The sequence below is a fragment of the Shewanella sp. SM55 genome, assembly GCF_025654025.1.
In the GTDB taxonomy this organism is placed as follows: Bacteria; Pseudomonadota; Gammaproteobacteria; order Enterobacterales; family Shewanellaceae; genus Shewanella; species Shewanella oncorhynchi.
The window spans coordinates 57672-115342 of the sequence record NZ_JAKKRS010000010.1 but is presented as its reverse complement, the minus strand read 5'-3'; the positions used below and the strand labels follow the sequence as shown (position 1 = coordinate 115342).

General features: G+C 46.8%; 48 protein-coding genes and 1 other annotated feature (2 of these 49 cut by a window edge). Of the genes, 27 read left to right on the top strand and 21 right to left on the bottom strand.

Translation table 11 applies throughout. From position 1 onward, the window contains the following. Window positions 1–49 carry the 5' portion of an FAD-dependent 5-carboxymethylaminomethyl-2-thiouridine(34) oxidoreductase MnmC gene (mnmC, locus tag L5L91_RS13875; RefSeq protein ID WP_263203345.1) on the bottom strand. The gene continues 1994 nt to the left of window position 1, outside the view, so 49 of the gene's 2043 nt are visible here — the first part of the coding sequence; the start codon lies at window positions 47–49; the stop codon falls past the left edge of the window. Window positions 50–187: 138 nt separating this feature from the next. On the opposite strand from mnmC, the gene fabB reads away from it, so the two are divergent. The 9 genes from fabB to purF all read left to right on the top strand — a co-directional run bounded on the left by fabB (window position 188) and on the right by purF (window position 12469). Further along, on the top strand, window positions 188–1399 hold the full coding sequence (gene fabB / locus L5L91_RS13870) for a beta-ketoacyl-ACP synthase I (RefSeq protein ID WP_041408164.1): 1212 nt from the start codon (window positions 188–190) through the stop codon (window positions 1397–1399). Window positions 1400–1558: 159 nt separating this feature from the next. Then, window positions 1559–2689, top strand: a complete 1131-nt coding sequence (locus L5L91_RS13865) for a 4-phosphoerythronate dehydrogenase (RefSeq protein WP_263163400.1) — start codon at window positions 1559–1561, stop codon at window positions 2687–2689. A 2-nt stretch (window positions 2690–2691) separates the two neighbouring features. Continuing rightward, complete coding sequence (locus L5L91_RS13860; RefSeq protein ID WP_131523510.1) at window positions 2692–3708, top strand: aspartate-semialdehyde dehydrogenase; 1017 nt, start codon at window positions 2692–2694, stop codon at window positions 3706–3708. Window positions 3709–3885: 177 nt separating this feature from the next. Continuing rightward, window positions 3886–7323 carry a FimV/HubP family polar landmark protein gene (locus L5L91_RS13855; protein ID WP_263163398.1) on the top strand — a complete coding sequence of 1146 codons (3438 nt, stop codon included), beginning with the start codon at window positions 3886–3888 and terminating at the stop codon, window positions 7321–7323. 102 nt (window positions 7324–7425) lie between these two features. Beyond that, window positions 7426–8211 carry a tRNA pseudouridine(38-40) synthase TruA gene (gene truA / locus L5L91_RS13850; protein WP_028761033.1) on the top strand — a complete coding sequence of 262 codons (786 nt, stop codon included), beginning with the start codon at window positions 7426–7428 and terminating at the stop codon, window positions 8209–8211. Between the two features lie 44 nt (window positions 8212–8255). Continuing rightward, complete coding sequence (gene folC / locus L5L91_RS13845) at window positions 8256–9527, top strand: bifunctional tetrahydrofolate synthase/dihydrofolate synthase (protein ID WP_263163396.1); 1272 nt, start codon at window positions 8256–8258, stop codon at window positions 9525–9527. Continuing rightward, window positions 9520–10293 (top strand): SPOR domain-containing protein, encoded by a 774-nt coding sequence (locus L5L91_RS13840; protein ID WP_028761031.1) that lies wholly within the window; start codon window positions 9520–9522, stop codon window positions 10291–10293. The genes folC and L5L91_RS13840 overlap by 8 nt, the downstream gene beginning before the upstream one ends. A 115-nt stretch (window positions 10294–10408) precedes the next feature. Continuing rightward, window positions 10409–10897, top strand: a complete 489-nt coding sequence (locus tag L5L91_RS13835) for a CvpA family protein (RefSeq protein ID WP_028761030.1) — start codon at window positions 10409–10411, stop codon at window positions 10895–10897. 57 nt (window positions 10898–10954) lie between these two features. Continuing rightward, on the top strand, window positions 10955–12469 hold the full coding sequence (gene purF, locus L5L91_RS13830; protein WP_028761029.1) for an amidophosphoribosyltransferase: 1515 nt from the start codon (window positions 10955–10957) through the stop codon (window positions 12467–12469). A 126-nt stretch (window positions 12470–12595) separates the two neighbouring features. Here purF and L5L91_RS13825 read toward each other — a convergent pair whose 3' ends face one another. Continuing rightward, entirely contained in the window at window positions 12596–14074 is a 1479-nt protein-coding gene (locus L5L91_RS13825) for an alanine/glycine:cation symporter family protein (RefSeq protein ID WP_263236883.1), read from the bottom strand. 267 nt (window positions 14075–14341) lie between these two features. After that, window positions 14342–14629 carry a hypothetical protein gene (locus L5L91_RS13820; protein ID WP_263163395.1) on the bottom strand — a complete coding sequence of 96 codons (288 nt, stop codon included), beginning with the start codon at window positions 14627–14629 and terminating at the stop codon, window positions 14342–14344. Window positions 14630–14795: 166 nt separating this feature from the next. On the opposite strand from L5L91_RS13820, the gene L5L91_RS13815 reads away from it, so the two are divergent. Then, a complete protein-coding gene (locus tag L5L91_RS13815; protein ID WP_263236881.1) occupies window positions 14796–16895 on the top strand; it encodes a DNA topoisomerase III in 2100 nt (699 codons plus the stop codon). Between the two features lie 209 nt (window positions 16896–17104). Here the strand turns inward: L5L91_RS13815 and L5L91_RS13810 are convergent, their stop codons facing one another. After that, window positions 17105–18394, bottom strand: coding sequence for an alpha/beta fold hydrolase (locus L5L91_RS13810; protein ID WP_219253828.1), 1290 nt, complete (start codon window positions 18392–18394; stop codon window positions 17105–17107). Between the two features lie 255 nt (window positions 18395–18649). On the opposite strand from L5L91_RS13810, the gene L5L91_RS13805 reads away from it, so the two are divergent. The 10 genes from L5L91_RS13805 to L5L91_RS13760 all read left to right on the top strand — a co-directional run bounded on the left by L5L91_RS13805 (window position 18650) and on the right by L5L91_RS13760 (window position 29815). Beyond that, window positions 18650–19294: an MBL fold metallo-hydrolase gene (locus tag L5L91_RS13805; RefSeq protein WP_113940724.1), complete on the top strand. Its 645-nt coding sequence runs from the start codon at window positions 18650–18652 to the stop codon at window positions 19292–19294. A gap of 145 nt (window positions 19295–19439) precedes the next feature. Beyond that, on the top strand, window positions 19440–21179 hold the full coding sequence (locus L5L91_RS13800) for a methyl-accepting chemotaxis protein (protein ID WP_028761018.1): 1740 nt from the start codon (window positions 19440–19442) through the stop codon (window positions 21177–21179). A gap of 322 nt (window positions 21180–21501) precedes the next feature. Continuing rightward, entirely contained in the window at window positions 21502–22518 is a 1017-nt protein-coding gene (locus L5L91_RS13795) for an XdhC family protein (protein ID WP_263139069.1), read from the top strand. Then, window positions 22518–23285 carry a nucleotidyltransferase family protein gene (locus tag L5L91_RS13790; RefSeq protein WP_263220910.1) on the top strand — a complete coding sequence of 256 codons (768 nt, stop codon included), beginning with the start codon at window positions 22518–22520 and terminating at the stop codon, window positions 23283–23285. Before L5L91_RS13795 ends, L5L91_RS13790 begins: the two co-directional genes overlap by 1 nt. Window positions 23286–23288: 3 nt before the next feature. Continuing rightward, window positions 23289–23792, top strand: coding sequence for a (2Fe-2S)-binding protein (locus L5L91_RS13785; protein ID WP_263139066.1), 504 nt, complete (start codon window positions 23289–23291; stop codon window positions 23790–23792). Window position 23793: 1 nt separating this feature from the next. Further along, window positions 23794–26040 carry a xanthine dehydrogenase family protein molybdopterin-binding subunit gene (locus tag L5L91_RS13780; RefSeq protein ID WP_263236878.1) on the top strand — a complete coding sequence of 749 codons (2247 nt, stop codon included), beginning with the start codon at window positions 23794–23796 and terminating at the stop codon, window positions 26038–26040. A gap of 260 nt (window positions 26041–26300) precedes the next feature. After that, window positions 26301–26792, top strand: coding sequence for a DUF1097 domain-containing protein (locus L5L91_RS13775; RefSeq protein ID WP_113940728.1), 492 nt, complete (start codon window positions 26301–26303; stop codon window positions 26790–26792). 104 nt (window positions 26793–26896) lie between these two features. Beyond that, window positions 26897–28348 carry a methyl-accepting chemotaxis protein gene (locus L5L91_RS13770; RefSeq protein WP_263139063.1) on the top strand — a complete coding sequence of 484 codons (1452 nt, stop codon included), beginning with the start codon at window positions 26897–26899 and terminating at the stop codon, window positions 28346–28348. A 485-nt stretch (window positions 28349–28833) separates the two neighbouring features. Further along, on the top strand, window positions 28834–29202 hold the full coding sequence (locus L5L91_RS13765; RefSeq protein ID WP_028761011.1) for an SMI1/KNR4 family protein: 369 nt from the start codon (window positions 28834–28836) through the stop codon (window positions 29200–29202). Window positions 29203–29389: 187 nt separating this feature from the next. Further along, a complete protein-coding gene (locus tag L5L91_RS13760; protein WP_105252108.1) occupies window positions 29390–29815 on the top strand; it encodes an SMI1/KNR4 family protein in 426 nt (141 codons plus the stop codon). A 991-nt stretch (window positions 29816–30806) separates the two neighbouring features. Here the strand turns inward: L5L91_RS13760 and xthA are convergent. From xthA to L5L91_RS13680, 16 genes are all read right to left on the bottom strand, one after another. Next, a complete protein-coding gene (gene xthA, locus L5L91_RS13755; RefSeq protein ID WP_168824214.1) occupies window positions 30807–31619 on the bottom strand; it encodes an exodeoxyribonuclease III in 813 nt (270 codons plus the stop codon). Further along, window positions 31619–31918, bottom strand: coding sequence for a YciI family protein (locus L5L91_RS13750; RefSeq protein ID WP_028761008.1), 300 nt, complete (start codon window positions 31916–31918; stop codon window positions 31619–31621). The genes xthA and L5L91_RS13750 overlap by 1 nt, the downstream gene beginning before the upstream one ends. Next, the gene (locus L5L91_RS13745; protein ID WP_028761007.1) at window positions 31918–32463 is read right to left on the bottom strand and encodes a septation protein A; all 546 of its coding nucleotides are present in this window, start codon (window positions 32461–32463) and stop codon (window positions 31918–31920) included. The genes L5L91_RS13750 and L5L91_RS13745 overlap by 1 nt, the downstream gene beginning before the upstream one ends. A gap of 113 nt (window positions 32464–32576) precedes the next feature. Further along, window positions 32577–33647, bottom strand: a complete 1071-nt coding sequence (gene fhuF / locus L5L91_RS13740; RefSeq protein ID WP_263163374.1) for a siderophore-iron reductase FhuF — start codon at window positions 33645–33647, stop codon at window positions 32577–32579. Window positions 33648–33770: 123 nt separating this feature from the next. Further along, window positions 33771–35996 carry a TonB-dependent siderophore receptor gene (locus L5L91_RS13735; protein WP_263163373.1) on the bottom strand — a complete coding sequence of 742 codons (2226 nt, stop codon included), beginning with the start codon at window positions 35994–35996 and terminating at the stop codon, window positions 33771–33773. 95 nt (window positions 35997–36091) lie between these two features. After that, on the bottom strand, window positions 36092–38020 hold the full coding sequence (locus L5L91_RS13730; protein ID WP_263236876.1) for an IucA/IucC family protein: 1929 nt from the start codon (window positions 38018–38020) through the stop codon (window positions 36092–36094). A 9-nt stretch (window positions 38021–38029) separates the two neighbouring features. After that, window positions 38030–38695, bottom strand: a complete 666-nt coding sequence (locus L5L91_RS13725; protein WP_263163369.1) for a GNAT family N-acetyltransferase — start codon at window positions 38693–38695, stop codon at window positions 38030–38032. A gap of 2 nt (window positions 38696–38697) precedes the next feature. Continuing rightward, window positions 38698–40212, bottom strand: a complete 1515-nt coding sequence (locus tag L5L91_RS13720; protein WP_173496381.1) for a lysine N(6)-hydroxylase/L-ornithine N(5)-oxygenase family protein — start codon at window positions 40210–40212, stop codon at window positions 38698–38700. A 733-nt stretch (window positions 40213–40945) separates the two neighbouring features. Next, entirely contained in the window at window positions 40946–41230 is a 285-nt protein-coding gene (locus tag L5L91_RS13715) for a DUF2798 domain-containing protein (RefSeq protein ID WP_028761002.1), read from the bottom strand. Window positions 41231–41301: 71 nt separating this feature from the next. Beyond that, a complete protein-coding gene (locus tag L5L91_RS13710; protein ID WP_105252115.1) occupies window positions 41302–41733 on the bottom strand; it encodes a glycerate kinase in 432 nt (143 codons plus the stop codon). Window positions 41734–41979: 246 nt separating this feature from the next. After that, window positions 41980–42816 carry a tryptophan synthase subunit alpha gene (gene trpA / locus L5L91_RS13705; RefSeq protein WP_263222631.1) on the bottom strand — a complete coding sequence of 279 codons (837 nt, stop codon included), beginning with the start codon at window positions 42814–42816 and terminating at the stop codon, window positions 41980–41982. 5 nt (window positions 42817–42821) lie between these two features. After that, window positions 42822–44012 carry a tryptophan synthase subunit beta gene (trpB, locus tag L5L91_RS13700; RefSeq protein ID WP_012089560.1) on the bottom strand — a complete coding sequence of 397 codons (1191 nt, stop codon included), beginning with the start codon at window positions 44010–44012 and terminating at the stop codon, window positions 42822–42824. A 195-nt stretch (window positions 44013–44207) separates the two neighbouring features. Next, on the bottom strand, window positions 44208–45686 hold the full coding sequence (gene trpCF / locus L5L91_RS13695; RefSeq protein WP_263222627.1) for a bifunctional indole-3-glycerol-phosphate synthase TrpC/phosphoribosylanthranilate isomerase TrpF: 1479 nt from the start codon (window positions 45684–45686) through the stop codon (window positions 44208–44210). A 6-nt stretch (window positions 45687–45692) separates the two neighbouring features. Continuing rightward, entirely contained in the window at window positions 45693–46739 is a 1047-nt protein-coding gene (gene trpD / locus L5L91_RS13690) for an anthranilate phosphoribosyltransferase (RefSeq protein WP_263163363.1), read from the bottom strand. Next, window positions 46736–47338 (bottom strand): aminodeoxychorismate/anthranilate synthase component II, encoded by a 603-nt coding sequence (locus L5L91_RS13685; RefSeq protein WP_168824192.1) that lies wholly within the window; start codon window positions 47336–47338, stop codon window positions 46736–46738. The genes trpD and L5L91_RS13685 overlap by 4 nt, the downstream gene beginning before the upstream one ends. After that, window positions 47335–49020: an anthranilate synthase component 1 gene (locus L5L91_RS13680; RefSeq protein WP_263163361.1), complete on the bottom strand. Its 1686-nt coding sequence runs from the start codon at window positions 49018–49020 to the stop codon at window positions 47335–47337. Before L5L91_RS13680 ends, L5L91_RS13685 begins: the two co-directional genes overlap by 4 nt. 97 nt (window positions 49021–49117) lie before the next feature. Then, window positions 49118–49225: a sequence feature (Trp leader region), on the bottom strand. 210 nt (window positions 49226–49435) lie between these two features. Here L5L91_RS13680 and rnm point away from each other — a divergent pair. From rnm to L5L91_RS13650, 6 genes are all read left to right on the top strand, one after another. Continuing rightward, complete coding sequence (rnm, locus tag L5L91_RS13675) at window positions 49436–50296, top strand: RNase RNM (RefSeq protein WP_105253095.1); 861 nt, start codon at window positions 49436–49438, stop codon at window positions 50294–50296. Next, on the top strand, window positions 50293–50913 hold the full coding sequence (locus tag L5L91_RS13670) for an L-threonylcarbamoyladenylate synthase (RefSeq protein WP_028760994.1): 621 nt from the start codon (window positions 50293–50295) through the stop codon (window positions 50911–50913). The genes rnm and L5L91_RS13670 overlap by 4 nt, the downstream gene beginning before the upstream one ends. A 159-nt stretch (window positions 50914–51072) precedes the next feature. Then, window positions 51073–51861: a segregation and condensation protein A gene (locus tag L5L91_RS13665; protein WP_105252121.1), complete on the top strand. Its 789-nt coding sequence runs from the start codon at window positions 51073–51075 to the stop codon at window positions 51859–51861. Between the two features lie 3 nt (window positions 51862–51864). Beyond that, complete coding sequence (gene scpB, locus L5L91_RS13660) at window positions 51865–52461, top strand: SMC-Scp complex subunit ScpB (protein WP_011788946.1); 597 nt, start codon at window positions 51865–51867, stop codon at window positions 52459–52461. Continuing rightward, window positions 52454–53329: a 23S rRNA pseudouridine(2605) synthase RluB gene (rluB, locus tag L5L91_RS13655; RefSeq protein WP_028760991.1), complete on the top strand. Its 876-nt coding sequence runs from the start codon at window positions 52454–52456 to the stop codon at window positions 53327–53329. Before scpB ends, rluB begins: the two co-directional genes overlap by 8 nt. Before the next feature lie 101 nt (window positions 53330–53430). Next, window positions 53431–54396, top strand: coding sequence for an exo-alpha-sialidase (locus L5L91_RS13650; RefSeq protein WP_263236874.1), 966 nt, complete (start codon window positions 53431–53433; stop codon window positions 54394–54396). 146 nt (window positions 54397–54542) lie between these two features. Here L5L91_RS13650 and L5L91_RS13645 read toward each other — a convergent pair whose 3' ends face one another. Further along, window positions 54543–55280 (bottom strand): YciK family oxidoreductase, encoded by a 738-nt coding sequence (locus tag L5L91_RS13645; protein ID WP_028760989.1) that lies wholly within the window; start codon window positions 55278–55280, stop codon window positions 54543–54545. A gap of 262 nt (window positions 55281–55542) precedes the next feature. Between L5L91_RS13645 and L5L91_RS13640 the strand changes: the two genes are divergently transcribed. Beyond that, window positions 55543–57671: the 5' portion of a VolA/Pla-1 family phospholipase gene (locus L5L91_RS13640; RefSeq protein WP_263236872.1), read on the top strand. The gene runs 355 nt beyond the window's last position; 2129 of the gene's 2484 nt are visible here — the first part of the coding sequence; it begins with the start codon at window positions 55543–55545; its stop codon lies beyond the right edge, outside the window.

The following is a 57671-nucleotide window of genomic DNA, read 5'->3' as shown; positions in this document are numbered from 1 at the left end:
GCGGGTAATCGCGCTTAATTTGGCAAGGTTTATTGGGCTCTGCAGTCAAAGAAATTTACTCTCGGTCTCATAATTGGCATTATTTTACTCGCCTTTATGGAAAGCTGACCACTTAATTGAGTCAAAACAGATACTATTGGCTCAGCGAAAAGTAGGTACTGACATGTACACAATGGATAGCAATAAAATGAAAAGAGTCGTGATCACCGGAATGGGTGTTGTTTCAAGTATCGGTAATAACAAGCAAGAAGTGACCGAGTCACTGAAAGCGGGCCGCAGTGGTATTACGCATTCAGCTCAGTTTGAAGAGATGCAGTTACGTAGCCACGTATGGGGTGACATCAAGTTAAACCCTGCTGAGCATATCGATCGTAAGGCATTGCGTTTTATGGGTGATGCGGCAGCTTATGCCTACATTGCTATGCAAGAAGCGGTTGCCGATGCCAATTTAACTGAAGAGCAGTATTCAGATCCGCGCGTAGGTTTGATTGTGGGTACAGGCGGCGCATCATCGTCTAACCAAGTACAATCTGCCGATACATTGCGTGAAAAAGGCGTTAAACGCGTAGGTCCGTATATTGTGCCTCGCATCATGTCGAGCACGGCCAGCGCTTGTTTAGCCACGCCATTTAAAATTAAAGGCATGAATTATTCTATCAGTTCAGCCTGTGCAACCAGCGCCCACTGTATTGGTCACGCCGTTGAACTTATCCAAATGGGTAAGCAAGACATGGTGTTTGCCGGTGGTGCTGAAGAAGTGGATTGGACACTGACCATGGGCTTCGACGCTATGGGCGCACTGTCAACCAAGTACAATGCCACACCCGAAAAAGCCTCTCGTACCTATGATGCAGACCGTGATGGTTTTGTGATTTCTGGCGGCGGCGGTATTTTAGTGGTTGAAGAGTTAGAGCATGCTCTGGCTCGCGGCGCAAAAATTTACGCTGAAGTGATTGGTTATGGCGCGTCTTCAGACGGTTATGACATGGTGGCGCCATCGGGTGAAGGCGCTGTGCGTTGTATGCAAATGGCGATGATGGATGTCGATACCCCAATCGATTACATCAATACTCACGGCACTTCAACGCCAGTGGGCGACGTGCGTGAATTAGAAGCGCTACGTGAAGTTTTCAAAGACAAGTGCCCACCGATTGCATCGACTAAGTCTATGACAGGTCATGCATTAGGCGCCGCAGGCGTACATGAAGCGATTTACAGCTTAATCATGATGGAAAACAGCTTTATTGCCCCAAGCATCAATATCGAAAATCTGGACGAAGCGGCGAAAGATATGCCTATCGTGCGTGAATATCGCGATGCTGAGCTGAATACTGTTATGAGTAACAGCTTTGGTTTTGGCGGTACAAACGCCACGCTAGTGATGCGTAAATTCAAATAAGTTTGTTTATCAAACGCGATAGAAGGGAAGCTTAGGCTTCCCTTTTTTATGGGCGTTTTTTGTAAACCTGTTGCATCGACAAGGATTTATCCCATTAGTCTTGTTAGAATACCGAGCATCTTGATGCCTTCCATTCCCACTTTTTTAGATCAGGTGCCCATGAAGATTTTAGTCGATGAAAATATGCCCTATGTTGAACCGCTATTTGGCGATCTCGGGGAAATTATTCCTGTTAATGGCCGCACGTTAACCGCAGCGCAAGTGCGCGATGCCGATGTGTTATTAGTGCGCTCAGTCACCAAAGTGAATGCCGAGTTACTCTCGGACAATCATCAACTGAAGTTTGTCGGCAGTGCCACTATAGGCACAGATCATGTGGATTTAGCCTACCTTGCCGAGCGTAATATCCCCTTCTCTAATGCGCCAGGTTGCAATGCGACTGCGGTTGGGGAATTTGCTTTTATCGCTATGCTGGAGCTAGCACAGCGGTTTGATTCGCCGCTTAAGGGCAAGGTCGTCGGCATAGTGGGCGCGGGTAATACCGGTACTGCAACAGCAAAATGTTTGCAAGCCTACGGTATTAGCGTGTTGCTTAATGATCCCATCAAAGAGAAACAGGGCGATCCGCGCAGTTTTGTGAGCTTAGAAACTATCATGGCGCAGGCCGATATCATCAGTTTGCATGTGCCCATCACGCGCACGGGCGAGCATAAAACCAAACATTTGTTCGATGAGGTGCGCTTAAAGGCGCTCAAACCCAATACATGGTTAGTGAATTGCTGCCGCGGTGATGTGATAGATAACAAAGCACTTGTCAGAGTTAAACGCCAGCGTGATGATCTCAAACTTGTACTTGATGTGTGGGAAGGCGAGCCAACACCGATGCCTGAACTGGTGCCACTGGCTGAATTTGCCACCCCGCATATTGCAGGTTACAGCTTAGAAGGTAAGGCGCGCGGCACTTTTATGCTCTATCAAAAGCTGTGTCAGTTACTTAATATTGCTGCCGATAAAAGTCTGCTGGATCTCTTGCCAAGCTTTAACATTAAGGCGGTCGAACTTGCGACCGCGCCGAATGAAAAAGCGTTATTACAGCTCGCGCGTTTTGTCTATGATTTGCGCGATGATGACAAGATGTTCAGAAATACATTCTTAAATGAGAATGGCTTCGACACTATGAGAAAAAATCACCAACATAGACGCGAATTTAGTGCATTGGCGCTGGCTTATGACGGTCAATCTGAGGTAGATTGGTTGTCCAATTTAGGTTTTTCAGGAGTCGGTCAGTAGCTATGTCACAGGAATTTAATGTTGTCGTTTTAGGTGCATCGGGCGCAGTGGGTCAAACTATGATAGAGATCCTCGAAGAGCGTAATTTCCCGGTTGCCAATTTGTACCCTTTAGCCAGTAGCCGCAGCGCCGGTGAAACGGTCAGCTTTCATGGCAAACAAATTACCATTCTCGACGTAGAAACCTTCGATTGGACCCAAGCTCAAATTGGTTTCTTCTCTGCAGGTGGTGATGTTTCCGCCAAATGGGCGCCGATTGCCGCTGAAGCAGGCTGTGTTGTGATTGATAACACCTCACACTTTAGATACGACATCGATATTCCTTTGGTTGTACCTGAAGTGAATCCGCATGCTATCGCTGATTTCCGCAATCGCAATATCATTGCTAACCCAAATTGCTCAACCATTCAAATGCTGGTGGCACTTAAGCCTATTTATGATGCCTATGGTATCAGCCGCATTAATGTGGCAACGTACCAGTCAGTATCGGGCACAGGTAAAAAAGCCATTGAAGAATTAGCGCATCAGTGCACTAAATTATTGCAAGGTTTACCTGCTGACGCTGAAGTCTATCCAAAACAAATTGCTTTTAACGTATTGCCACAAATCGATAAATTTATGGATAACGGCTATACCAAAGAAGAAATGAAAATGGTCTGGGAAACCCAGAAGATTTTCGGTGACGATGAGATTTTAGTGAATGCGACTGCCGTACGTGTGCCTGTGTTTTATGGTCACTCGGAAGCCATTAATATCGAAACTCGTCAGCCTGTTGATGCCGAAGACGTTAAAGCTTTACTGCGTAATGCCGAAGGAGTGGTATTGTTTGAATCCGATGATGATTATCCAACAGCAGTGACAGATGCCGCAGGAACCGATCCGGTTTATGTGGGTCGCATTCGTAAGGATATTTCTCATTCTCACGGGATTAACTTGTGGGTCGTGTCAGACAATATTCGTAAAGGCGCAGCCTTGAACAGTGTGCAAATTGCCGAGATCTTAGTGAGAGATTATTACTAAGCATTAGATTGCATTTGATGCCCATTGAAAAGCCTGCTGTCAGCAGGCTTTTTTTGTTTTACAATTGTGAACAGTAGCAGGGCGGGGATTTCTGGTTTATAGTAATCTCAATAAATACAATTGCCTAAAGCCTGTTATCAGTGAGATAACTTTATAGCGCTTCAAAGGGAAGGATTGATGAAATTTCGCACTTCGTATCTTGTGGGTCTAATGGCCACTGTTTTAGCTGTTTCTTCTACCGCTTATTTTATTGATCCCGCCGTTGCTGCAGATACACCAAGATTAAAACCCTTAAAAATCATGGGGCCAGACGGACAGATTCGTCAAGTTAACCATCAATATGGTCCAACGACATCGAAAGACACTTTTTGGAGCATAGCGCAAAAAGTCCGTCCTGATGCCAGTGTTAGCGTCTATCAGGTGATGGCCGCCTTATACGATGCTAACCCTCATGCGTTTAACTCTGCCAGTTATAACAGTTTAGAACGCGGTATGATCCTGCTCATTCCGTCTAAAGAAGTCATGCTGTCGATCCCCAATCGTATGGCGATAGCCAGAGCAGAGCAAAGTGATAGACAATCTCGGGCTCCGGCGAAAGCAGCGTCTAAACCGCCAGCTAAGGTGACGACAGCAAAAGCGCCAGTCACGGCTCCTGCGGTGATTGTTGAAACGAAAGTGACACCACCTAAAGCGGTTGTTGAAACACCTGTTCCAGAAAAGCCCAAGATGCTGAGTTCAGATGTGACGGCGCGGTTAGAAGCGGCAGAAAGCAAAAATCTGTCATTAACCGATGAATTAGCCCGCACGCAAGATCAACTCTCAGTGCGCACTTCAGATGTTGAAGCGCTAAAAGTTAAAGTTGAAGAATTAAATCAACGGATTGCTGTGCTGGAAGAAACACTTCAAGCCAGCAAACTACAAAACCAAGCCTTGAAAGCCGAAGTTGAAGCTGCGCAAGTGCCAGAGACGATAGCTGTTGAAGCTGAAGTAGAGGCAGAGGCACCGATTGAGCCCGATGACTTGTGGCGCAATATCCTTAACAGTCCTGCGTTATTGATTGCCGCGGCTGTGATCCCTGCCTTGTTCTTACTGCTTGCTGTGTTCTGGTTCCTGCGCCGTAAACGCAATAAAGAACGTCGTGAAATGCAGACACAAGAAGCGGTTATGGCCGCCGGTGCAGCTGGGATTGCAGGTACCGCCATCATGGATATGGATGATGACGATTTAGACGATATGGCGGTACATTTAGATTCTGACCATGCGGACTCCATCGATAGTCTTCTTGATATGGGCAGTGTCGATTTACAACCTGAGCAAGATTTGACTGACTCCCACGATCAGATGGATATGGCTTCTGAAATGTTTGTCGATCCGGGGATCTCTGCCGAACCTGAGGTTGAAGACGAAGGGCAATCTCTTGATGATCTGTGGGCCGAAGCCATGGGCGATCAGGAAGAGGATATTGTTGAGGAGAAACCTAAATCTGGCAATATTCTTGAGGAAGCCGATCTTGATGCACTATTAGCGGGCCTAGGTTCTGACGACAGCACTTCTGAAGACAGCACCGAAGCCGAAGAGGATTTAAGTGAATTAGAGCGTAACTTTGCGAGCGATTTAGCTCAAGAAGATGACAGTAATGATGTTACTTCTAAGTTGAATGATGTTGAAGTCGCAGACACTAAACCTGCCGATGAAGCCATCGCGGATGACGATGATCTTGATGCATTACTTGCCGAGTTTAGTGTTCCTGCAAAAGATACTGAGACTGCACAAGCGCCTGCCCCAGACGTTGTTGCATCTGATGATGAAGATCTCAGTGCTGCCATCGCGGCAGAACTCGGTGATGAGCTAGATGATGAACTTAGCGGAGAAGACGTTGATGATATCGATGCCTTATTGGCTGATTTCGATAAACCAACGCCAGCCGCTGAACCTGAAGTCGAGCCTGATCTTGGCGCTGAAATTGCTGCTGAACTAGATGCGGAGCTTAATGAACTGGGCGTAGAAGACACCGATGACATCGATGCCCTGTTAGCCGATTTCGATAAACCTGCAGAACCTGAAGTTGAACCTGATCTCGGTGCTGAAATTGCCGCAGAGCTAGACACTGAGCTTAATGAACTGGGCGTAGAAGATACCGACGACATTGACGCCCTGTTAGCCGATTTCGATAAACCTGCAGAACCTGAAGTTGAACCCGACCTCGGCGCTGAAATTGCCGCCGAGCTAGACGCTGAGCTTGATGAGCTGGGTGTGGAAGATACCGACGATATTGATGCTCTGTTAGCGGATTTTGATAAACCGACGCCAGCGGTTGAACCTGAAGTCGAGCCCGATATTCGTGCTGAAATTGCCGCTGAGTTAGACGATGAGCTTAATGAATTAGGCGTAGAAGAATCCGATGATATTGATTCACTACTGGCGAGTTTTGATGCTGAGCCTGAACTCAAAGTCGATGCAGAAGATGATGATATCAGTGCAGAAATCGCCGCAGAATTAGAAGCTTCGTTACCGGAAGACATAAAAGGTGAAGCGTCAGGTGATGATGATTTAGATGCACTCTTAGCTGAGTTTGATGTGCCGGAGCAATTGGATGCCGATGAAGATGAATTCGACTTTGATATGGAAACGGCGCAACTCGATTCAGACGACAATTCAGTTGACGAAGATAATTTACTTAAAGGCATAGGTGCGGCTCACTCTATCGACGGCACCGATGATACTTTTACATTAGTCGAGGAACTGAGTGACGATAACGACGCTGATGTATTAGCGACGGCCGCAGTCACTTTGGCCGCTGCTGCAGCCGCGGCCAGTGTTAAAGAAAAAGAATCTTCTTTCTTTAATGATTTAAAAGCCAATAAGAGCAAAGATCCCCATGTGCTCGATTGGGACTCAGAGCTAGATTTTGCACCTAAGGCTAAGCCTGCTGCAACGCAAGCAGATGTAACGGCTAATGATGTTGAGCCTAATAAAGATGCCACAGCGCTCGATTATGCTTCTCAAGAGAAGCCCATTAAGGCTACGCGTAACGATATTGATTTTAGTGAAGATTTTAAACTTGATATCAAAGAAGACACGGATGATTTGGACCTTGAGCAAGGGCTCGACTTAAGTGACGATAATGTGCTCGCCGCTTTTACAGCCAATACAGATTATGACGATGAAGATGTGTTGACGTCGGAAGACAGTTTCTCTCTGGTCGATGATCATAATCTTACCGTCGATGAAGCCTTGGCTGCACTCGATGCCCAGGAGTCGCGAAAAGCGCAGAAAAAGTTTGTTCCTGACCATGATTTAACCAGTTTTCAAAATGAAAACGGTTTTATCGACATCGACAAGTTGCTGAATGATGCCGATGAAGAGGGGGCTGATACCGATTTGTATTCGGAAGTTGACGTTGAGATGAGTGATGTCGGTGCTTTAATCGGTGATGCCGCGATGATCGATGTTGATGATGAAGAAAACTCAGTCAACGCTAAGCTGGATTTAGCGCGTGCTTATATCGAAATTGACGACAGCGACAGTGCGAAAGCCCTGCTCAAAGAAGTGCAAATTGACGGTAACGAGCGCCAGCAGGATGAAGCTGGACGTTTGCTCAAAGAGATTAGTTAATCCCGGTTGAGAGTGTTTCAATCTAACGGCGCCTTCAGCGCCGTTTTTTTTATGGGCTGCTGTGATAAAATGCGCCGCTAAATCAATTGTGAGGATAAGTGGATGCGGATTGCATTAGGTATTGAATATGACGGTAATGGTTATTTTGGCTGGCAACGTCAGGCCGAAGTCGATTCAGTACAAGGGCAATTAGAACGGGCGTTATCGATAGTGGCCAATGAGCCTATCGGCGTCTTCTGCGCTGGCCGTACCGATGCGGGCGTGCATGCCACAGGCCAAGTGGTCCATTTTGAAACCAATGCTATTCGTAATGAAGGCGCATGGACCTTAGGGGTGAATGCTAATTTGCCCGACAATATTGCCGTTCGTTGGGTCAAAGAAGTCGACGACAGTTTCCATGCGCGCTTTTCGGCCACCGCCAGACGCTACCGCTATGTGATTTATAATCACACTTTTCGGCCTGGGATTTTACGCCATGGTGTAAGCCATTATCACGGCAATATCGATGCTGACAAAATGCACCAAGCGGCACAGGCACTCTTGGGTGAGCAGGATTTTACTAGCTTTCGCGCTGTTCAGTGTCAGTCGAAAACACCGTTTCGTAATGTGCATTGCGTTAATGTCACGCGCCAAGGTATGTATGTGATTGTTGATATCGCCGCGAATGCTTTCTTGCATCACATGGTGCGCAATATTGTCGGTTCATTGTTAGAAATCGGTCTAGGTAATCAGCCACTGACTTGGATGGGCGATTTGCTCGCGTTAAAAGACAGAAACCAAGCCGCAGCAACGGCTAAACCCCATGGACTCTATTTAGTTGATGTGACTTATCCAGAACAATATCAATTACCTAAGCTCGCCCTTGGGCCATTATTCATGTTGGATTGAAAAGATCTTATTTGAGAGATAATCGAATACGAGGATATACGGACATGCTTACAGTACCAGCGCCAAATGCAGGATTGGAACAGTGGTTGGATTATTTGCTATCTATACATCCAACCGAAATCGATATGGGGTTAACCCGTGTCTCTAAGGTCGCGCAAACCCTTGGTCTTTTGGATTTAGGTCCAACCAAGATAGTGACCGTGGCGGGGACAAACGGCAAAGGCACCACCTGCGCCATGCTCGAAAATATTCTGCACTTATCGGGTTTGACGGTTGGCGTATACAGTTCGCCACACATGCTGAAGTACAACGAGCGAGTGCGTATCAATGGTAGCGATGTCAGTGATAGCGGTTTTGTTACGGCATTTGAGCAAATTGAAGCCGCGCGCGGCGATATTTCTCTGACCTTTTTTGAGTATGCTACGCTCGCAGGCTTGATACTCTTTAAAGCCGCTCAGCTTGACGTGGTTATCTTAGAAGTCGGTTTAGGTGGACGGTTAGATGCCACCAATATTATCGATGCCGACATTAGCGTACTGACGTCGGTCGATTTAGACCATGAAAGTTATCTCGGTAATACCCGTGAGCTTGTGGGCCGTGAAAAGGCGGGCATTTTCCGCCGTGGTAAACCTGCCATTGTAGGTGAACCCAACTTGCCACACACTGTCAATGATGTCGCCAATGAGGTTGGCGCCATCTTGTATCGCGTCGGTAACGAATTCAGTTATCAAGCCCATGGCAATCTGTGGGATTTTCAAGGTCAAGTGCTCAAACTGCACGATTTAGCGTTACCAACTTTGCCATTACCTAATGCGGCGACTGTATTGGCAGTGATTGAACAGGGCTGGCCGGATATCACGCCTTCAATTATTGCTGAGGGTATTAGCACGGCTCGGTTAACGGGTCGATTAGAGCGGGTGAGTGAGAAGCCGTTAGTGTTACTCGATGTTGCCCATAATCCCCATGCGGCGCGGTTTTTGGTACAACAATTAGCGCCAATCGTTGTGGGTAAGTGCGTCTTCGCCCTTTGCGGCATGTTGAAGGATAAAGATATCGCAGGTGTGTTGCCTGTGATCAACCCACTGATCGACACTTGGTATTTGGTCAGTCTGCACGGTGAGCGTGGCGCGAGTTCGGCCATGCTACGCAAAACATTAGCCACTGAGGCTGCTGCATTTGAGTTTGAGGACATATCTGAGGCTTGGTCTGCATTAAAAGCGCAAATTAACCCAGATGATGTGGTAATTGTGTTTGGCTCCTTTTACACTGTGGCAGGTTTTAAGTCTCAATTTATGCAGGAAGTCAGTTTTGTCTAGCCAGTTTCATAATCGTTTAGTCGGCACTGTAGTGCTGGTTGCGCTTGGGGTAATTTTTTTGCCGGATATTTTGGATGGCAAAAAAGATCGCCAAGAAGAGCAGTTTTCCGAAATTCCTTTGCGCCCGACCGTGATTGAGCAGCAAAAAGCCGACGATGATATGTTTGAAGTCTTGTCGGCCGAGGATGCTGCTGCGCTGAATGGGACTGAGGTCGCCTTAGCCGAAATGCCAGTTAATGCTGACAATGAAAAGTCTGCCGTTGCGCCAGTAATCGAAGTCGCAAAGCAAGATGTTAAGAAAGACGTTAAGCCTGATGTAAAAAAAGCAGAGCCTAAGCCTGAAACGAAACCTGAAGCTAAAAAAGAGCCGCCTAAAGCCACTGTAAAAACTGAGCCGGCTAAAAAAGCGGACGCTAAAGCGACTACTGTGGCTAAGGCTGAAAAGCCTAAAGCAGAAACGCCCAAAGCCAGTGCAGCCAAAGAGGATGCCGTTAAAGTGGTCAGCCGTGACAGCTTGAAAAGTGGCTTTACCTTGCAGCTTGGCAGTTTTAACAACGCAACGAATGTTAAAGCCTTGGTTGCACAGCTGCGTAAGAGTGGTTTTAAAGCGTACACTATTCCTGAAAACCCTAAAGATGGCGTATTAACTAAAGTGTTTGTCGGACCCGATGTGTCTGAGGCAAAGCTGAAGAAAGTACAGGTTGAGGTGGAAAACCTTACACGTCTCAAGGGCTGGATTGTTCCTTTTAATCCCTTAGAATCTTAATGGTGATACAACACACGAGACTGAAAATGATTTATTTACCTCACTAGGGGTGAGAATCGTTTCAGTCTCTGGTAGAATCGCGCCGTCTTAAAGCCCATGTCGGAAAGCCATCTCAATGGTTTGGATTGATTACGCTATCATATTCGTCATCGGATTATCGACTCTCATCAGTCTGATCCGTGGATTTGCCAAAGAAGCCATGTCCTTAGTGGTATGGTTTGCGGCTTTCTTTGTTGCCAGCCAATTTTACCAAGATCTTGCCGTTCACTTAACACAAATGAACGATGAGATGCTGCGTAATGGCGTTTCTATTGCCATCCTCTTTATTACCACTTTGGTACTCGGTGCCTTAGTTAACTATATTCTCGGACAACTTGTTGTCAAAACCGGATTATCTGGCACTGACAGGCTTTTGGGCTTGTGCTTCGGTGCTATTCGAGGCGCGCTTATTGTGAGCGCCTTGTTGTTTTTCATGGATGCTTTTACAGGCTCTCCCAACTCCCAATGGTGGAAAGATTCTGTGCTAGTACCCGAATTTGGCGTTGTTATTCAATGGTTTTTTGACTATTTGGAAAATACCTCCAGCTTTGTACCCAAACTATAAGAAAGAAAATAAAATAATCCTAAGTGATAGAACATCTTACAATGAGGAAGCTTACCCATGTGTGGTATCGTCGGAATAGTTGGCCAATCATCGGTTAATCAGACCATTTATGATGCACTGACAGTGTTGCAGCACAGAGGTCAGGATGCGGCAGGTATTGTGACCATTGATCGTGGTGCTTTCAGACTACGTAAAGCCAATGGTTTGGTTAAAGACGTTTTTGAAGTCAAACATATGCAACGCCTACAAGGTAATGCTGGTATTGGCCATGTGCGTTATCCAACTGCGGGCAGTTCAAGCGCATCTGAAGCGCAGCCTTTCTATGTTAACTCGCCATTTGGGATCTCATTAGCCCATAACGGTAACTTAACCAACACAGTCGAATTAGCCGAAGGGCTGATCAAAAAACGTCGCCACGTGAACACCACTTCGGATTCTGAAGTCTTGTTAAACCTGTTGGCCGACGAACTGCAAAAAACCACGAGTTTGACCCTGACGTCGGAAGAAGTGTTCGATGCGGTCGCTAACGTACACCAACAAGCTCGTGGCGCCTACGCGGTTGTTGCCATGATTATTGGTCAAGGCTTAGTCGCGTTCCGTGACCCATTTGGTATTCGTCCTTTGGTATTAGGTAAGCACGAAACTGCCACTGGCACTGAATACATGGTGGCTTCTGAAAGTGTGGCACTTGATGCCGTTGGCTTTGAAGTGATGCGTGATGTAGCACCGGGTGAAGCGATTTATGTTTCAATTGACGGTCAGCTGTATACCCGTCAATGTGCAGCCGAGCCTAGCTATGCACCTTGTATCTTCGAATTCGTCTATTTTGCCCGTCCAGATTCGACGATCGACAAAGTGTCTGTATATGCAAGTCGCGTCAACATGGGCGCTAAGCTTGGCGAGAAGATTAAGAAAGAATGGTATGATCACGATATCGACGTGGTTATTCCTATTCCTGAAACCTCTTGCGATATCGCGCTGGAGATTGCCCGTTGCATGGACTTACCGTACCGCCAAGGTTTTGTGAAAAACCGTTATATTGGCCGTACCTTCATCATGCCTGGTCAACAGGAGCGTAAGAAGTCAGTGCGTCGTAAGTTGAATGCCATTAACACTGAGTTCAAAGGCAAAAATGTCCTGTTGGTGGACGACTCTATCGTTCGCGGTACGACCTCAGAGCAAATCATCGAAATGGCCCGTGAAGCAGGTGCTAAGAAAGTGTACTTTGCCTCTGCCGCACCGGAAATTCGTTTCCCGAACGTGTACGGTATTGATATGCCAACGTCGAATGAGCTTATTGCACACGGTCGTGATGCCGATGAAATCGCCAAGTTAATTGGTGCTGATGGCATTATTTTCCAAGACTTACCCGATTTAATTGAAGCGGTAAGAATGGAGAATCCTGCGATTAAACGTTTCGAAACGTCCGTATTTGATGGTCACTACATCACGAACGACGTTGACCAAGCGTATTTAGATCACTTGACGCAACTGCGTAATGACGATGCTAAAGCCGATCGAAATAAAGATATCGGCACTAACTTAGAGCTGCATAACGTCTGTCACCCATAAGGATTGTGGGTCATTCAGTATCGTAAAATTTGTGTCCTTTTTGTTCTAAACGATACAAAAAAGCCAGTGAGAAATCACTGGCTTTTTAATGGCTTATATTTGCTTAACGGAGCATAGTGGTAACGTCTACGTATTTATACGTTGCGCTGTTTCAGTCATTACATTTTCTTCAGCGTGTTTGCGTTCAACCCAGTAATCCGCATTTTTAATCCCCAGTTTTACCGGGTCAAAAAGTGGCTCTATGCCGAGTGCTTGTTGTGATTCATAATCTTTAAGGCAAGTGAATGCGGTTTTCCTTAATAGAATAATGGCAATAATATTGAGCCATGCCATGAGTCCGACACCAATGTCACCCATTCCCCAAGCCATATCAGCCGTTTTAACTGTGCCGTATACGGTTGAGCCAATGATCACGACTTTGAGAACGACCATGAACCAAGGATGATTTACTTTACGGTTAATATAGGCAATGTTGGTCTCGGCAATGTAGTAATAAGCCACTATGGTCGTAAAGGCGAAGAAGAACAGTGCGATAGCCACAAAGATATTGCCAAATCCTGGCATCATACTTTCCATTGCCGTTTGTACGTAGCCTGGTCCTGCAGCGACTCCGGCAATGCCGGTATAGAGCGCCGCACCGTCAGGGCCCTGAACATTATACAGTCCTGTAATAAGCAGCATGAAACCAGTTGCAGAGCAAACGAATAAGGTGTCGATATACACAGAAAAAGCTTGAACTAACCCTTGTTTGGCTGGATGGCTTACCGCCGCTGCAGATGAGGCGTGTGGCGCTGTACCTTGACCCGCTTCGTTGGAGTAAATCCCCCGCTTTACCCCCCACATGATGGCTAAGCCTAAAATGGCACCAAAACCCGCATCAAAGCCAAAGGCACTTTTGATAATTAACCATAAAATACTCGGTAGCTGGCCAATATTTAGCGCTATGATGACACAAGCCACTATGATGTAACCCAGTGCCATAAAGGGGACGACGGCACTGGCAAAGTGAGCGATACGTTTTACACCGCCAAAAATAATAAAACCAAGAAGCATAGCCAGTATGGCTGCAGTCACATTAGGATCTATGTTGAAAGCAGTTTTTAAACTTGAACCAATCGAGTTAGCTTGTACGCCCGGCAGCAGGATCCCGCAGGCAAATATGGTCGCAATTGCAAATACCCATGCATACCATTTCATGCCTAAGCCTTTTTCAATATAAAAAGCAGGTCCACCGCGATACTCACCATTGATTTTTTCTTTATAGACTTGACCTAAGGTAGATTCAACGAAAGCGGAGCTGGCACCGAGAAAGGCAACCATCCACATCCAAAATAAAGCGCCAGGACCACCAAAGGTGATTGCTGTGGCAACCCCTGCAATGTTACCTGTACCGACTCGACCCGCTAATGTCATCGCGAGTGCTTGAAAAGACGAGACTCCCGCATCAGTACTCTTACCATCAAACATCAGGCGTATCATTTCTGGCAGATGGCGCAGCTGTAAAAATCGAGTGCGAAGGGAGAAATAGAGCCCTACACCTAGGCAAAGAAAAATAAGTGCAGGGCTCCAAATTACACTATTGATCGCGTTGACAATCTCATTCATAGACTCCGATTCCTTTATTGTGTTGTTTTAGCAGAGTTTTTAGGTTTACGGTTATTCAACAGATGTTGAGTTAGGACATTCACTTTTGATTAAGACATTTTTTGTAAATATCCAAGATACTCAACATAACTATTTTTTAGGGAGCTTCATAGTTAAAGTGTTAAATATTTGAAACCAATGTGTTTTGAAATTGAGTTTTAGCATGGGTAAATAGAGCGGAGGGGCGAGTTAACTCGAAATACGGTAGTGATTTATTATGAATGTCAGTTATCCCATTACCCAAAGTAGCATCCACACGCCGAATAAGCTGCTTAAGCTATGGCGCGTGATTTGATGGCTGAGTAATAGAGATAAACTCACAGCAATAGGAATGACGAGAATGAATCCCCATGCTAACGGCATATCGATGATTTTCATTTGTCCCAGCCAGGTACTGGTGAGCATGCTTATTGCGAGTAACATTAAGCTATGGAATATCAATAACTGATTGAATCTTAATATTAATGCTGGAGTTATTGTCATAGCCTGTCGCGCATTTATTGCAAACTGTCCCATAGTCACTCCTTAGTTATTTAGTGTATCTTATGCCTTGTTGAGAATCATTCGCAATTGAATTTACACTTAAGCTTTTACATTTAAGCTCGGTTTACTACAGAAATTTGCACTCAACTGGCGTTTGGGCTAAATTATACTGTAATTATATCCAGTGCTTGGTGTTTGTATGATTCTCTATATCGCAGAAAAACCTAGCCTAGGGCGGGCCATTGCCGATGTATTGCCTAAACCCCATAAAAAAGGCGATGGATTTATCGAAGCCGCCAATGGCGATTGTGTGTCTTGGTGCGTTGGTCACTTGCTCGAGCAAGCAGAACCTGATGCCTATAATCCCGAATTTAAGTCTTGGAAATTCGAGCATTTGCCAATAGTGCCAGACAAGTGGCAACTAAAACCTAAGGCCGCAACCCGCAGCCAACTCACAGTGCTTAAACGATTAGTCAAACAAGCCAACACGCTGGTTAACGCGGGCGATCCCGACCGTGAAGGGCAGTTACTCGTGGATGAAGTGATTGCCTATCTTGGCGTGACGGGGGACAAGCTACATCAAACCCAGCGTTTACTGATCAGTGACTTAAACCCACAAGCTGTAAAACGGGCTCTAACGCAGCTACGCAGTAATCGCGAGTTTATTCCTTTATCCACATCGGCCTTAGCCCGCAGTCGTGCCGATTGGCTCTATGGCATGAATATGACGCGTGCGTACACCATCCAAGGTAAAAAGGTCGGTTATCAAGGCGTGTTATCCGTCGGCCGAGTACAAACGCCATTGCTTGGGCTAGTGGTGCGCCGTGATGAAGAGATTGCCCACTTTCAATCTAAACCTTTTTATGAAGTACTGGCGCATTTGGCGACCGAGAAGCAAGAAACCTTCAGCGCCAAGTGGCAACCTAGCGAAGCTTGTCAGCCCTATATGGATGAAGAAGGACGAGTGTTAGTGAGAGGGTTAGCGCAAAATGTGGTGAGTCGCATCAGTGATAAACCCGCCTTAGTCACTCAATTAGTGGCTAAGGACAAGAAACAGAATCCACCATTGCCCTACAGCTTATCCGCGTTGCAAATTGATGCGGCGAAACGGTTTGGCATGAGTGCTAAGGATGTGCTCGATACCTGCCAAAGTTTGTATGAACGTCATAAACTCATTACTTACCCACGCTCCGACAGTCGTTATTTACCCGTTGAGCAACATAACCTTGCGCCTTCGGTACTTAAGGCGATAAGTGACGGTGCTGCTGAGTTATTGCAAGGTGCTGATGCACCCGATCCCCGTCTTAAATCTAAAGCATGGGATGATAAAAAAGTGGACGCCCATCACGCAATCGTCCCCACAGAGAAGACGGCTAACTTATCTAGCTTGAGTCAGCGTGAGAGGCAGTTATATCTTCATGTTGCTCGCCAGTACTTAGCCCAGTTTTATCCGGCTTATTGTTACAGTGAAACCACAGTGCAAGTGACAATCGAGGGTGGCTTATTTAATACCAAGGCGCGTCAGGATAAATCCCTCGGCTGGAAGCAACTCTTTGCCCGCCAAGAGCCAAATGGCAGTAAGGTGAGTGGCAACAAGTCGACGGAAGAAAGCACAGGTAAGGACGATGAGGAGAATGACGAGTTTATCGGTCAATTACCACCTTTGAAATTGGGACAGGCCTTGCATTGTACTCGAGGCGAATTGTTGGAGAAAAATACTCAACCACCAAAGGCCTTTAACGATGCCACTTTACTCGGTGCTATGACGGGTATTAGCCGTTATGTGACCGATCCTGAGATCCGTAAAATTCTTAAAGAAACCGACGGATTAGGTACAGAGGCCACCCGTGCAGGTATTATCGAATTGCTGTTCAAACGCGGTTTTTTACAACGCTTAGGTAAATCTATTGTCTCGACAGACGTGGGGAAAGGATTGATTAACAGCTTGCCCGCGAGTGCGACTACGCCGGATATGACAGCGCTTTGGGAAGCGAGCTTGAACGGCATTTGCCATAAAGAAACCTCTTATCAAGCCTTTATGCAGCCACTGCTCGGCACCTTATCCACGCTTATCCAGAATGCAGGCGCACAACTGCCAACCGCGCTTAATGGTTTACAAGGCCAAGGTTATCGTAAAACGGCAAGTAATAAATCTGGTTATCGTAAGTCGCCTTACCGCAAAGCCTCGAGCTCGGCAAAACGGGCAGGCACTGCAAGTACAGCTAAAAGCAGTGTGAAGAAGTCAGTGGCTAGTGCTGGCGCAAGGAGTCGAACACGCAAAGTGGCTACAGAGGCTTAATAGTCACGAGTGCGTTGTGATTCTGTTGTAGGGGAGATTAGACCTTAAGCTATAACGCTTTCACAGCACTGAATTTGGGCAAAAAAAGAGTAAACCAAAACGGTTTACTCATACGGAAATAGGTCGTTAAAGCTTGCCAAAATCACTCAATTGATGAGGAGCAGGCATATAATCTCAGCATTAACTTAATTAGCCCTTAAAGCTCACATTTATCTTAAGGTGTCGCCTCGGTTTAAGCTGATGAGCTTATCCAGTATGCGTTCTCCATCCATGCGGATGCCGTTATGTTCATATTCTGATGTTAACCAATACTTTAGCCTGCCAACTTGTTTTGTGGTTTCTAAACTGTATTGCATCTCTACAAACATATCTTCACTGTAAATGGCCGCTGCAACAGGGACTCGGTTTTGTGCCAGTTGCTCTAGATTGTAAAGTGCTGGCCAATCTGATTTATGGGCGAGGATTTCTGCCGCGGCTTTAAGCGGCACTAAGTGACTAAATTGGTCAAACATCCATGGGTATATCATCTCACCTGTGAATAAAAACGGTTTACCTTGTTGATAGTTAAAGGCGGGGAATTGCTGTCTAACCCTGTGTGCAGACCATTGTGAAGCTGAGTGTTGACAGTAGATGGCTTCATGCAACAGGGCAAAAATAGGGTTAGTGTTGTAATCGAGCATTTGACCGAAATGATTTAAAAATAACGGGTTAACGACTGTCCCTGAAGCCGTGTTGATCAAGGCTTGTTCAAGCAAATAATAAACCGATTCAGGCCCTTGCTCCATTCCAATATTAATACCCAGCAGTTGCAACATTTCAACCGTGAGGCGTTCACCCGTTGCCAAATACACTTCATTTTCAAGCAAATGTTTTGCTAAGCGAGTGACGAGATGTTGAGCATCGTGGAAGCGTTGGAAAAATTGTTTATTCTTCGCCAGTACGCGTTGATAAGTCGCAAGATAGACGTCGTCGCTGCTACGGGTTAATGATGGTATGCCACCCGTAATATAGGCTTCGCTGACGCCTTGAGGGGCGGCGCTTAAATAATGTAACACGCAAAATCCCCCGAAACTTTGGCCGAGAATCGCCCACTTATCGGCGGGACAAAGCTGGGCACGAATCGTTTCGGCATCACGAATGATATTGTCAGCCCTGAAATGGCTTAGGTAATCCGCTTGAGCTGCGGGATCTAAATGTTGCAGGCTTTGGTAATTAATCGGTGTTGATAAGCCTGTACCACGTTGATCGAGTAATAACACTCGATATTCTTTTAATGCGCGGCGGATCCAGCCGCTGTTGCTGGCGGGACGCATGGCCGCAAATCCAGGGCCGCCTTGAAAAAATACGATATAAGGTAGTTTTTTATCTTTGTTTTCTGGGCTACAGAGTTCTCTGGCAAACACTTGGATTTGCTCTGCAATTGGATTTTGATAGTTGAGGGGCAAGGTAAAAGTGTGTTTCTTCGCCAGCACTCCGGCGAGAATAATATCGGGTTTCATCAAACAACCTTAATGGCAGAGGATCATGTTATTGTGATTGGCAGATTGTATACCCAAATAAGCTGAAGATGCAGTAACCTAGGCTACCTGAAACGCGTATCTTCAGCTAACTTGGGTATAGACAAAATAGTTTATGTCGTAAGCTAGGATTATTTGATTAGCTTTTGGTGAAGATCAATTTTTTGGATACAAATTTGAGCCATGATGAGTTTCTTAGCGTAATCTATCGCTTATGGATAACACGAGATTGAAGCTATGAAGTATCAGATTATTCCAGTGACACCTTTTCAGCAAAATTGCAGCTTGATCTGGTGTGAAAAAACCAAGTGTGCTGCGGTCGTGGATCCCGGCGGGAATATTGACAGGATCCAAAACGAAGTGGCGAAACTTGGACTCGTCCTCGAAAAAATCCTCCTTACCCATGGGCATATCGATCATGTCGGTGGTGCAAAAGCCTTAGCGAAAGCCGCCAATGTGCCGATTATTGGCCCGCATATTGCCGATAAATTCTGGATTGATAACTTACCTAAGCAAAGCCAAAATTTTGGTTTTCCCCATTGTGATGCCTTTGAACCGGATCAATATCTGCAGGATGGTGATATTGTTAAAGTGGGCGAGCAAAGTTTATCTGTGCTGCATTGCCCTGGGCATACGCCGGGACACATTGCACTTTTCTCTGCCCAATCTAAGTTGGCGTGGGTGGGGGATATTTTGTTTCGAAGTTCTATCGGCCGCACTGATTTCCCCCAATCAAATCATCAGGATTTAATTCACTCGATCACCGAAAAACTGTGGCCCTTAGGCGCCGAGGTTGAATTCATTCCTGGGCATGGTCCTATGTCGACTTTTGGTGAAGAGCGCGAGCATAACCCCTTTGTCGCGGACCAACTTTTACTCTAATTGAGACGCCATTCAGCATTGCTTGATTTGTGAGCGATAATCACTCGCAAATCAAATGATTATTTCAACTAATAAACCAACCTTTTTTATGTTTTCTGTTTTTCCTTCTAGACTTAAAGCAGTTCTTCCGTCTACTGGGGTAAGTATGAAAACAAAAACAATGATGAGCGTGGTCTTTTCGACCATAGTCGCGAGTGCCGTGATTTCTGCGGTATTGAGCTTCAATGTTAAGTCTAAAATCGATCTCTTTAATGATGCGGCTAGCGTTCGATATCAGTCCTATCAAGTTGCCGATGAGTTAAGACAAAGTTCCGATGACCTAACGCGTCTCGCTCGAACTTACGCTGTTACGGGTGATGAAAAATACGAAAAAATGTATATGGATATTTTGGCTATCCGTAATGGTGAGAAGTCTAGACCTGAAAAATATCACCAGATTTACTGGGATTTGGTGCTGAGCTATGGCGATAAGCCAAAACCCGACGGTGCTAGCATTGCGATAAACACGCAAATGAAGTCCCTCGGTTTTTCTGATGAAGAATTCCGTTACCTTGAACAAGCTCAGCAAAACTCAGATGCGTTAGTCGCCCTCGAAGTTAAAGCCATGAATGCCGTCAAAGGTATTTTTATGGATCCCAACACCCAAACTTACACGATCAAAGGTGAGCCTAACTTAACTATGGCGAGGGAGTTATTACATAGCGACCAATACCACAGAGAAAAAGCTAAGATCATGCAGCCGATTGATGAGTTTTTTACAGCATTGGATAAACGTACCGATGGTGATGTGAATAACCGACTCGACTCCCTGCATGCGGCATTAAACTGGTCCCAACTGGTGTTATTTATCGTGATTTTAGCCGCCGTTGGCGGATTTATTATCGTTAAGAGCAGGATTGTGACTCCCTTAGTGCAGACCTGTGTTGAATTGCTCGATATTCAGCGTTCTAAAAATCTTGCGCGGCGGATCTCTGTTACGACTCAGGGGGAAATTGGCGAAATCGTTAATCAAATCAACTTGTTTATCTCTTCCCTTGCCAGTTCATTATCGACGACGGATGGCATTGCAAAAGAGGTGGCTGATTTAGCTAAGCAAACTAAAGCATCAATTCAAATTTCGCGTGAAAGCTCAAATCGAGTGGCGAGAGAACTGGATGCCAGCGCCAGTGCGATGGAAGAAATGACCACGACCTTAGTACATGTGAGTGAGAGCACCTCGAATGCTGAAAGCCGCGCCGCCGAAAATGAAACGCATGTCACTGTAGGTAAACAGACAGTATCGGAAGCGTTGAAAGCCATGTCGGTATTAGAAACTGAGTTTAGGAATACTCAGGACTCTATGTCACACCTAGTGAACGAAAGTACCCAAGTCAGCAATGTGTTGAGTGTGATTAAGGCGATTGCTGAGCAAACGAATTTGCTGGCACTGAATGCCGCGATTGAAGCCGCACGGGCCGGTGAGCAAGGACGAGGCTTCGCTGTGGTAGCTGATGAGGTTCGATCATTAGCCCAGCGCACTCAAGATTCCACCAAGGAAATCGATGATATTGTCGCAAGCCTTCAAAGCCGTACTAATCAAGTTGGTACATCTGTGACTCAAGCGGCGACGCTAATGCAAAAGGCGGGGGTAGAACTGCAACGTATCGTGGCAGTATTTGAGGATATCCGCCATAGTACGGAAGCGATTCATGGGATCAATACTCAGGTTGCCGCTTCAACCGAAGAACAATCCTTAGTTTCTAAAGAAATAGCTTCGAGCATGATGGTGATCCGCGATAATTCCCGTGAAGTATCACAGATTATCGAACAGATTGAATCGACATCCATTAGTCTAGACAACCAATCCCAGATACTGCGCACTAAGGCGGGCGAATACCAGTTTTAGATGAAATGTGGTTGATTTGCGAACAAACGCCACTCAGACATGGACGTCAATTCTTCCTCTTTAACTTCCCCTGAACATATTTTATGCTTCAACACTTTCTGAAATCTATTACTCCTTTCAATACGCACACGCCTTTGCTAACTTGGTTGTCCATATGTTTAATGCGAGCGTTTGACGAAGCGGTTTTATTTGCTGATAAAACTTGCGTCAAGCTTTGATGACAAATAGTCGTCGATAGCTGCGTTATTAACGGCTGATAGTTTCAATAGCGATAAGCGCATTAAATTTTTTAAATCTCCCTAACCCAATGGAGTCCTTGCGGATGGATCACCAAATCGAAGATTTACTAGAGCATTGGCTACCACTGGCGGATGACGCTTGGGTGCTTGCGGTGATCACCAAAATTCAAGGTTCGGCCTATCGCAAACCTGGCGCCATGATGTTGTTCCATGAGTTTGGTCAAGGCGTGGGTATGTTAAGTGGCGGCTGTTTAGAAGCCGATTTACGCCGCCATGCTCAAAATGCCATGCAGACTAAGCAAGTCATGTGTGTCACCTATGATGCAAGCGATGAGTCCGATGCCAGCTATCGACTCGGTTGTGGTGGCATAGTAGATATCATGTTGATCCCTCTGCTAAAAGAGAATCATGATCTTGGCTTAGTTGAGCTAGTGCAGGCATTTCGCCACGGTCGGTCGGGTTTTTACCAATTGCCTTTAGTCAAAGCGGGGACGGATGCGCGCCAGTATCACGCTGCGTTTTATTCTGAGGAGTTGACGCCGTTCCCCGCCAGCGATTTTGTTCGCACGGGCGTCTTCACCCAAGACGCGGGAGAATCACTGATTATTCCCTTGAGACCAAGATTCCATCTTGGGATCTTTGGCGGTGGTATCGATGCTAAGCCCGTTGCCGCCATGGCCCACACTTTAGGTTGGCTAGTGACTGTTTTTGATGGTCGTACCGCCTATGCCAGAGCGGCGGATTTCCCCCATGCCCATATAGTGAAACTGACCGCGGGGGAATTAACCGCGAATCATATCGCTCAATTGGATTGTGCCGTGGTGATGAACCATAACTTGGGCTTAGATGCTGCGGCATTAAAGGTCATTCAAGCGCATCCGCTAGCCTATATCGCCTTGCTTGGTCCTGCCCATCGACGGGATAAAGTGCTTGGAATGGCAGGGCTCAGTGCTGAATCTTTTACTGGGGTATTTTCTGCTCCCGCGGGGCTTGCCCTTGGCGGCGAGTTACCGAGTGCCGTTGCGTTAAGTATTTTGGCCCAGTGCCACGGGGTGCTCCATGGCGCAACCTTAAAACATCTCGATGAGATAATGCGTTGATGATGTTGCCGCCAGTGCAAAAGCCTTCTGTACTAATGTCTTCAGCACCAAAGTCGGCAGAGCAAACGTTGACAGAGCAAACGCCACTTTCATCCAAGCGGCTGCTGATTGTGGTACTTGCGGCCGGCGAGAGTAAGCGCTTTGACGGGGTAAAGTTAGCGCAACTTCTACCATCACATAGCGCTACGGAAATTCGCGAACAAACCATCATTAACACTCATGTTGAGCGTTTACAGCAGCTTAGTTACCAAGATTTAGGTTTGGATCGCCAAGACACTCATTCGCTCCAGCATACGCCTTTGTTAATCATACTCGGTGCTCATCAGCACATATTGCAGCCATTATTAGTCGAGCTTCATTCCCGCCAACCCTTTGATATTTTAGTTAATCCACAGTGGCAAACAGGCTTGGCATCCTCAGTGAGTTTGGCGGCAAGCTATGCCAAGGAGCAGGGCTTTGATGCCATGCTGCTGACATTGGCAGACCAAGTGGCCTTGAGTGCAGACGATTATCGACAACTGATTTTGACATGGCATGAAACCGGTAAAGACGTTGCCGCCCATTATTTGGATGATTTAGGCGTACCTGCTATTTTTAATGCCTCTACATTACCGCAGTTCACTCACTTGAGTGGTGATCGCGGGGCAAAATCGATTCTAAAACAACAAGCACAGCGGGGAGCGTTAGTCGCTATAACACTACCCCGCGCCGCAATTGATATTGATACCCAAGCCGATCTTGCGTCGTGGTTGGCACTTAAGGAGTGAGTTATGGCAGAAGTATTATCAACCACTGCAGTTATCAAGGAAGCCAGTACCGCCGCTTCCATCCAAACACTTTTCATCAACGGTAAATCATTTACCTTAGATGCCGATCCTAAGATGCCAATCCTGTGGGCGTTACGGGATATTTTAGGGCTCACGGGCACTAAATATGGTTGTGGTGCAGGGTTATGCGGTGCTTGCACTGTGCATTTAGACGGCCAACCTGTGCGCGCCTGTTTAACCAGTTTGGGGCAGGCACAAGGAAAACGTCTGACAACAATTGAAGGGCTGGATAATCAAAAGCTTAAAAATGCTTGGGCCGAACATAACGTGCCCCAGTGCGGCTATTGCCAAGCGGGACAACTGATGTCGGCTGCGGCGTTAGTGGCGCAGCATCCGAAACCTTCTGCAGAACAAATCAACTCGGCCATGTCGGGTAATCTCTGCCGCTGTGGAACCTATCCTAGGATCAAAGCTGCACTGCAAAACTATGCCAAACAGGAGGGCTAATATGAGTACTTTTACTGCCGTAGAAAATATCAGCCGCCGCGACGTGCTAAAACTGTTTGGCGCAGTGGGTGGCGGATTAGCATTAGGGGCGAGCGGACTAACATGGAGCCCCATGGCGCTGGCGCAGGATAAAGAAGCGCGGTTGAATCTGTTTATTGCCATTGGTGAAGACGACAAAGTGTACCTCACTTGCCATCGCTCCGAGATGGGACAGGGGATCAGAACCGGCATTCTGCAAGTCTTAGCCGAAGAGTTAGAAGCGGATTGGGATAAAATTGTCCCTATTCAAGGTTTAGCTGATAAACGTTATGCCAGCCAAAACACCGACGGTAGCCGCAGTATTCGCGAAAATTACGACCGCATGCGCCAGATGGGGGCGATGGCAAGAACCATGCTAGAACAGGCTGCCGCCGCACGTTGGAAAGTTCCCGTGAGCGAGGTGCATACCGCCAGCCATAAAGTGCTGCATGCTAAAACGGGCCGCTCGGCCAAGTTTGGCGAGTTAGCGTTAGCCGCATCAGAGCAGCCAGTACCTGCAGTTGAGTCATTAACCTTTAAAGACGTTAAAGATTTCAAGCAGATTGGTGCATCACGTCAAATCGTTGATATGGATGCCATGTTAAGTGGCAGCGCGATTTATGGTTACGATATCAAACTCGATGGCATGCTTTACGCCAGCATAATACGCCCGCCGGTGCTCGGGAGCGATGTGGCAAGCTTGGACGATACCGCAGCGCGTCAAGTGGCTGGGGTAGTGGATGTGTATCGTTTGCCAGCCGCTAAGGGCGCTCCCGCGTTTCAGGCTTTGGGCGGCGTAGCTGTTATCGCCACAAACACGTGGAGTGCCCTCGAAGGGCGCAAAGCCTTAAAAGTCACTTGGACTCAGGCCGACAACAGTCAGCATGATTCAAGTCTTTATTTGAAGTCACTGGTCGAGCGGGTACAGCAAAGCGGTAATGTCGTGCGTCAAGCTGGTGATGAAATCAAAAACTGGCCCGAGGCGAATACGTTAAAAGCGGTTTATACCGTGCCTTATTTAATTCATTCCTCTATTGAGCCGCCCGTTGCCACCGCCCATGTGACTGAAAAGGGCTGTGAAATCTGGGCATCGACCCAAACGCCGCAAAGTACCCAGCAAAATGTGGCCGCAGCGCTAGGTATGGAAGAAGATGCGATTAAAGTGAATGTCACCCTATTGGGTGGTGGTTTTGGGCGTAAATCTAAACCTGATTTTAGCGTTGAAGCCGCACTATTATCGAAGCAATTCAAGCGTCCAATTAAGGTGAGTTGGAGCCGCGAAGATGAAATTCAAAACGGTTATTACCATGCTATCAGCGCCCAGTCCTATCAGGCACTGTTTGATGCCAATAACAAACCGACCGCGCTTTTAGCCCGTACGGGATTCCCATCGATCAGTTCAACCTTTGCCGAAGGGGTGGAATATCCCTCTGGCGGTGAGTTGGATTTAGGCTTTGTGGATGTGCCCTTTGCTTTGCCAAATTTAAGATACGAAGCGGTAAAAGCGCAGGCGCATAGCCGTATTGGTTGGATGCGCTCTGTGTGTAACATTCAGCACGGTTTTAGTGTCGGCAGTTTTGTCGATGAAATGGCTCATCGTTCTCAGGTTTCTTGCCCTGCAATGTGGCGTAGCCTGTTAGGTGAAGCAAGGCGTGAGACCTTTACCGACCAACAGTTTAAATATGGCAACTATGGCGAAGATCTTGATCGTCATCCCGTGGACGTCAGTCGCTATTTTGGGGTAATCGACGCGGTCGAAAAAGCCCAAGCTAAGGCGCCCAAGGCGGGTGAAAATCAGGGCTGGGGTTTTGCTGTGCACCGCAGTTTTGTGAGTTACGTCGCTGTGGCTATGTTGGTGGAAGTGAGTGAGGATAAACAGCTTAAAGTGCTTAATGCCATCGCAGCCATAGATGCGGGCACGATAGTTAACCCTGATAGGGTAAAAGCACAGACAGAAGGTGCGATTGTATTTGGCTTGAGTTTAGCCTTGATGGGGGAAATCACTTACAAAGAGGGCAAGGTGCAGCAATCGAATTTCCACGATTATCCTTTGCTGCGACTTCCCCAAACTCCCGATATGGAGATCATCATTATTGAGTCTGATGCTGCGCCAGCGGGCGTGGGTGAGCCGGGTGTGCCGCCCGTTGCCCCGAGTTTAACCAATGCGATTTTTGCGGCGACGGGGCAGAGGATCCGCGATCTTCCCGTGAATAAACTATTGCGAGTGTAAGTGTCGGCAAGAGGGTTAACTGAAAGCCGTTTGAACAAAAAAGCGCCTAATAAGCGCTTTTTTCGTTTTTTTACCACAAAAAATTTGCTTGTTAGCGATTTTACGGGCATTAATGCCGAAAATTAGCAATAGATCAGGTTTTTGTTACCAAAATAGAGGTAATTTAACCAATATGTTTACCCAAGCCACCTCAAAATACACATTTTAGAGCGCCCAAGGGTATTAAACTTCCGTGAATAGAATTACTAAAGGGGTCATCCATGGAAAATCGTTGGCAAGTCGCTATTTCTGCCGGCCTATTGGCGGCTATTTGGTGTGGCGTCGCAGATGCTTTTCATCTGGTCACTTGGATCGGCTTTTTAGGTTGTAGCACTTTTTTTGCTCAACCTAAGGCTGGCTTTCAGGGCGTGATGATGGCGTGGTGCACAAACCTGTCCGGTGTATTTTGGGCTTGGCTCATTATCTCGGGTAGCAGCTTTTTTATTTCGCCCGTATTTGGGTATATTTTTACCGGCATAGCCACTTCGGCCATGTGTTTACAGGCAAGTTATCAAAAGCTTAGCTTTATTCCCGGCGCATTTATTGGCTGTTGCACTACCTTTGCTATGGCGGGTGATGTGGCCAATGTCGTGCCGTCGTTGATCATTGGTGGCTTATTAGGTTTTAGCATGAGCCTGTTAACGGGGCAGTTGGTTACTCTGACACAAAAGTGGTCTGCCGCCACACGTAACCAAGTTGCTAGCACGGATTAGCATAATACCTGCTCAGATCTTATGACTGACATAGTTGTCGTGACAATCTGAGCTATACTGCTGATTTAGTGCCAAATAGCATTTTGTTCTTAGGAATTATCAAGATGAAACAAATCCAGTTTCGTACCATTGATGCCATATTGATCAAGTTCAGTCTCAACGGAAAGTTTTGGGTAGTGTGTTCTATGGTGGCGCTGATCACGGCCGCCGTGGCGCTTGTCAACTATCAACATGCGCACCGTAACCTTGAGCAGGCCTCAATCGCTCGGGTTCAAGCTAGCGTCGATACCTTAGCGCAAGTTGCAACGGCGCAAAAGCTACAAGCTGACGCCTTATCTCAATTTGCCAGCCAATACGGGTTAACTGTAACTTCAAGGCAAAGTGATGCGCAGCGTCAAGGGGATAAAGTGACGGTCAGCGCCAGTGTGTCAGGTCAAGCCTTACAACTGACGCAGAATGTCCATGAGTGGGAAGCCGATGCGCGTAGCGATGCTAACTTTATGTTCTGGTTAGCGTTAGTGGGTTTGTTGCCTTTATTCCAACTGAGTTACTGGATTTCAACTTCACTCGGTGGTGGATTATGGGACATGTACTTAGCCATCAAACGCTTAGCCGATGGTGATTTGAGCTTTAGATTAAACTTCTTTGGTACTGACGATTTCAGTTTGATTGCCCGGGAAATCGATCGCTGCGCCGACAATATGAGTGAAATGGTGTCAGCCATTGGCAAAAATGCACAGACCTTATCATTGGCATCCGATGAATTTAATCAACAGGCGGCCACCAGTGATAAACTGATTGGGTTCCAACATCAATTCCTCGATTCCGTTGCCGTGGCGATGGCACAAATGACCTCAGCGATTGAAGAAGTCTCTGTTAATGCGAGTAATACTTCGTTGCAAACCAAGGAAAATTCAAGCCAAATGTTGGCCAGTCGTGGGCGTATTAGCCATACAGTGGAAAGCATTGGTTTACTCTCAACTAAGATTGGTGCGGCGTTTTCATCGGTGGAACAATTGTCTAAGGATGCGGCGAGTATCGATGCTGTAGTCACAACTATTAACAGTATTTCCCAGCAAACCAATTTGTTAGCCTTAAATGCGGCCATTGAAGCGGCCCGTGCCGGTGAGCAAGGTCGTGGCTTTGCTGTGGTAGCCGATGAAGTGCGTACCTTAGCGGGTCGAACTCAACAGGCCACGGTAGAAATTCAGGCCATGATTGAAGGCTTACAATCTGGCACGACTCGTTTATCTAGCATTACCATGGAGATAGTCGATCAGGCCGATGAAGGTCGCAGTGCGATTATCGCCGTCGGTGATGATGTTCAAGGCATGGCGCAATCGGTCAATGCGGTATTTGATATGAGCAGCCAAATTGCCGCCTCGGCGGAAGAGCAGAGTGTCGCCGCTCGCGACATTGCCGGACAATTGAATGAAATCCGCCATCAGTCGGAAACTATCAAACAAACAGCCCAGCGCAGTGTGACCTTAGCCAATGATCTGCACCATGCCTCGGTCGAGTTAGATGGCATTTTAAAGCAGTACCGCACGAGTTAATGTGTCACCTTTAATGTGAGTCGTCGGTATGGGGTGTTGAGCAATAACGCCCGATACTGAGTCTCATGTTAAGTAGTAACGTATCATCCGACAATGGCGGAAATCTTAGATTTCCGCCATTTTAATTTGGAAGTACCCAAAGAACTATTTAGTTATATTGCCCCATTCCGTTCTATCAGCGTGACATTATCTAAATTGACGGTCATAGATTTCAGGGGAGAAAGTTATGTCTGAAAATGTCCTTTTTGCGGAGGGTATTTCACTGTGGTTGGCGGTGGAAATCTGTGTTTTGTAAAAATAGAATTTGGGGAAATTGATGGTTTCTATATGGCTGATTGTGTTAACCTTTATCGGAAATATTTAAGAAAAATATCAAGCAATTTTAAATTTTTTGTTGATGATAAACGTTCACCAGTGTATCACTTGTTCGCCTCGGTCAATTAAAATTGGCTTGGGACGCCGCTTAACGTTAGGCAACAATAATTATGAATAACGATCCATTTCGAAACCCGACAGATACCGAAATAGCTAGCGCAGAAAGCAAACTGGGCATCAGTTTTCATGACGACTACCGATCATTTTTGAAGTCTGGCAGCGATGTTGCAAACGCTACCTTTGAGCCTGCGGTAATTTTACCCGGCTCTGGCCATCTTGATATCTTTGACATTGCTGAAACAGCCTGGAATGTCATGGGTCTTCCAAGAGACCTTTTGCCATTCATCGAGGATAATGGCGACTATTTCTGCATAGCAAAGACGGGTGAGATAATTTATTGGTCTCACAACGGCAGCACTAAGGAAGAATGGCCGAATCTTTCTGCATGGCACAAGCAGGTTTGTGTAGACCTTGAGTAACTGTGATAGCCTAAATAGTGGTTCAAATCGTTCGCTCCGCTCTCAGTGATGGGTTAAAGCCTGCCCCTTAGCCAAACGTTAACCCATACAAGCATTTAAAGCGGGACTGCTAACAGTTTGCTCGACTTCGCTTCGCTACACAATTTTAGCAAACGATTATCAGCCCCTTAAATGGGCGTTAAGCATTATGAGCAAATATCGAGATAAATTCGAATATCCGGAAAATCCAGCAAGTGCTGAAGACATTCAGGCTCTTGAGAAATGGTTAGGAACAGATCTTCCGAGTGAGTATAAGAAGTTCTTGCTTGAAACTAATGGGGCAGAAACTCCGATTGGCGTGCAAGAACCAGATGACTCAGTTGTGCTCTGGAGCGCTAAAGAGATATCCGAATTAACAGAAGCCTATTGCTACGAGCAATACTTGCCTGGGTTGGTTGCTATTGGTTCAGATGGTGGGGGAGAGTCAATTGTCTTCGATACCACACATAATATAAGTTCAGAAGACTGGCCAGTTTATAGGGTACCTTTCGGCGATTTAACGAAAGAGTCTATGGTATTGTTGGCGGAAAATTTCAATGAGTGGGTTTCCAGTGGTTATTCGCTCAAGTTCTAAAATGTTTAACAAGGCCAGTCAATCTGACCTCCGTAAACTGTCTTCTTTTTTGCAAAAAGACGTAAAAAAGCTTCCAACTCACTCCGGCAGTTGCTGGCGGCGTTATGTTTAAAGCGGTAGTAATTAGAAAGAGGGCATCAATATGTCAGGAGAGCGAATATCGGGTGATGGAGAACGAGAACGATGTCCTGTACATGGGCATACGAGAAGGCTATCTAGCAAAGAAATTAATGAGATTAAGCACGCTGTAGAAGTTGCTAACTCACAAGCTAAACGTAAGGGAGTTACACCTAAAGATCCTCAAATTGGTCTTTTCAGTTGTAAATGTAATTGCTTCTATGTGAAAGTTGAATAATGGTCCATCAATATGTTGATAGTATTATCAGAATGCGAACATAACAAATTGCTGTATCTGAAATTTTTCCGTTCCTTCTTTTTTGTTTGATAACACAAAAGCTTCTACTCCAAAAATGCAGCTGAGCAAGGCGTTACACCATAGAAATTTCTATGCGAAATTCACCTGTTATAGCTGATGACCTAACACGCTTTTGTCCCAAAGCATGCTATGTATTTCTTTAAAACAAACAGGTTTCGCCAATGCTAAACAGGTGAGCCTTGGTGATTGGCGAGACGATCGTCCGCCCCATGGCCGCTCTTTGGCGTCCATGCCATCGCGGCATTTGTGAATCCTTTCACATCAGATGGGGCGGTCGAGCATTCACGGATGGACTGGCTGCGAGTCGACGAGCAAATACCATGGCAAGCATGTGTGAGTGGATATCAGCAAACGCTAAACTCCTCACAACTAAAATTATTGGTCCCAAAACACTCGTCTTCAAGACATATCTGTCCAAAAGTGAATTACGTTCAGTATCACACTTGACTCATTTACCATTCATCGAACGACAAAGATAAAATATGTTTCGCCCATAAAAAAACATCGGTCTAAGCCGATGTTTTATATCTACTAAGATGGTCGAACGTTAGCGGATTAAGCCTCTTTGAACGTGCTCCAAATGGGGGCATGATCTGAGGGTTTATCTATGCCGCGTAGATCGTAATCGACGTCGGATTCGACTAAACGTGCTGCTAGTGAAGGCGTTGCTAAAATCACATCAATTCGCAGGCCACGGTTGTCATCGAACCCTTTGCTACGGTAATCGAACCAAGAATAACGTTCGATGCGCTCTGGATGTAATTGACGGAAAGTGTCGATTAAGCCCCAGTCTTGTAAGGTTTTTAACCACTCACGCTCTTCCGGTTGGAAGCTACATTTGCCGGTTTTTAGCCAACGCTTACGATTGACTTCACCTATGCCTATGTCTAAATCGGTCGGCGAAATATTGATGTCACCTATGATGGCGATATCTTCATCGTTGCTGTGGTTTGTCTGCAAGTAGTGCATTAAGTCCTGATAAAACTTACGTTTAGCAGGGTATTTTGTTGGGTGGTCTATGCTTTCGCCCTGGGGGAAATAGCCGTTGAACACAGTCAATGGACGACCATTCGCTTGGGTAAATGTGCCGATAATCATGCGGCGCTGGGCATCTTCGTCATCGCTAGGAAAACCCTTTTGCAGTTTTTCTGGTGCGATTTTAGACAGCATGGCAACACCATAGTGAGCTTTACCGCCGTGGTAATGCACTTGATATCCCATGGCTTCGACTTCGGCTAATGGAAACGCCTCATCGTGCACTTTGGTTTCTTGCAGGCCGATGATGTCGGGCTGGTGGCTATCGATTAAGGCTTGCAATTGATGCAAGCGTGCCCGCAGACCATTGATGTTAAAGGACACTATTTTCATTAAGGCAGGACTCGTTTAAAGGGTTTAACCACAACACTTTGGTAAACGCCCGCTTCGATATAGGGATCGGCATCGGCCCAGTGTTTTGCTGCGACTAAGGATTCAAAATCTGCGACAACCAGTGAACCACTAAAGCCAGCATCACCTGGGTTTTCGCTGTCGATGGCTGGGTGTGGGCCAGCGATCAGTAAACGACCTTCATCGGCGAGGGCTTGCAGGCGAGCTAAATGAGCTGGGCGTGCGGCTAAACGTTTTTCTAAACTATTCTCAAAATCTTGAGCTGAAATCATATACCACATTATTTGAGTTCCTTGCGTTGATCTTCGGGAAGGTGTTTATAAAGATAAAATACGGTCAGGACAGTATTAATTAAAGTTAAAGCGGTTAAACCAAACACTTTAAAATTGACCCAAGTTTCTAATGGCAAACTAAAGGCGACATAAATATTGACTAGGCCACAAGCGGCGAAAAAGATCACCCAATACCAAGTTACGCGAGCCCAAATTTTGTCGTCTACTTGCATTTCTTTGCCTAACATCGACTTTAATATCGATTTATTGAGCAATTGACTGACACCTAAGGCGATGGCAAACAAACTATAGATAATGGTCACTTTCCACTTGATAAAAGAATCATCGTGAAACACTAAAGTGAGTGTGCCAAACACTGTCACCATAGCAAAGGTGATTAAGTGCATCTTTTCAAGTTTCTTATATAGCGCATAGGTCACGATCAATTGAAGCGCGGTGGCTGCGATCAATGCGCCGCTGGCGATATAAATATCGAAAAATTTATAAACGGCAAAAAAGATGACGAGGGGCAGGAAATCAAGCAGTTGTTTCATAAATAATCATGTTAAAGAGACATGGGCTTGAGTGTAGCATGTGCAACATAAGGGCAAAAGCACCATGGGCCTAGGATTGCGATCTTGCCCATTAAATGGGTTTAATGGGCAAGTTAGACTTGTGCTTGTTTGGCGGCGTTTGTCTTAGCGTTAGGGCGACTTAGTAGTGGGCAATCGTGGCATTGGCCAGTGTTGGCGAGTTGATACCTTAGGCAGCAAGTACGGCGAATGCATTGGATGTTTGTGCTGCCTTCTTTGGGTTCAACAATCAAATTGATGCTGTTATACAGTGGATTTTGGGTGCCATCAAAAAAGGTCGTTCTGCGAAACAGAGCTTGCTTAAGTTGCTGACTTTGTTGCTGAGATAATCCCAACTCTCCTAGATACCAGTGGATCAGATAGCCTAAGTGACTCCAATATAATTTAGCGGGCACGGGGCTCAAAGTGAGTAGTCGCTCAACACTCGGTTGCAGTAAGTTTAAGATAAGGCCTTGTAGGGCGAGTTCTTTATCAACTGGCGGCTTATATGAGGTTAATGGCGAGTGTACCTTAGTGTCTGTCTTGAAACTTGGCTTAGTGTTTGTTTGGGAAAGTGGTTCGATGCCGTGGTATTTTTTAAAGGTCAAAGCGGTATTTGGCTGACGATTTGCGATGTTAAATTCAAATTTTGCCACTCGGCCACTGGCGTGTACCTGCATAAACACGGACTGTGGCTGCCAGTGAATAGGCTCGAAATCGGCTTTTTTTGCGTTAAAAATCCACTCCATCACAGGCGGAACTAAAAGGCCAAAATACCATTGACCCCAAAGTGAATACAGCGCTTTGCGAGTGTCTTTTATACTGGCCGTAGCGCTTTTACTGACCAAAGCGTGCGCTCGGCTGTTTGCAGCTGTTTTACTAACCTCGGTTTCATCTTCAGTTATAGCTTCAGTTTCACTCTGAGTTTCTGCGCTAGGGTGTGCGATGGCAAAACGTGCAATGAGTTTTTGATAAGTATCGACGTTACTCCATTCATCAAAACTGAGCCCTGTAGGTGACTGCGTTGCGCGAAGGTGCTCGCCATAGAAGGGTGCCCGTTGATGTAACAGCTGATTGAGTGACAAAATAGTTTGATTCAACGCGTTGTGGCTTGGCGAGGTATCGCACAATGTTTGCAGTCTGGTGTCTCTCCGTTGGCTTGCCATAGTGACTCCTTAATGGCTGTGATTGATTGCCGCGGTTATCGATAAGTCCATGTAAATTATTACCTTGCGAGCCCAAGATTTGGGCTCACAAGGTTTTTCGAACGATCTCAATATAAATCTGACTTAGAAGCGATAGTCCAAGGTTAAGCTGGCACTTCGCGGCGTACCGTATTGGAATTGACTATATTGACCGACTTGGCTGTAGTAGCTTTTATCTAAGGCGTTGTGCAGGTTTGCGCTGAGCTTAAGCTGCTCTGTGAAGGCGTAACTCGCCATTAGACTCGCTAGTGCGTAAGAGCCTTGCTCTACTTCGACTTTGCCAAGTGGCGAATTAACTGTTTGGTAGACGCGGCTCTGCCAGTTAACCCCCGCACCTATTTGCAATTTATGCCAATCACCGCCAAAGGTATAAGTGGTGAAGAGTTTTAACTGCTGACGTGGTGACGTGGTACTGATACGTTTGCCTTCAGGATCTTCGCTAGTGAACTGGGTGTAACCTAAGTAAAGATTCCAGTCATCAGTGATTTTACCCGTCGATTCAAATTCGAATCCCTGTGTTTTTGTACCGTTTACGCCTTCATACACTTGCGTTGTGGTACCTGGGATCACATCGCCAGTGCTGACTCCGACATTGTCTTGTCTGATCTCAAACACCGACAGCGACATATCTAAAGCCTCATCGAACAGGCTCGCCTTAATCCCGCCTTCGTAGTTTTTCCCTTTAACTGGATCTAGGTAGCTTTTATCGATTCTTTGCTTAGTTTGCGGTGCAAAAATGTCCGTATAACTGGCGTAGAGCGAATATTGCTCGGTCAGGGCGTAGGTGAGGCCGAAGTAAGTAGTGAGTTCGTTGCTGATGTTGAAATCGTAACGGCTGCCAAAATTATCTTGGTCGGTTTCCCACTCATTGAGGCGTAATCCGACGATGACAGCTAAAGCGTCGCTGAGATTAAGCTGAGTCGCTACATAGGCTGCACTCTGTTTGGTTTCGCCAAATGAACCCGTGGTATAGGTTTCCTTCCATTGAGGTTTTGGATATTGGAAGTTCGGATCGCGAAAATCCCCCAAAGGCGGTACTGCCGCAGTGGGATAATAGTAGGGATTGGCGAACTCTTGGCGTTGGCCATTCCAGCCAAACATCAATTGATGTTCTAATCCAAAGAGTTGGTATTGTCCTTCGGCGCGCAAATCCACATTGTGTTGGGTGCGACTGCCGTCGACATAGGCGATAGAGCCTGCAGTGGCGCCGATATTGGTTACAGGATCTGGATATCCCGTGGCCCATAGTACATCGAACTCCAATGAGTTATCGCCGTAGGTGTAAGTCCCTTTTAGGTTCCAACCGTTATCTAATCTATGTTCGAGACTCGCAAAAGTGTTGAGGCCTTGGGTATGCGCCGAGCCCCAATCGGGCGCCGTTGAAGTGGCACGATCATAATTAGTGCGACTGCCATCGCTGTAAAATAGCGGTAAACCGCCCGACATAGTGCCGCTCGGTGTAGCATCTTGGTAATCGACACCAAGGGTGAATAAGGTGCTATCGCCAATATCGGTTTCGACTATGCCGTATAGCGTAGTGCGCTGCTGCTCGTACCTGTCTTGGAATGAATCTTTATCCTGATAGGCGGCCACCACGCGACCGCGCACAGAACCCGAGTCATTTAAGCCGCTGGAAACATCGACCATACCGCGCACATTATTCCATGAGCCCACACTTAACGAGGTGTTGCCCATAAACTCTTGAGTCGGGCGTTTACGGATAAGGTTAATAGCCGCCGAGGGATTACCGGCTCCCGTCATGAGGCCAGTCGCGCCGCGTACCACTTCTACTCGCTCGTAGATGGCGGTGTCGATAAGGTTATCGCCATAGTTGAAGCGGGTGTCGTAGGTGGTGGGTACGCCATCGTACAGTATACTGGTCACGGCAATGCCGCGGGCACTAATGCTGTATCTATCGTTATCCATAGGGCGAGCATTAATCCCGGCAACGCTGGTCATGGCATCAATCACGCTATTAAGCTGTTGATCGTTCATCATTTGGCGGGTGATGGACGTGACCGACTGCGGCGTTTCTAAATAGGATAAATCGAGCCCAGTTGCCGTGTTCATTGCTTGGGTTTTATAACGGTTGTCGTGTAAATCCTTAGCGCCAATGACATTGATGACTTCAATTTCTTTCTGGTGCTTTTTAGTTTTACTATCCGCATCGACAGTGTCAGCTGTGGCATAGGGAACCGTGGCTAACATGGCTGAGCACAGCAATAGCTTCGGGTTAACGAGGGCTTGCCGACAGACGAGTGCGATGCTGGAGAGAGGGAAAGTCTTCATAATGGTGATCTTTAATTCCATTTAGGTTGGGGTTAAATAAAGCGGGCCAATAAGTGGCCCACACAAACGTTTCGTCAAGTTTCAGAAAGTGTCGGGTCTATTTGCTTAGTTGCGCGTTAACATGTTTTCGATTCAGCGCTGCCAAGTTTGGGGCGCTTAAAGGCATGGCTTTGCCTAAAGGCCGCCAAGGGATTATCGATACCGCCGGCGAAGCGCAGGTTTTTCTCCCTGTCGGCGAGGTCTATCATTTGTTGGTTGTTATTCAATTGGATACGATTGAGGCAGGTGCGTACAAAGCTGTCCTTAAACAGATCGTATTGGGCAAACTTGGCGGCCAAATGTGGATGTTGAGCTTGGTAGTCACGTACATTGTCCGCCACTAATTCCCAGAATTGGCTTTCACTGACACTGGTTTGCTCATCTAACAGCGGTGCTAAATAGCGGAAAATACAGTCAAAAATATCCAGTAAGATGTAGTTAAGCTTCATCTCTTCTTCAAGGCTTACCGCAAGGCGTTTTACATCATCAGGCAGCGGCGAGGTGCCATTGAGTACCGCGACTTCTTCGCCTATGTCTTTCATTAAAATCTTGACCGGCACATATTCATCCAGCACTAAGATCAGGTTTTCACCATGGGGCATAAAGACCAGATCGTAGGCAAAAAACGCGTGCAATAAGGGCGACAGATACAAGTTGAGGTAACGGCTCAACCAGTCTTTTGCTGGCAAGCCTGAGGCCGTTATCAAGGCCGAAATTAGCGCTTTATCTTCATGATCCGTGTGCAGCAGGGCGGCCATGGTCATCAGATTTTGCTTAGGCGCAATGTGCGGCAGTGGGCTTTCGCGCCATAGTGCAGAGAGCATTTTTTTGTAGGCGCTGTCTTGGGTGAGTGCCTGCTCGTAATAATGGTGGTGATAACCTATGGCGGCAATTTCTTTAAGGATCACAAACCCTTGCTGAGTAAAGTAAGGGTCGCTTTCAACCAAGTTCGCCACCCATGCATTTATTTGCGGTGTGCAGCTCATGTAAAGGGGCGACAGGCCGCGCATAAAGCCCATGTTTAAGATGGAAAGCGCGGTTTTGACATAGCACTTTTGTGGCGATGAAAGATTGAAGAAAGTGCGTATCGATTGCTGAACTTGGTACTGTTCACTGCCTTCGCCAAGATAAACCAGATCGCCACGGGCTATGTCGCCGGCAAAGACGCGGGCGATTTTTTCGCGCCACTGCCAAGGATGCACAGGCATAAAGTAGAAGTCCTGCGGATCATGCTGCTGGGTTTTAAGACGTTGTTGGAAGTCAGTGAACTGCTGGCCAAGCTCCTCCTTGAGTAACGCGTCGTGACTCAAGTTTTCGAGGGCAGCAAACGTGGTCTTACTCTTGCGCACTCCAAGCCAGATTAACTGCATCGGCATCGCACTTTCTGGGGCAAATTGACGATAATCCTGCATATCAAAGCCAATCCGGCCGTTATTGGCAATAAACACCGGATGGCCTTCAGTCATACCCGCTTCTATGCTCTGATAATCGGCTCGCGCCAGCGTGGCGGCGGGGATCGCCTGATGCGCTAACTTGTACGCCTTGCTGTAGAGGGTGCTAGTGATTTCCTCTAAATAGGTTGGTAGTAAGGTTTCGCTGATCCCTAAGTCATTTTTAAGGGAAATGATCAGCGACATCGCATCAAGGATTTGCTCTTGTCCTGCAAGTGAAACGCGGATGGAATCTGCATCGATAGCAAGATGATCGAGCTGATAGTGCCGCGCGCTAAAATAGTAAGTGCTGTCTTTGAGCCTGAGTTCATAGTGGTTAAGCCCCGCTTTTTGCCCGTATAGGGTCGGCGTGATGATTTTCTCGTGGGTGAATTCGCAGAGGATTTTCTTCACTAAATGCCGATTAGCCGCTTGCCAATAGGCGGGGGTCAAGTGCTCCGGCATAGAAGTCGAGGTTGACGACAGCGCAGGATTGAGTTGAGCCGCCGCTGCGTGAGTTGGATGATCCTGCGTTGTCAATGGATCCATTAGTAAGGCTTTTGTGGGTAAGTTCATCTAGTTCACCTAAAGAGTCGATAATGTCATGGGAGAGGTTACGGGCGCGGCGAGCGTGCTTGGCAGCGCTGAGGTTGTCTGGGCTAAGCGCATCGAAGAGGGTGTGCTCGATGCCAGCTGGCGATCGGCCGCAGTGCAAAATCCGAGGAACGCGGCTTTAGTGCTTAACTGAATCGCTTTTTCATAGCGAATGCCCACTCGGCTATTTAAGCGATGAATTTTGCTATTGAGTTGATCGGGTTCAACCACTAGGCGGTTAAAGGCCAATTTTTCAAGCACGAGCTGCGCTATCGCATCCATCACTTTGAAGGATAAGCCGTTGATTGGGCTACCATCGGGCGGCGCGATAATCAGATGCATACCGCAATCCCCCGGCGCAACACGATAGTGCTTGCCGACTTCATCGTGGGCGGGATCGTAGAGCTCCACCATAAAGAGTGATTTACCCTGCCACTCACCCATCAAGGCAAACTTGTGCTCTGTCGTTGCTAACAGATTTTTTATGGCATCAAGGTTCAAGCCCTGCATACCCCAAAACTTGGCGTAATCTTGGTTAAACCAAGACTGTAGTGTTGGAATGTCTTGTGTAAGGTCTAACGCTCTGAACTGAAAACCATTAATGCTCGAAATAGCGGATAGTTGTGTTAAACAATGGTTGCTAAATTGGCTTGCCATTATTATGCCTCCTGGTTCGGCGCCATTAAGACCGGCATATTGGTTCCCGCGCCTGAACTCACGGTTGAACTTGCGCCAGAACTTGGAATCTTGGTTGGAGGGATAGTTTGTGGCGCATCAACTTGAGTTTTTCTGTGCGGCGCCTTAGGAAAATGTCTTGGATTAAGATCCAGCGTGTTAATTGCATTGGCGCCGCAGGGCTGATGACTGGCAAGTTTGGCCGGATCGAAGGTTTGAAACGCGATATGTTCCTCAATGTGGTAGGGCGCATAACCGAGCACGGCTTTTAAGATGGTGCCGTTGCGATAACAGCCCATCCCCAGATCTGGAGAGCTTATCCCATGGGTATGCAAACCGACATTCTGGACAAAAATATCCCCTCGAATATCTATGCTGTAATCACGCTGCACGCTAAGTTGTCCGGCGTCATCGAATTCGACTTGTTGCTTAATACCACTAATAAACTCGGGTAAACGATAGTGGTAACCTGTGCCTAAAATAACGGCGCCCGTTTCTTGCTCAAAGGTGTGATTTTTTTCATTGTGGTGGAAATGCAACTTGAGCATATTGGCTTGGGGCTCGATATGAGTCAGTGCCGCATTCGTCATCAGTCGGCATTGAAAATCGGCCAATAGGCGCTTTTGATATAACAAATCGTAAATGTCGTTTATCAGCTCAGAATTTATCCCTTTGTAGAGCTGTTTCTGGCTGGCGATCAGTGAGCATCTTTGATTAGGGGTCAACTCGTGGAAGTAATCGACATAATCTGGCGAGGTCATCTCTAAAGTAAGCTTGGTATATTCCAAGGGATAAAAACGCGCTGATCGTGTCATCCAATTGAGTTGATAACCATAGGTATCAATATCTTGCAGTAGATCGTAAAACACTTCCGCCGCACTCTGGCCACTACCAATTACTGTGATGGCACTCTGACTCTGCAGGTAGGTTTTTTGCTGCATATAACTGGCGGTATGCATGACCCGTGCATCTTGGATTGGGCAATCCTTTGGTAGATAAGGTTCAGTGCCAGTGCCTAGCACTAGCTTTCGGCATTGATAGGTATGGGTTTTACCACTGCGCCTATCAAAACCTGTAACTCGATAAATACTTTCACCTGCGTTGTAATCCACTTGAGTGACCTTAAAACCAAATTTAAGGTTGCTGAGTTGTTGGCTCACCCATTGGCAATACAAGTTGTATTCGTGGCGAGGTAAAAAGAAATTCTCACGAATATAAAAGGGATAAAGTCTGCCCGTTTGCTTGGCAAAATTAAGGTAACTGTAGCGGCTGGTGGGATCGGCCATAGTCACCAGATCCGACATAAAGGGTGTTTGTAATCTTGAGGATTTGAGTAGCATGCCTGGATGCCAGTCAAAACTGGTTTTAGCATCTAAAAATAAGCAGTTAAAGCCGTCAATAGGTTCTGATAAGGCGGCGAGGCCAAGATTGAATGGGCCAATGCCTATGCCAAGTAGATCAAAGATTTCGCGATCCATTTCCCTTTGCTGTGTACTCACTTACGCCTCCTTGGCAACATGCTGCTGCGCGTTGCCGATCCAGTAATCAGTTACCTAAGGACGCAAACCAAAGTGAATGCGGTTATCAAAATAGACTGTTTGGCTATTTATCTTGCGTTGATTAACTCGCTATTTTTAGCTCAGTCCTTAGGCCATTTCCTGCTGTCTCTGTCCCGACAACGGTAGGTAAATTAGCATGTGAAAATATTCAAATGCAAATCATTCTCATTTGTGTGGGGCTGTGGGTTAATACTTTTAACTGATGAATAAGGGGGGCAGATACGGTTAATGGTACAAATAAGTAAATGACAAAGGAGTGATAATTAGGCAGCGTTTTGAGGATGTATCATTTAGGGTTTTACGAGCTCTATTTTTATAAAATATATAAATACAGTGGGTTACATTAATGCTTGAGTTGGTTCGAGAGCAGAGGAAAATTGATTTAGGTGGGAGTCATGTCATCCTTATACAATAAACATAGGTGCCGCTAAACGGTCAGTGTAAATCCATTGTAAAGCGTGGACTGGGGGCTCAATGAGCGCTTTGATTTAATACGATTGGTATGGTGTAGGTCGTACTGTTTTAGTTTAAGTGAATATGGGCAGGGTAACAGATCGAGCAATTATCGATGTAATTTTTAGTTGCTGTACGCATAAGAGAAGGAGTTCAAGATAAAGCCGTCCTAAAACGGCTTTGAAATAAAATAGTTAAATCGGAAGATTAAGTCGTAAAACTAGCGTAAATCGACAAAATGAGCTGTGATTTTACGCACCAAAGGTAACACCATCAGCAGTGTAGGAAAGGCGACAACCCATGAGATCAGCCAAGCGCCGAGCCAGAGTTCGAGAAATTGCGGTGAAGCGCCAACGCCATTGAAAGTGCTGATCCCAGAAACGATACAACTCATGAGAATAGAGAGAAAAAATGGCATCACCACAGTGGCATACTTGGCCGGTAATTTGGGTGTACCCAAAAAAGTACGAGGTTTGTTATCGGGTAAAGATTTAGAAATGGTCATCGGATCCTCTAATGGATATGTATCAGGCGAATGATTTGTTACAGGCTAGCACTATACCTTTTTTTATCGACTCAATTCATCCAATTTGTTACCCAAAGCTCGCCTGTTACATTAACCCAATGGCCTAGCGAGATAGGGGATTTCCCAAGTTCATTATCAAAGGGGAGCGGTAGATTTGATTGCAACAGGTAAATTGTATCTTCGGGTGTTTGGCTGATGTCGATGATTTGTCCCGAAGCTTCAAAGTGACAGTTATGCAACGGGAATTTTAGATGCTGGTGTGGCGTTTGTTTAATCATATCAGCTTGAAGACTGGCACTTGCTAATCGGCCAAGCAATTCAACTGTGACCCATTGGTTAACCGGAAAACGAATTTCGGCCTGCTGATCGCTACCTTGGTAGTAAAACCAAATTGGTGCACCATTATCGCATTTACCTGCAACTTCACCTTCAAAACCACAGCCCCAAGGCGTTAATTCGAGAATATAGATCCGATACTGCATAAAAAGTCCGTTTTTCTTCGATAGGGCATTCTATCGAGGAACTGTGACTAAATAAATACGCTGTCAGTGTAGTACTGCGTGAGTGTCAGTATTGCCTTGATAGATAGTGTTTGCGGGAGATAAAGGCTGAGTAAACATAGAGCTTGGTAAATATAAACAAAATAAGCGAGGCGACGAGTCTACCTCACTTATTTTATTTGTAATTGAATTCTTGATTTATATTGGATTATTTAAATCAAGACTCTCTTAGGTTGCAGCCTTCATTGCGCGAGTAAATTCCCCAAGCGTTGCAAGTAGCTTAACTTCATCGTGCTGGTGGGTTTCGATGATTTTTACTACGGCAGAGCCAGAAATCGCCCCCGCAGCGCCCGCTTTGATGGCGGCGCTTACCTGTAAAGGCTCGGCAATACCAAAACCGAGGAGCGGTGGTGGGGCGTTAAAGGTTTTTAATTTAGATAAAATTTCCTCTACCGGCACGCCAGCTTTCGTGTCTGTGCCTGTGACTCCCGAGCGGGATAAGAGATAGGTGTAACCTTCACCACTTTTACTCACTTGCTCAAGGGTTTCACTGTCGGCATTGGGCGGCGCGATAAAAATTGGCGCAATACCATGGGCTTTAGCGGCTTCGCTAAAGGGCGCTGATTCTTCCACTGGCACATCGGCGATAAGTACTGAATCCACACCCGCTTGCTGCGCTTTGGCGTAAAACGCATCTATGCCGTTAGCAAAGACTAAGTTCGCATAAAGCAGTAAACCGATTGGCAGTTCAGGGTATTTTGCACGCACTTGCGCCAGTAATTCAAAACACGCCGTTGGAGTCGTGCCTGCGGCTAAAGAACGCAGGTTAGCGCCTTGGATCACTGGGCCATCGGCCAAGGGATCGGAAAACGGAAAGCCCAGTTCTAAGGCATCGGCGCCGTTTTGCACTAAGGTATCGATAATTTTTAGCGATAACTCAGGGCTAGGGTCGCCAAGGGTGACGAATGGGACAAAAGCGCCACGACCTTCAGTTTTGAGTTTGGCAAAGGTGGCTTGGTAACGGGCCGCTTGGTAAAGGCCTGGGTTAGTCAATGTATCACTCATGTTCGTTATACCTCTTTACCATTCAAAATGTCAGAAACGGTGAAAATATCTTTGTCGCCACGACCGGAAAGATTGACCACTAAAATGGTTTCTTTGGTGCACTCGCGCGCCATTTTGACGGCATAGGCGATAGCATGCGCCGATTCCAATGCGGGGATAATCCCTTCACAGCGCGCCAGTTGTTGGAAGGCTTCTAAGGCTTCATCATCGGTAGCCGATTCATAACGGGCGCGGCCAGTGGCATTAAGATGCGCGTGCTGCGGGCCAACGGAGGGGAAGTCCAATCCTGCTGAAATCGAGTAGGATTCTTCGATTTGACCTTCGCTATCTTGCATCAAAGGCGCTTTCATGCCGAAGAAAATCCCTGTCTTACCGTGTTTAAGCGGCGCGCCGTGCATTGGCGTGTCTATGCCTTTACCCGCAGGTTCGACGCCAATCAGTTCGACACTTGGCTCGTCGATAAAGTCAGCAAACATGCCGATAGCGTTGGAACCGCCGCCCACACAGGCGATAACCGCATCGGGCAGGCGACCTTCACGTTCCAGCATTTGTTTTTTGGTTTCTTCGCCAATAATGCGTTGGAATTCACGCACTATGGTTGGGAACGGATGTGGCCCCGCAGCGGTGCCCAGAAGATAGTGGGCCTTTTCGTAGCTGCCAGACCAGTCGCGCATCGCCTCGTTACAGGCATCTTTTAAGGTGGCAGAACCTGAGGTGACAGGAATGACTTCCGCGCCCATCAACCGCATTCTAAATACGTTAGGTGATTGGCGCGCAACGTCCTTCGCGCCCATATAGACTTTACATTTCAAGCCTAATAGCGCGCAGGCAAGGGCGGTGGCAACGCCGTGTTGTCCTGCGCCAGTTTCTGCAATAATTTCCTTTTTACCCATACGCTTAGCAAGCAGTGCTTGGCCTAACACTTGGTTGGTTTTATGGGCGCCGCCGTGGAGTAAATCTTCCCGTTTGAGGTAGATTTTCACCATAGGATTTGGGCTTAAATTGCGGGTTAAGGTCAGTGCTGTTGGGCGACCCGCGTAGTTTTTCAATAAATCGGTAAACTCGGCTTTAAAGTCGTCATCTTCCTGTGCTTCCACAAAGGCAGTTTCTAATTGCTTAAGGGCTGGCACTAAAATCTGTGGCACATACATGCCGCCGTATTCGCCGAAATAAGGGTTAAGCTTTAACTTTGACATACCTTTTTCCTTATCTTATCAATCAGTTTGTCAGTGGCTTGATGGTGCTAATAGCGTCTTGGTGTTAACCGCATAATAGTGTTAACTGAGCCGTTATCTATTTGGCCACTGGCATTAATAGGTTCATATTGTTTGTTGAGCATCACTCTTGTCGAGCACCAACAGCATCTAGGGCTTCTTGCTCAGCGCGATAGGCTAGAGACGTAAATGGGCAAAAGCCGTTTGGATCAGTTGCGCCGATTTAATTCCTGCGGCGGTTTCTAGGCCAGAATTAAAATCTAAACCGTAAAATCCTTGGGCATTGGCACTGGCCGCATTGTCGGCGTTGAGTCCGCCCGCCAACATGGCATGGGCTTTTTGTGGGCAGAGGGATTTCGCATCAATGCTTTGCCAATTAAAGGCTTGGCCCGAGCCGCCAAATTGGTCTGCCGTTTTACTATCAAAGAGATATCGTGATGCTCCCTGAGGTAAGTTACCAAGCTCACCCGTTTGCGCATCGACGCTGACGGCTTTCCAAATTTGAGTAGTGAGTCCCGCTTGCTCAAGTCGCTCTGCGAGTTGTGCGATTTCAAGTTCAGTTTCAGTGCCATGCAGCTGTACGGCAGATAACTGCAAACTGGCTGCGGTATCCGTAATGGTGCTTGGCGCGGCATTAACAAACACGCCGACGAATTCAATGGCGGGAGCCGCGGATGCGCGATATTCCCTGAGCAATTGTTCAGCGGCATTAAGGGTTAATGCGCGCGGGGATTTTTCAGCAAAAATCAGCCCGGCATAGACGGCGCCTGACGTTGCCGCGGCGCGAATATCTTCCATGCGGGTGAGGCCGCAGACTTTATTGTGACCGAAGATCAATTTACGGCAGGCTAAGTCGATATCAGCCTCGGCCATTATCGAACTACCGACGAGGAAACCATCAACCAGTGGACTCAGGCGGCGTACTTGCTGATTGTTGTAGATGCCTGATTCGCTGATCACCACGCGGTCGCTGCCAATGTGTGGCGCTAGCGTTTCTGTGGTGGCGAGATCGGTACTTAAATCCCTTAAGTTACGGTTATTGATCCCAATAATCGGCGCATCTAATGCGATGGCGCGTTTAAGTTCTTCTTCGTTACTGACTTCGGTCAGCACATCGAGTAGATATTTAGCGGCTTCTTTCGCTAGGCGGTGATATTGCGCATCATCGAGCACGGACAGCATCAACAGAATGGCATCGGCACCTTGGTGGGCGGCGAGTTTAATTTGGTATTCATCGACAAAAAAATCTTTGCACAGAATAGGTTGGTTCACCCGAGCGCGCACCTTAGGGATATAGTCCATATCCCCTTGGAAAAACTGCTCGTCGGTTAATACCGAAATGCCCGCCGCATATTTTCCGTAAATATCGGCAATGGCTTCTACATCAAACACATCGCGGATAAGCCCTTTGGACGGGCTGGCTCTTTTACATTCTAAAATGTAACCCGCCTTGGGCGCCTTGAGTGCGGCAAATAAACTGCGGTCAGAGATTTTTGGCGACAGACTGGCCTCGGGGAAACGCAGCTTCAGGGCGGCAATATGGGCAGCTTTGGTGTCGACTATACGGGTTAACACATTACTTTTTGGCATAGGGTTTGTTTCTGCCTGTGGCTGAGTTCTCATATCTTGGCTATTTGTTATCAGTTCTTGAGTCATTGCCACTTATTCCTTTGTTTCACTGCTGACTTTAGCTAATTGGCTTAACAATTCAAAGGCTTTACCGCTTTGTATGGTACTGAGCGCAAGTAAGGTTCCTGTTTTCACTGAATCAGCAATCCCACACACATATAAAGCACAACCCGCATTGATGGCGACCGCATTGGCATGTGCATCTGTGCCACAACCTTTCAAAATTGCCTCGGTGATCAAGGCATTCTGCGCGGGTTCGCCGCCTTCTAAGTCACTGATTTGTGCTAAAGGCACACCTAAATCGGCGGGCGTGAGTTGATACTCTATGATGTCGCCGTCTTTTAATTCGGCCACTTGGGTGTTGCCGTGCAGCGCGACTTCATCTAAACCACTGCCGTGCACTACCATAGCGCGTTTTGTGCCAAGCGCCTTTAATACTTTCGCTATCGGTAAGACTAACTCAGGGCTATACACGCCAAGTAACATAAATTCGGGGCGGGCAGGATTGATAAGTGGCCCTAACACATTGAATAAAGTGCGCGTTTTCAGTGCTTGCCTGACCGGCCCCGCATGTTTTACTCCGCCGTGGTAGTGGGGCGCAAATAAAAAGCACAGGTTCAATGCGTCGAGGCAACGACTGGCGGTGTCTGGTGACATGGTTAAGTCAATGCCAAACTGCGCCAAAAGATCCGATGAACCCGATTTACTCGACACGCTACGATTGCCGTGTTTGGCGACCTTGGCGCCCGCCGCCGCGGCAACAAAGGCCGCAGTGGTGGAAATATTAATGGTATTAAAGCCATCGCCACCCGTGCCAACTATGTCAACGATGCCATTGCTAAGGTTATCGCCATTCGAGTAGGGAAACGTCTTGGCGGCGGCGCGCATGGCATCGGCGGCGCCACTGATCTCATCTATGGTTTCACCGCGCATCTTGAGCGCGACTAACATGCCTGCCATAGTGGCTTCACTCATTTCACCGCGAATTAACGCGCTAAAAATCTCAAAGGTGTGCTCGCGACTTAAACTCTTACCTTGGTATAAAACATCGAGTAAAGGCTGAATATGGTTTGTACTCATGCATTTACTCCTGCTGTCATGTCTTGGGTCAGAAATGCCAAGGTTTGAATGAGCAGTGTGCTGCCTAAGGTGGTGAGAATCGATTCAGGGTGGAACTGAAAGCCAACGGCTCTGTGCTCAGGGTGCAGAATTGCCATCGGCATAGCGTCAGTGGTTGCAATCACTTGCAGGCAATCCGGTACTTGAGTGGCGACGAGACTGTGATAGCGGGCAACGGGCAGGGGAGAGGGCAAACCGGCAAATACGCCAGTACCGTCATGGAAAGTCGGACTTGCCTTGCCGTGCACCACAAAAGGTGCGCGTGCCACTGTGCCGCCGTAATATTCCACCATGGCTTGATGCCCAAGGCAGATACCCAGCATAGGTACCTTACCCGCAACTTTGGCGATAAGTGCCATCATAGAGCCTGCTTCATGGGGCGCACCTGGTCCTGGTGATAACACGAGGGCTGCAGGCTCTTGTTCGTTAAGCAGTTTTTCAGCGATATAATCGGCGGCAACATCGTTGCGGTAAATCACCACTTCACAACCTAGGCTGCGAAATTGATCCACTAGGTTATAGGTAAAGGAGTCAAAGTTATCGAGTAGATAGAGTTTCATATTTGGCTCCTATTTATATTGCACTGAAGAGGATTATGCGAAGTGGATTGAGCTGACGATTCATTCACTGGTGATTCAGTTACTAGCAGTCCAGCGCCCATCTTGATGGCTGAAATCACGGCTTGGGCTTTTTGACGGGTTTCATCTGCTTCGCTTTGTGGATCCGAATCAAATACCACGCCAGCGCCCGCTTGAATAAAGGCGGTGCCATTTTTAACAAAGGCGGAGCGGATAACGATGCAAGTGTCCATGTCACCAAGGGCATTAAGGTAACCCACAGCGCCACCATAGCTGCCGCGGCGGGCTTTTTCTGCTTGGCGTACCAGTTGTGATGCACGTACTTTTGGTGCGCCCACTAATGTGCCCATATTCATACAGGCCTGATAAGCATGTAGGGCATCTAAATCTTGGCGCAGTTGACCCGTTACACGGCTGACGAGGTGCATCACGTGGGAATAACGGTCAACTTTTAATAATTCGGCGACTTTGCGGCTGCCGCTTTGGCTGATGCGTGCGATATCGTTGCGAGCTAAATCGACCAGCATTAAGTGTTCCGACAGTTCTTTTTTATCTAAACGCAGTTCAAGTTCAATACGGCTGTCTAAGTCAAAATCAATCTCACCCGTTGCGGTTTTACCGCGTTTGCGGGTGCCGGCAATCGGGTAGACTTCCACCTGATTACTGCTGGCATCAAATTTGAGCGCACTTTCTGGTGAGGCACCAAACAGCGTGAAATCTTGGCCTCTGAAATAAAACATGTAAGGGCTAGGGTTCGTCAGGCGCAGGGCACGATAAGCCCCTAAAGTATTCGGGCAAGGCAAACTAAAGCTACGGGATGGCACTACTTGGAAAATATCGCCCGCAATAATGTGTTCTTTCAAATCGATAATGGTTTGTTTGAACACCTCATCGGAAATATTGACTTGCTCAGTTGCGTCGATGGCGACCAGTGTCGGTATATCGGCAGGTGAATTACCGAGGGTTTTACACTCTGCAGTTAAACTTTGTACCCGCTCACTTAGCGTTGCGGTGATGGCGGCATATTGAGCTGAATCGTGACTGAAGTTATGGGTAATGATGTCGGCTTGTTTAAGTTTATGATCGATAAGGATTAAGGTTTCAGCGAGGTAAAATAGGTAATCAGGGCAATCGTTATCGCGGTTCGGTACGGCAGGCAGTGGTTCGACGGTATCAATCAAGTCGTAGGCCAGCACGCCACCTAAAAACAGATCCTCAAAGGCGGGTTTAATCTGGCTGTCAGTATGAGCGCCACAATCAATCTGCTGGATAAACATCCGCAGGCCATCGAGTGGCGAGGTCGATTTTAAGCGTGCATCTTCATCCTGCAATTGAGTGTCTTTTTGTAGTGTCACCACTAAGGTGGATTGCGCGCTTTGGCAGTGGGCGGTCGGGCTAAAAAAGCGTTCGATAGGAGCAAGTAAGCTCGCGCCATTGTCGGTCAGTGCGGTGAAGGTCAGCTGATAACCGTCACAGCGGATCATCATGGCGGCATGGGTCATTACCATGCTTTTTAAGTGATCTTTACTGTCGATTTCGGCCGATTCGAGCAACATAGTATGGGGCGCATCTTGGGTTATATGCTGATATAAGCGTAGTGGATCGCTGTGGTAGGTTAATGCCGCCTTGAGTGTGCTTGAGCGTGCGAATGTCTGTTTGGGCATGTTCATATTCCAGCTACCTTATAAAATGTCTTTAACATCATGAGTTATCTCGCTTTCTTAATTTTTTACCCGAGTCTGCCGACATTTTTCGCACCAAACAAAAAAGCCCGCATTTCTGCGGGCTTCTTGTTGATTCTGGTCACTTTCAAATGAGCACAGAGCTTCACACCACCCGCTACGTTGGGAAGTGCCACCACCAAATGATGTTTAATGAAGCGTTAATGTGTGTCATTCAAAAGGGTCTCGCTAATTCAGTAATTGGTGTATAGAAAACCTTAGCTGGAGCTGAATGTCAATTGAATATTTTTCACTTCCTGCGATTTATTCGCTGCAATGATGCATAAAATTGATGTTACTCAGCCACAAAATACGAGATAGCAGCGCATTTGTTAACAAGTTCGCGTACAATAGCACCATGAATACTCAAAGCATATTGGCTGATCTACACAGCCACACGACCGCATCAGACGGTCAATTAACGCCGTCTGAATTGGTGGCAAGAGCCCTTGAAAAGGGTGTGCAGTTATTTGCCATTACCGATCACGACACAGTGGCTGGTTTACCTGAAGCCCGTGCCTTTAATCAGGCTCAAGCTACTCCATTGAAATTGATTTCTGGCGTGGAAATCTCTACTCGCTGGAACAGTTACGATATCCACATAGTGGCGCTTAACTTCGATGCTGATAATCCAGCGTTATTAGCATTTTTAGAAAACCAGCGTGAATTACGTGAATTACGTGCTCAAGAAATTGGTCATAGATTAGCTAAAGCTGGCATTGAAGGTGCCTACGAAGGTGCTAAGGCGTTGGCGGGTGATGCGGCATTGAGCCGTGGACATTACGCTCGCTGGATGGCTGAAAATGGTCATGCTGTGGATATGCCCAGCGTCTTTAAACGCTACCTTGCCCGCGGTAAAACCGGTTATGTGCCTAATAATTGGGGTGATATGGCCAGTGCTATTGATATCATCCATAACGCAGGTGGATTAGCCGTGTTGGCGCATCCCAGTGGTTATAAGTTATCGGCTAAGTGGCTTAAGCGCTTAGTGCGTGAATTTAAAGAAGCGGGTGGAGATGCCATGGAAGTGGTGCTTGGCCAGCAAACATTAGACGACAGGGCCAATCTTGTGGCGCTGAGTGTCCAAAACCAGTTGCTTGCATCGATAGGGAGTGATTTTCACTTTCCGAGCAATTGGATAGAATTAGGTAAAAATCTGTATCAGCCCCAAGGTATTGATTGGGTCTGGCAATCGGAATCTTGGATGGAACGACCATGAGTCAGTTTTTTTATGTACATGAAGTAAATCCGCAAACGCGGCTTATAAGTCAGGCGGTTGCCGTATTGAAAAGCGGCGGTGTAATTGTTTATCCCACCGATTCGGGCTATGCCTTAGGCTGCCTGATTGGTGAGAAAGACGCGATGACGCGGATGGCGAGAATTCGTCAAATTGAGAACGATCATAACTTTTCCTTGATGTGCCGTGATTTATCCGAGCTTGCGACCTACGCTAAAGTGGATAATCAGGCGTATCGCATCCTAAAAAGCTGCACGCCTGGGCCTTATACGTTCATTTTCAAAGCGACTAAAGAAGTACCGCGTCGCTTACAAAATGACAAGAAAAAGACCATAGGTATTCGTGTGCCCGACAATGTGATCGCACTGGCGTTACTTGAAGCCTTAGATGCGCCGCTGATGTCGACCAGTTTAGTGATGCCGAATGCAGAATTTGCCGAGTCTGATCCTGAACAAATTCGTGATTTGCTCGAGCATCAAGTGGATGTGATTATCCACGGTGGTTATTTAGGCGAAAAGCCAACGACTGTGATTGATATGTCTGAAGATGGCGCCGAGATTTTACGTGAAGGCGCGGGTGATATCACGCCGTTCCTCTAAATTTGCCGCATTAGATTTATCGCTAATGGATGCGGGTAAGTGATTCGGATAGTGGTAGTCAACATTTGGCAGTTTTATCGCCGTAGATTTACAGGTATAATCGCGCGTTTGGCGTTAGCCTAGGTTGGATAGCGCAGTGTTAACGGAGCAAGATAGCGGATGCAGGGCACGCAACAAAGTTTACCCTTAGCCGTTATTCGTGGTCAGGCAATGACCGAAATGCCGCTGGATTTGTTTATTCCGCCTGAGGCATTGGAAGTGTTCCTCGAGTCCTTTGAAGGGCCATTGGATTTACTTTTATATTTGATCCGTAAGCAAAAATTAGACGTTGTCGATTTACCCATTCAGCAAATCACCGCGCAGTATTTAGAATATATTACGTTGCTGACTCAGGCTCGAATCGAACTTGCCGCTGATTATTTAGTGATGGCGGCAACGCTTGCCGAGATTAAATCCCGTTTGCTGCTGCCGCGTATGGTGGCCGAAGATGAGGTTGAGGAAGATCCACGGGCACAGCTTATTCGGCAGCTTAAAGCCTATGAAGTGATTAAAGAAGCGTCGCAAAAACTCGATGATTTACCGCGGCTCGAGCGGGATGTATTTCAAGCCAAAGCAGTGGCAGCACCCGACATTAAGCCGTTAATGATCCCGCCAGAAGTTTCGTTGTTTGAAATTGCCCGCGCCTTTGGTGATGTACTCAAACGTATCGATGCCTATGAAGATCATCACGTTAAGCGTGAACAGTTATCGACCCGTGAGCGCATGAGCCAGATTTTAGCCATGCTGAACTCGGAAGATTTTACGGCATTTGAACGTTTATTTACCCTAGAAGAAGGCCGTGCCGGCGTGGTAGTCACCTTCTTAGCTTTGATGGAATTAGTCAAAGAATTATTGGTCGAATTGTACCAAACAGAGCCGTTTTCAACTATTTACGTTAAGGCCTATTAATTGATGCAGATAAATCCGACTCAATTAAAACAGCTTATTGAAGCGAGTTTGTTTGTATTGGGGAAACCCTTGTCGGCGAAAATGTTGAAAGACACTGTATTGGTGGATTTCACGGTTTCTAGAGACAAAATAAAAGCTGCATTGGATGAGCTGCAGCAGGATTATCAAGACAGAGGTGTGCAACTTGTGAAAGTCGCTGGAGGTTATCGCTTCCAGACCTTAGAAGTCTTGAGTCCTTTTTTGCAGCCTCTGTGGCAAGAAAAGGCGCCTAAATATTCGCGTGCGACATTAGAAACCTTGGCGGTAATTGCTTATCGTCAACCAGTGACTCGCGGCGATATTGAACAGGTGCGCGGTGTGGCTATAAGTAGTCACATCATAAAAAGTTTGTCAGATAGACATTGGATTAAAGTAGTTGGCCATAAAGAAGTACCGGGGCGACCCGCGTTATATGCCACTACCTTAGAATTTTTAGCATATTTTGGCTTAGACACCTTAGCGGATTTACCGCCGCTGTCGGATACTGAGTCATTGCAGGCGGTTTTTTCAGGTTTGAAATCAGCGCCAGAACAGTCAGAAGAGCAAAATACTAATGAGTGAAAAATTGCAGAAAGTCTTGGCCCGTGCAGGCCATGGCTCCCGTCGTGAGATGGAGGCATGGATTGCTGCAGGCCGAGTTAGTATTGATGGTGAAATTGCTAGCCTTGGGGATCGTATTGAAGCTGATGCTAAAGTGCGTATCGATGGCAGAGCCATTTCCTTAAAGTCTGCCGAAGACGTGATTTGCCGTGTGCTGGCATATCATAAACCTGAAGGCGAAATTTGCAGTCGTAAAGATCCTGAAGGCCGTCCAACGGTATTCGATCGCTTGCCAAAAGTGCGTGATTCACGCTGGGTAGCGGTGGGTCGTTTAGACATTAACACCTCAGGCTTATTGTTGTTTACGTCAGATGGTGAGTTGGCGAACCGTTTAATGCATCCATCGAACGAAGTCGACCGCGAATACGCAGTGCGTACCTTTGGTGAAATCCCTGAGGCGACAGTACAACGTTTACGTACTGGCGTCATGTTAGAAGACGGCCCTGCGCAGTTTGATAGCATCAAACCAGCGGGCGGCGAAGGCATGAACCAGTGGTGGCATGTGTGTTTACGCGAAGGTCGCAACCGCGAAGTGCGCCGTTTGTGGGAATCCCAAGAAGTACAGGTGAGTCGTTTGATCCGTATTCGTTATGGTATGGTCGAACTGCCAAAATCACTGCCTCGCGGTGGCTGGGTTGAATTGCCCGTAGAGCAAGTTAACTACTTGCGTAAGCTGGCGGGTCTTGAGCCCGAAACTCGTACTATGCTCGCCGCTGATAAACACAGCGTAGCCCGTGCTCAGGTGAAGAGTGCTAAAATTCGCCGCGCCGTACGTAAGCATAAAGTGACCGGATCGGGAAAACCTAAGCCATCGCGTCAGCGCAGCTAAGTTGTTTTATCCCAATGAAAAAGGCCGCTAAGCGGCCTTTTTGCTTTCTGTTATTTGCAGCTATGTTATAACAAGTCTCAGTTGGATTGAGGAGTGAATGGATGAAGCTAATTTCAGTGAAACGGATTTGGGAACACGCTGCCCATAATGCGTTTACCGATTTAATCACGTTTCAGGGGGCAATGTTTTGCGTTTTCCGTGAAGGGACAGCCCATGTGTCACCCGATGGTGCGCTACGAATTCTACGCTCAGCGGATTTAGGCGACACTTGGGAGAGCGTGGCGCTGATCCGTTCGGATGAGGCGGATTTACGCGATGGCAAACTGATAGAGTATCAAGGGGCATTACTCTTACTCGGTGGCGGGACTTTACACGATAAGTCTGGCTTACAATCATATCTTTGGCGCTCAGCCAATGGGCTAGCGTGGTCGGATGCGTTAAAAGTCGCTGATAAAGGCTATTGGTTATGGCGCTTAACCGAGCATCAAAATGCACTCTATGGCGTGGGTTATCGCGCTGGGCCTGATGGCGATACCCGCTTGTATAAAAGTGATGATGGGGTGCAGTTTGAGACTTGGTTAAAGGTGTTTAATAATCAAGGTTATGTCAACGAAACTGCCATTGTTTTTCATCAAGAAAACGGCTTTTGTCTATTGAGGCGCGATCCCGTATGGGGCCCAGAATTTGTCGGTTTACTCGGCCGCAGTCAAATGCCATTCACTGATTGGCAATGGCAAGCACTCGATAAGCGCATTGGTGGGCCAGTGATGTTGATGTATCAATCCCGTTTGTTGGCTGTAGTGCGTTTATACGATGAGCAAGTTCGCACGGCTTTAGTTGAAATTCATCCAGATACTGGCGTGGTTCAAGAACTACTGACACTGCCATCGAAGGGCGATACCAGTTATGCGGGCGTTGTGATTGACGGAAATGAGTTGTGGGTAAGTTATTACTCCAGCCATGAGCTAGCTGACTCACAGCTGGATACGCAAAATTCGTTTGATGAATCAAACAGAGTCGCCAAAGCTAAAACAATGATTTATTTTGCAAAAATTCAGTTAAGCTAAGATTTGCGGTGCGCTATCTTTGTCGTACTTAATGTCATCGACAAGTTCTGGGTTTCATTTTGAGAATATCTAAAATAATAAAGAGCCATAAATAGGCCCTTTAATATTGCTGAATCATACCGGCAGAAACTCAATAAGCGATTCGATTACTGTGCGTTAAACTGCTGTCCGTTGACGGCACTAGAATCTTGACCCATCAAATATAGATAGGTCGGCATGATCTCTTCAGCGGTTTTGAGATCCAGTGGATTCTCTGCAGGGTAGGCTTTAGCGCGCATCTCAGTGCGGGTTGCTCCAGGATTGATGCTGTTAACTCGAACTGAGGTGCCATCACATTCATGGGCGAGAACTTGCATCATGCCTTCGGTGGCAAACTTAGAGAAGGCATAAGGTCCCCAATAAGCGCGGCCTTGACGACCCACACTGCTCGACGTAAAGATAATCGATGCACTGGGTGCTTGGCGCATCACAGGTAGTAATGCTTTAGTTAGCATGACTTGGGCCGTGACGTTCACTTTGAGCACGTCTTCGAGTGATGGAATATCTATGTGTTCAAACGGACCTAAGGCACCGAGTAAGCTAGCATTATGTAATAAGCCGTCTAAATGATCGAATTGCTCGGCTATGGTATCGCCCATATCGCGATAATTTTGTTCCGTTGCGCCCTTAAGATCCAATGGCACTATGGCAGGTTTGGGATAACCGGCTTGTTCTATTACGTCGTAAACTGCTTCCAATTTTTTCACTGTTTTACCAAGTAAAATCACAGTGGCGCCGTGTTTTGCAAACTCAATGGCGGCGGTTCGGCCTATGCCAGCACCAGCGCCTGTGACTAAAATTGTCTTGCCCTTGAGTAAATCTTTTGCTGCTTGATATTCCAACATGAGTCTCTTTTTCCTCTTGGCGAGAATGCCCGCCACTTCTAGAGTCGCCGAAGTGATAAACGCATGTTTCAAACAAATGAATGAAACTTTGTTATTAATAGCTAAAATCTTTGTGACAAACTTGTGGCTAACTCAATATTTTTACGTTAACTTGAAATGAGTTAGGGGCTAACATAAGCCCTATTGGTCACAGATCTAAAAGCTATTGTGACTAATTTCTTGGGGAAAACAAAACTATTACAACAAGATTTGGGGAAAAAAGATGAAAAGACTCATTTTGGGTGTTGCGATTGCATCTGCACTGGGCCTCACAGGATGTGGTGAGGACAGTTTTAATGAACTCAAGGATAAGACAGAAGTGCTCATCCCTGAATCGCACATGGTGTTCGACCCTGCTAATTCAAAAGTTCCATTACCGAATGATTTGCTGTTCAGTGGCACCAAAGATGGCACATTATCAATTCCGGGTGAAAGCTCGGGCAATTATGTTGATCCACAAATAGCGCTTGGGGCGTTAGATGGGTGGTCGACAACATCACCGATTTCTATTGATATCGATTTGGCGAAAAAACATGACGGTACACCGCTAACCTTAATGGCGGCATCGGTTGCGCAACCGGGTGCTGTCAGAATGTTTGAAGCCACAGTAGGCGGCGCATTATCATCTGATCCCGAATGTAAGGCTAAACCGTCAGTTTCAGCCTGTAAAGTGGGCGCTGAGTTGCAGTTTGGCGTTGACTTTATATCAACCGCTTCGGGCAAAAAAGTGGTGATAATTCCGCTTAAGCCACTCAAAGCCGGGCAATCTTATATTTATGCGACAACGAATCTTATTCAAGATTCTGAAGGTCGTGGTATCGCTCCTTCAACGACCTATGGTTTGTTGAAGCTGGATATCAATACGTTACCTTTAGAAACGCCAGATCAATTGATGCTGCAAACCTTAGTGAACAGTTATGAGAAAGGGATTGCTGCGGCCCATAAGGTCGATCCTTTAACCATCAGTTACTCTGGCTTATTTACCACTCAGTCTGTTGCTAACGTCTATGAAACCACCAAATTGCTGATGGCGAAGGGTGCTCCCTATGCACCAAGCTTTGCCCAGATGCCAACACCGACTGGATTGACTGTGGCTCAAGTGGCGGGCTTAACACCAGCTGCTGGAGCTGCCTATGTTGCCGCAAACTTGGCTGATGTGTATACGGCAAAAATTAAACTGCCTATTTACGGTGATTGTTCTTCAGTTGGTTGTTTATCCGCTGAAGGTAAACCATTAATTAATGGTCATTGGAAAGCACAAGGTGATAGCCCTGTCTCTGTGCTACTAGCACTGCAAGCGGGCACACTCAGCCAGAATAATTTTGGTATGCAAGCGGTGGCTAATGGTATTGCCAACCCTGCTGATGCTTTAGCTAATCCCTCGTTAATGGCGGGTAAAACATGGGTTTTAGACGATGGTACGGCAGTTGATAAAACCAAACATCTGACTAAATTCAATCCTATTCCAGCAATTAAAGGTTATGAAACAGTATCTGTGCTGATTTCTATGCCCAATGCAACGAAATTGGCCGCTTTTTATCAACAGCAAGGTCGTGAGTTTATTCCTCCTACATCTGGTTGGCCAACAACAATCGCACTGCATGGTTTAGGCGGCGGTAAAGAAATGTCATTGGCCTATGCCGGCACGTATGCAGCAATGGGGGTTGCGACTGTGGCTATTGATATGCCACTTCACGGTGCGCGTTCATTCGATGCTAACGGTGATGGTATTTATGAAGTCTCTGCGACAGATCCTGCCTTCGGTGCAGTTGTCGGTAAACCGGACGCCTTTAAAAATGGTAACCCGTTGGTGTTTGTGAATATTTCTAGCACTTTGTCGGTGCGAGATAACTTCCGTCAAGCGACGATGGACCATTTAGGGGTGCGTCTTGCCCTTACGGGCTTAGCACAGGGCTTAGCACAAGCAGGTCAGCCGCAAGTATTTGATGTGACTAAAATCAGTGCTCAAGGTCTGAGTTTAGGCGCCATTGTGGGCACCGATTTTGCGACCTATGCCAGCACAGGCATGAAGAATCCAGCAACCGGCGATGCCTTGCCAAATGCTTATGCTATCAATGCTGTATCCTTAGTTGCGCCAGCAGGTGGATTAGCAGGATCATTCGCAGGTTCTGCAACCTTTGGCCCAGTACTGTTTAGTAATATTACGGCATCTGCAACTTTCCAAGCACAGGTCGATGCGGCTAATACAGCAGGTTATGAGCCCGGTAGCCCTGAATATGCGGCACTGGTGCAGGGGGTATATGCCCAATTTATTCCGACGTTTGCCTTTGCGGTTCAAACAGCGGTAGATTCTGCAGATCCTGTTAACCATGCTGCTATGTTAAAAGCGAC

Bases quoted from the DNA above. Each gene is read 5' to 3' on its own strand.
- fabB (WP_041408164.1), top strand. From the start codon at position 188: ATGAAAAGAGTCGTGATCACCGGAATGGGTGTTGTTTCAAGTATCGGT.
- L5L91_RS13865 (WP_263163400.1), top strand. From the start codon at position 1,559: ATGAAGATTTTAGTCGATGAAAATATGCCCTATGTTGAACCGCTATTT.
- L5L91_RS13860 (WP_131523510.1), top strand. From the start codon at position 2,692: ATGTCACAGGAATTTAATGTTGTCGTTTTAGGTGCATCGGGCGCAGTG.
- L5L91_RS13855 (WP_263163398.1), top strand. From the start codon at position 3,886: ATGAAATTTCGCACTTCGTATCTTGTGGGTCTAATGGCCACTGTTTTA.
- truA (WP_028761033.1), top strand. From the start codon at position 7,426: ATGCGGATTGCATTAGGTATTGAATATGACGGTAATGGTTATTTTGGC.
- folC (WP_263163396.1), top strand. From the start codon at position 8,256: ATGCTTACAGTACCAGCGCCAAATGCAGGATTGGAACAGTGGTTGGAT.
- L5L91_RS13835 (WP_028761030.1), top strand. From the start codon at position 10,409: ATGGTTTGGATTGATTACGCTATCATATTCGTCATCGGATTATCGACT.
- purF (WP_028761029.1), top strand. From the start codon at position 10,955: ATGTGTGGTATCGTCGGAATAGTTGGCCAATCATCGGTTAATCAGACC.
- L5L91_RS13825 (WP_263236883.1), bottom strand. From the start codon at position 14,074: ATGAATGAGATTGTCAACGCGATCAATAGTGTAATTTGGAGCCCTGCA.
- L5L91_RS13820 (WP_263163395.1), bottom strand. From the start codon at position 14,629: ATGGGACAGTTTGCAATAAATGCGCGACAGGCTATGACAATAACTCCA.
- L5L91_RS13815 (WP_263236881.1), top strand. From the start codon at position 14,796: ATGATTCTCTATATCGCAGAAAAACCTAGCCTAGGGCGGGCCATTGCC.
- L5L91_RS13810 (WP_219253828.1), bottom strand. From the start codon at position 18,394: ATGAAACCCGATATTATTCTCGCCGGAGTGCTGGCGAAGAAACACACT.
- L5L91_RS13805 (WP_113940724.1), top strand. From the start codon at position 18,650: ATGAAGTATCAGATTATTCCAGTGACACCTTTTCAGCAAAATTGCAGC.
- L5L91_RS13800 (WP_028761018.1), top strand. From the start codon at position 19,440: ATGAAAACAAAAACAATGATGAGCGTGGTCTTTTCGACCATAGTCGCG.
- L5L91_RS13795 (WP_263139069.1), top strand. From the start codon at position 21,502: ATGGATCACCAAATCGAAGATTTACTAGAGCATTGGCTACCACTGGCG.
- L5L91_RS13790 (WP_263220910.1), top strand. From the start codon at position 22,518: ATGATGTTGCCGCCAGTGCAAAAGCCTTCTGTACTAATGTCTTCAGCA.
- L5L91_RS13785 (WP_263139066.1), top strand. From the start codon at position 23,289: ATGGCAGAAGTATTATCAACCACTGCAGTTATCAAGGAAGCCAGTACC.
- L5L91_RS13780 (WP_263236878.1), top strand. From the start codon at position 23,794: ATGAGTACTTTTACTGCCGTAGAAAATATCAGCCGCCGCGACGTGCTA.
- L5L91_RS13775 (WP_113940728.1), top strand. From the start codon at position 26,301: ATGGAAAATCGTTGGCAAGTCGCTATTTCTGCCGGCCTATTGGCGGCT.
- L5L91_RS13770 (WP_263139063.1), top strand. From the start codon at position 26,897: ATGAAACAAATCCAGTTTCGTACCATTGATGCCATATTGATCAAGTTC.
- L5L91_RS13765 (WP_028761011.1), top strand. From the start codon at position 28,834: ATGAATAACGATCCATTTCGAAACCCGACAGATACCGAAATAGCTAGC.
- L5L91_RS13760 (WP_105252108.1), top strand. From the start codon at position 29,390: ATGAGCAAATATCGAGATAAATTCGAATATCCGGAAAATCCAGCAAGT.
- xthA (WP_168824214.1), bottom strand. From the start codon at position 31,619: ATGAAAATAGTGTCCTTTAACATCAATGGTCTGCGGGCACGCTTGCAT.
- L5L91_RS13750 (WP_028761008.1), bottom strand. From the start codon at position 31,918: ATGTGGTATATGATTTCAGCTCAAGATTTTGAGAATAGTTTAGAAAAA.
- L5L91_RS13745 (WP_028761007.1), bottom strand. From the start codon at position 32,463: ATGAAACAACTGCTTGATTTCCTGCCCCTCGTCATCTTTTTTGCCGTT.
- fhuF (WP_263163374.1), bottom strand. From the start codon at position 33,647: ATGGCAAGCCAACGGAGAGACACCAGACTGCAAACATTGTGCGATACC.
- L5L91_RS13735 (WP_263163373.1), bottom strand. From the start codon at position 35,996: ATGGAATTAAAGATCACCATTATGAAGACTTTCCCTCTCTCCAGCATC.
- L5L91_RS13730 (WP_263236876.1), bottom strand. From the start codon at position 38,020: ATGAACTTACCCACAAAAGCCTTACTAATGGATCCATTGACAACGCAG.
- L5L91_RS13725 (WP_263163369.1), bottom strand. From the start codon at position 38,695: ATGGCAAGCCAATTTAGCAACCATTGTTTAACACAACTATCCGCTATT.
- L5L91_RS13715 (WP_028761002.1), bottom strand. From the start codon at position 41,230: ATGACCATTTCTAAATCTTTACCCGATAACAAACCTCGTACTTTTTTG.
- L5L91_RS13710 (WP_105252115.1), bottom strand. From the start codon at position 41,733: ATGCAGTATCGGATCTATATTCTCGAATTAACGCCTTGGGGCTGTGGT.
- trpA (WP_263222631.1), bottom strand. From the start codon at position 42,816: ATGAGTGATACATTGACTAACCCAGGCCTTTACCAAGCGGCCCGTTAC.
- trpB (WP_012089560.1), bottom strand. From the start codon at position 44,012: ATGTCAAAGTTAAAGCTTAACCCTTATTTCGGCGAATACGGCGGCATG.
- trpCF (WP_263222627.1), bottom strand. From the start codon at position 45,686: ATGACTCAAGAACTGATAACAAATAGCCAAGATATGAGAACTCAGCCA.
- trpD (WP_263163363.1), bottom strand. From the start codon at position 46,739: ATGAGTACAAACCATATTCAGCCTTTACTCGATGTTTTATACCAAGGT.
- L5L91_RS13685 (WP_168824192.1), bottom strand. From the start codon at position 47,338: ATGAAACTCTATCTACTCGATAACTTTGACTCCTTTACCTATAACCTA.
- L5L91_RS13680 (WP_263163361.1), bottom strand. From the start codon at position 49,020: ATGCCCAAACAGACATTCGCACGCTCAAGCACACTCAAGGCGGCATTA.
- rnm (WP_105253095.1), top strand. From the start codon at position 49,436: ATGAATACTCAAAGCATATTGGCTGATCTACACAGCCACACGACCGCA.
- L5L91_RS13670 (WP_028760994.1), top strand. From the start codon at position 50,293: ATGAGTCAGTTTTTTTATGTACATGAAGTAAATCCGCAAACGCGGCTT.
- L5L91_RS13665 (WP_105252121.1), top strand. From the start codon at position 51,073: ATGCAGGGCACGCAACAAAGTTTACCCTTAGCCGTTATTCGTGGTCAG.
- scpB (WP_011788946.1), top strand. From the start codon at position 51,865: ATGCAGATAAATCCGACTCAATTAAAACAGCTTATTGAAGCGAGTTTG.
- rluB (WP_028760991.1), top strand. From the start codon at position 52,454: ATGAGTGAAAAATTGCAGAAAGTCTTGGCCCGTGCAGGCCATGGCTCC.
- L5L91_RS13650 (WP_263236874.1), top strand. From the start codon at position 53,431: ATGAAGCTAATTTCAGTGAAACGGATTTGGGAACACGCTGCCCATAAT.
- L5L91_RS13645 (WP_028760989.1), bottom strand. From the start codon at position 55,280: ATGTTGGAATATCAAGCAGCAAAAGATTTACTCAAGGGCAAGACAATT.